The organism is Lysobacter sp. SCRH-1R (assembly GCF_057747855.1).
This window is the reverse complement of sequence record NZ_CM173227.1, coordinates 1,645,432-1,703,102: the sequence shown is the minus strand read 5'-3', so window position 1 is coordinate 1,703,102 and position 57,671 is coordinate 1,645,432. Positions and strand designations below refer to the sequence as shown.

The 57,671-nt window shown below is 68.3% G+C and carries 44 protein-coding genes and 1 pseudogene (2 of these 45 only partly in view); 28 read left to right on the top strand and 17 right to left on the bottom strand.

Annotated features, from left to right (window positions below; all coding sequences use genetic code 11):
- Both AC3ANK_RS07695 and AC3ANK_RS07690 read right to left on the bottom strand, forming a co-directional pair.
- Positions 1-148, bottom strand: a pseudogene (locus tag AC3ANK_RS07695) (UdgX family uracil-DNA binding protein) (its annotated part extends 530 nt beyond the left edge of the window); the annotation flags it as partial.
- A gap of 209 nt (positions 149-357) precedes the next feature.
- Positions 358-4,908, bottom strand: a complete 4,551-nt coding sequence (locus tag AC3ANK_RS07690; RefSeq protein WP_484172629.1) for a DEAD/DEAH box helicase — start codon at positions 4,906-4,908, stop codon at positions 358-360.
- 126 nt (positions 4,909-5,034) lie between these two features.
- Between AC3ANK_RS07690 and AC3ANK_RS07685 the strand changes: the two genes are divergently transcribed.
- Positions 5,035-5,874: an NAD-dependent protein deacetylase gene (locus AC3ANK_RS07685; protein ID WP_484172628.1), complete on the top strand. Its 840-nt coding sequence runs from the start codon at positions 5,035-5,037 to the stop codon at positions 5,872-5,874.
- Between the two features lie 217 nt (positions 5,875-6,091).
- Here AC3ANK_RS07685 and AC3ANK_RS07680 read toward each other — a convergent pair whose 3' ends face one another.
- Both AC3ANK_RS07680 and AC3ANK_RS07675 read right to left on the bottom strand, forming a co-directional pair.
- The gene (locus AC3ANK_RS07680) at positions 6,092-7,531 is read right to left on the bottom strand and encodes an amino acid permease (protein WP_206858928.1); all 1,440 of its coding nucleotides are present in this window, start codon (positions 7,529-7,531) and stop codon (positions 6,092-6,094) included.
- A 210-nt stretch (positions 7,532-7,741) separates the two neighbouring features.
- Positions 7,742-8,596 carry a CheR family methyltransferase gene (locus tag AC3ANK_RS07675; RefSeq protein WP_484172627.1) on the bottom strand — a complete coding sequence of 285 codons (855 nt, stop codon included), beginning with the start codon at positions 8,594-8,596 and terminating at the stop codon, positions 7,742-7,744.
- A gap of 418 nt (positions 8,597-9,014) precedes the next feature.
- Between AC3ANK_RS07675 and AC3ANK_RS07670 the strand changes: the two genes are divergently transcribed.
- The 4 genes from AC3ANK_RS07670 to AC3ANK_RS07655 all read left to right on the top strand — a co-directional run bounded on the left by AC3ANK_RS07670 (position 9,015) and on the right by AC3ANK_RS07655 (position 12,709).
- A complete protein-coding gene (locus AC3ANK_RS07670; protein ID WP_484172626.1) occupies positions 9,015-9,728 on the top strand; it encodes a heavy-metal-associated domain-containing protein in 714 nt (237 codons plus the stop codon).
- Positions 9,729-10,123: 395 nt separating this feature from the next.
- Positions 10,124-11,419, top strand: a complete 1,296-nt coding sequence (locus AC3ANK_RS07665) for an acyltransferase family protein (RefSeq protein WP_484172625.1) — start codon at positions 10,124-10,126, stop codon at positions 11,417-11,419.
- A gap of 89 nt (positions 11,420-11,508) precedes the next feature.
- Positions 11,509-12,072: a DUF2939 domain-containing protein gene (locus AC3ANK_RS07660; protein WP_206858933.1), complete on the top strand. Its 564-nt coding sequence runs from the start codon at positions 11,509-11,511 to the stop codon at positions 12,070-12,072.
- A gap of 109 nt (positions 12,073-12,181) precedes the next feature.
- Entirely contained in the window at positions 12,182-12,709 is a 528-nt protein-coding gene (locus AC3ANK_RS07655) for a CHRD domain-containing protein (RefSeq protein WP_206858935.1), read from the top strand.
- A 42-nt stretch (positions 12,710-12,751) separates the two neighbouring features.
- Here the strand turns inward: AC3ANK_RS07655 and AC3ANK_RS07650 are convergent, their stop codons facing one another.
- The 4 genes from AC3ANK_RS07650 to AC3ANK_RS07635 form a co-directional block, all read right to left on the bottom strand.
- Positions 12,752-13,669: a 5'-nucleotidase gene (locus AC3ANK_RS07650; RefSeq protein WP_206858936.1), complete on the bottom strand. Its 918-nt coding sequence runs from the start codon at positions 13,667-13,669 to the stop codon at positions 12,752-12,754.
- A 143-nt stretch (positions 13,670-13,812) separates the two neighbouring features.
- The gene (locus tag AC3ANK_RS07645) at positions 13,813-14,583 is read right to left on the bottom strand and encodes an NAD kinase (RefSeq protein ID WP_484172624.1); all 771 of its coding nucleotides are present in this window, start codon (positions 14,581-14,583) and stop codon (positions 13,813-13,815) included.
- Between the two features lie 133 nt (positions 14,584-14,716).
- Complete coding sequence (locus AC3ANK_RS07640) at positions 14,717-19,741, bottom strand: NAD-glutamate dehydrogenase (protein ID WP_484172623.1); 5,025 nt, start codon at positions 19,739-19,741, stop codon at positions 14,717-14,719.
- A gap of 222 nt (positions 19,742-19,963) precedes the next feature.
- The gene (locus AC3ANK_RS07635) at positions 19,964-21,124 is read right to left on the bottom strand and encodes an acyl-CoA dehydrogenase family protein (RefSeq protein WP_206858945.1); all 1,161 of its coding nucleotides are present in this window, start codon (positions 21,122-21,124) and stop codon (positions 19,964-19,966) included.
- 255 nt (positions 21,125-21,379) lie between these two features.
- On the opposite strand from AC3ANK_RS07635, the gene AC3ANK_RS07630 reads away from it, so the two are divergent.
- The 3 genes from AC3ANK_RS07630 (at position 21,380) to metH (ending at position 26,241) form a co-directional block, all read left to right on the top strand.
- Positions 21,380-22,357 (top strand): ArsR/SmtB family transcription factor, encoded by a 978-nt coding sequence (locus tag AC3ANK_RS07630; protein ID WP_484172622.1) that lies wholly within the window; start codon positions 21,380-21,382, stop codon positions 22,355-22,357.
- The gene (locus AC3ANK_RS07625) at positions 22,354-23,484 is read left to right on the top strand and encodes a homocysteine S-methyltransferase family protein (RefSeq protein ID WP_484172621.1); all 1,131 of its coding nucleotides are present in this window, start codon (positions 22,354-22,356) and stop codon (positions 23,482-23,484) included. The genes AC3ANK_RS07630 and AC3ANK_RS07625 overlap by 4 nt, the downstream gene beginning before the upstream one ends.
- 66 nt (positions 23,485-23,550) lie before the next feature.
- Complete coding sequence (gene metH / locus AC3ANK_RS07620; protein WP_484172620.1) at positions 23,551-26,241, top strand: methionine synthase; 2,691 nt, start codon at positions 23,551-23,553, stop codon at positions 26,239-26,241.
- Between the two features lie 91 nt (positions 26,242-26,332).
- Here metH and AC3ANK_RS07615 read toward each other — a convergent pair whose 3' ends face one another.
- The 5 genes from AC3ANK_RS07615 to AC3ANK_RS07595 all read right to left on the bottom strand — a co-directional run bounded on the left by AC3ANK_RS07615 (position 26,333) and on the right by AC3ANK_RS07595 (position 30,645).
- Positions 26,333-27,025 (bottom strand): DUF2058 domain-containing protein, encoded by a 693-nt coding sequence (locus AC3ANK_RS07615; protein WP_484172619.1) that lies wholly within the window; start codon positions 27,023-27,025, stop codon positions 26,333-26,335.
- A gap of 91 nt (positions 27,026-27,116) precedes the next feature.
- Positions 27,117-27,356, bottom strand: coding sequence for a SlyX family protein (locus AC3ANK_RS07610; protein ID WP_484172618.1), 240 nt, complete (start codon positions 27,354-27,356; stop codon positions 27,117-27,119).
- Between the two features lies 1 nt (position 27,357).
- Positions 27,358-28,698 (bottom strand): UDP-glucose dehydrogenase family protein, encoded by a 1,341-nt coding sequence (locus AC3ANK_RS07605; protein ID WP_206858966.1) that lies wholly within the window; start codon positions 28,696-28,698, stop codon positions 27,358-27,360.
- 83 nt (positions 28,699-28,781) lie between these two features.
- The gene (gene bamJ / locus AC3ANK_RS07600) at positions 28,782-29,567 is read right to left on the bottom strand and encodes a BamJ family beta-barrel-assembly machinery protein (RefSeq protein WP_206858967.1); all 786 of its coding nucleotides are present in this window, start codon (positions 29,565-29,567) and stop codon (positions 28,782-28,784) included.
- 142 nt (positions 29,568-29,709) lie between these two features.
- The gene (locus AC3ANK_RS07595) at positions 29,710-30,645 is read right to left on the bottom strand and encodes an FKBP-type peptidyl-prolyl cis-trans isomerase N-terminal domain-containing protein (RefSeq protein WP_484172617.1); all 936 of its coding nucleotides are present in this window, start codon (positions 30,643-30,645) and stop codon (positions 29,710-29,712) included.
- A 400-nt stretch (positions 30,646-31,045) separates the two neighbouring features.
- Here AC3ANK_RS07595 and AC3ANK_RS07590 point away from each other — a divergent pair, with 400 nt between their 5' ends.
- The 6 genes from AC3ANK_RS07590 to AC3ANK_RS07565 all read left to right on the top strand — a co-directional run bounded on the left by AC3ANK_RS07590 (position 31,046) and on the right by AC3ANK_RS07565 (position 35,574).
- The gene (locus tag AC3ANK_RS07590) at positions 31,046-31,453 is read left to right on the top strand and encodes a hypothetical protein (protein WP_484172616.1); all 408 of its coding nucleotides are present in this window, start codon (positions 31,046-31,048) and stop codon (positions 31,451-31,453) included.
- A 3-nt stretch (positions 31,454-31,456) separates the two neighbouring features.
- Complete coding sequence (locus tag AC3ANK_RS07585; RefSeq protein ID WP_115840567.1) at positions 31,457-31,825, top strand: GntR family transcriptional regulator; 369 nt, start codon at positions 31,457-31,459, stop codon at positions 31,823-31,825.
- Positions 31,822-32,712, top strand: a complete 891-nt coding sequence (locus tag AC3ANK_RS07580) for an ABC transporter ATP-binding protein (protein WP_484172615.1) — start codon at positions 31,822-31,824, stop codon at positions 32,710-32,712. Before AC3ANK_RS07585 ends, AC3ANK_RS07580 begins: the two co-directional genes overlap by 4 nt.
- The gene (locus tag AC3ANK_RS07575; protein ID WP_484172614.1) at positions 32,709-33,767 is read left to right on the top strand and encodes a hypothetical protein; all 1,059 of its coding nucleotides are present in this window, start codon (positions 32,709-32,711) and stop codon (positions 33,765-33,767) included. Before AC3ANK_RS07580 ends, AC3ANK_RS07575 begins: the two co-directional genes overlap by 4 nt.
- Positions 33,768-34,021: 254 nt before the next feature.
- Positions 34,022-34,855: a DUF4097 family beta strand repeat-containing protein gene (locus tag AC3ANK_RS07570; protein ID WP_484172613.1), complete on the top strand. Its 834-nt coding sequence runs from the start codon at positions 34,022-34,024 to the stop codon at positions 34,853-34,855.
- Between the two features lie 44 nt (positions 34,856-34,899).
- Positions 34,900-35,574: a hypothetical protein gene (locus AC3ANK_RS07565; RefSeq protein WP_484172612.1), complete on the top strand. Its 675-nt coding sequence runs from the start codon at positions 34,900-34,902 to the stop codon at positions 35,572-35,574.
- 216 nt (positions 35,575-35,790) lie between these two features.
- On the opposite strand, the gene AC3ANK_RS07560 is transcribed toward AC3ANK_RS07565, so the two are convergent.
- Positions 35,791-37,233, bottom strand: coding sequence for a class II fumarate hydratase (locus tag AC3ANK_RS07560; RefSeq protein WP_484172611.1), 1,443 nt, complete (start codon positions 37,231-37,233; stop codon positions 35,791-35,793).
- 134 nt (positions 37,234-37,367) lie between these two features.
- Here AC3ANK_RS07560 and purB point away from each other — a divergent pair, with 134 nt between their 5' ends.
- The 13 genes from purB to pilH all read left to right on the top strand — a co-directional run bounded on the left by purB (position 37,368) and on the right by pilH (position 50,849).
- Positions 37,368-38,738 carry an adenylosuccinate lyase gene (gene purB, locus AC3ANK_RS07555; protein ID WP_484172610.1) on the top strand — a complete coding sequence of 457 codons (1,371 nt, stop codon included), beginning with the start codon at positions 37,368-37,370 and terminating at the stop codon, positions 38,736-38,738.
- 88 nt (positions 38,739-38,826) lie between these two features.
- Positions 38,827-39,198 (top strand): nuclear transport factor 2 family protein, encoded by a 372-nt coding sequence (locus AC3ANK_RS07550; RefSeq protein ID WP_206858978.1) that lies wholly within the window; start codon positions 38,827-38,829, stop codon positions 39,196-39,198.
- A 24-nt stretch (positions 39,199-39,222) separates the two neighbouring features.
- Positions 39,223-39,624, top strand: a complete 402-nt coding sequence (locus AC3ANK_RS07545) for a VOC family protein (protein WP_484172609.1) — start codon at positions 39,223-39,225, stop codon at positions 39,622-39,624.
- Positions 39,621-40,022, top strand: a complete 402-nt coding sequence (locus AC3ANK_RS07540) for a VOC family protein (protein ID WP_206858981.1) — start codon at positions 39,621-39,623, stop codon at positions 40,020-40,022. Before AC3ANK_RS07545 ends, AC3ANK_RS07540 begins: the two co-directional genes overlap by 4 nt.
- Complete coding sequence (locus tag AC3ANK_RS07535) at positions 40,019-41,296, top strand: ribosomal protein uL16 3-hydroxylase (protein WP_484172608.1); 1,278 nt, start codon at positions 40,019-40,021, stop codon at positions 41,294-41,296. Before AC3ANK_RS07540 ends, AC3ANK_RS07535 begins: the two co-directional genes overlap by 4 nt.
- A complete protein-coding gene (locus tag AC3ANK_RS07530; protein ID WP_484172607.1) occupies positions 41,293-42,201 on the top strand; it encodes a GNAT family N-acetyltransferase in 909 nt (302 codons plus the stop codon). The genes AC3ANK_RS07535 and AC3ANK_RS07530 overlap by 4 nt, the downstream gene beginning before the upstream one ends.
- Before the next feature lie 267 nt (positions 42,202-42,468).
- Positions 42,469-45,300: a 2-oxoglutarate dehydrogenase E1 component gene (locus AC3ANK_RS07525; protein WP_484172606.1), complete on the top strand. Its 2,832-nt coding sequence runs from the start codon at positions 42,469-42,471 to the stop codon at positions 45,298-45,300.
- Positions 45,301-45,403: 103 nt separating this feature from the next.
- A complete protein-coding gene (gene sucB, locus AC3ANK_RS07520; RefSeq protein ID WP_484172605.1) occupies positions 45,404-46,636 on the top strand; it encodes a dihydrolipoyllysine-residue succinyltransferase in 1,233 nt (410 codons plus the stop codon).
- 110 nt (positions 46,637-46,746) lie between these two features.
- Positions 46,747-48,189 (top strand): dihydrolipoyl dehydrogenase, encoded by a 1,443-nt coding sequence (gene lpdA / locus AC3ANK_RS07515; RefSeq protein WP_484172604.1) that lies wholly within the window; start codon positions 46,747-46,749, stop codon positions 48,187-48,189.
- 149 nt (positions 48,190-48,338) lie between these two features.
- Positions 48,339-48,932: an LOG family protein gene (locus AC3ANK_RS07510; protein ID WP_206858989.1), complete on the top strand. Its 594-nt coding sequence runs from the start codon at positions 48,339-48,341 to the stop codon at positions 48,930-48,932.
- Positions 48,933-49,164: 232 nt separating this feature from the next.
- Positions 49,165-49,404, top strand: a complete 240-nt coding sequence (locus tag AC3ANK_RS07505; RefSeq protein ID WP_484172603.1) for a GIY-YIG nuclease family protein — start codon at positions 49,165-49,167, stop codon at positions 49,402-49,404.
- Positions 49,401-50,393 (top strand): oxidoreductase, encoded by a 993-nt coding sequence (locus AC3ANK_RS07500; protein ID WP_484172602.1) that lies wholly within the window; start codon positions 49,401-49,403, stop codon positions 50,391-50,393. The genes AC3ANK_RS07505 and AC3ANK_RS07500 overlap by 4 nt, the downstream gene beginning before the upstream one ends.
- 90 nt (positions 50,394-50,483) lie before the next feature.
- Positions 50,484-50,849 carry a twitching motility response regulator PilH gene (gene pilH / locus AC3ANK_RS07495; protein ID WP_206858995.1) on the top strand — a complete coding sequence of 122 codons (366 nt, stop codon included), beginning with the start codon at positions 50,484-50,486 and terminating at the stop codon, positions 50,847-50,849.
- Between the two features lie 498 nt (positions 50,850-51,347).
- On the opposite strand, the gene AC3ANK_RS07490 is transcribed toward pilH, so the two are convergent.
- Entirely contained in the window at positions 51,348-52,247 is a 900-nt protein-coding gene (locus AC3ANK_RS07490; protein WP_206859000.1) for a DnaJ C-terminal domain-containing protein, read from the bottom strand.
- Between the two features lie 182 nt (positions 52,248-52,429).
- Here AC3ANK_RS07490 and AC3ANK_RS07485 point away from each other — a divergent pair, with 182 nt between their 5' ends.
- Positions 52,430-52,915 (top strand): peroxiredoxin, encoded by a 486-nt coding sequence (locus tag AC3ANK_RS07485; RefSeq protein WP_206859002.1) that lies wholly within the window; start codon positions 52,430-52,432, stop codon positions 52,913-52,915.
- Between the two features lie 137 nt (positions 52,916-53,052).
- Here the strand turns inward: AC3ANK_RS07485 and pbpC are convergent, their stop codons facing one another.
- Together pbpC and AC3ANK_RS07475 are read right to left on the bottom strand one after the other, a co-directional pair.
- Positions 53,053-55,464 carry a penicillin-binding protein 1C gene (pbpC, locus tag AC3ANK_RS07480; RefSeq protein WP_484172601.1) on the bottom strand — a complete coding sequence of 804 codons (2,412 nt, stop codon included), beginning with the start codon at positions 55,462-55,464 and terminating at the stop codon, positions 53,053-53,055.
- A gap of 192 nt (positions 55,465-55,656) precedes the next feature.
- Positions 55,657-57,671: the end of an alpha-2-macroglobulin family protein gene (locus AC3ANK_RS07475; RefSeq protein ID WP_484172600.1), read on the bottom strand. It continues 2,878 nt past the right edge of the window; only the last 2,015 of its 4,893 coding nucleotides appear in the window; its start codon lies beyond the right edge, outside the window — the gene reads right to left on this strand; its stop codon occupies positions 55,657-55,659.

Below are 57,671 nucleotides of genomic sequence, written 5' to 3'. Positions count from 1 at the left end.
GCTTCCACAGGGGGCAGCGCTTGCAGCCTTTCGCCGCCTCGCGCATCGCGGCGAGGCTGTCGTCCACCGGCTCCGGCGCCTGCCCGTCGCGCACGGCGACGCGCCTGCGTACGCGCTTCGCGGGCGTTTTCGGGGGCGACTTGCGGATGGCCAATGCGCGGGGTCCATGCGTTGCGGCATGTCCATCTTCCCGCGCGTGGGGTCAAGGGGGATTGAAGGCCTGAATGGGTGGCCGTTGCATTGGCCTTGTAGCCCGGGTAGGCGAAGCGCACCCGGGGCGCATCAAGGCCGCCGAACGCTATCACTTCGTTCCCCCGGGTGCGCTTCGCTTACCCGGGCTACAAAAGCCTGGGCGCGTCAATGCGTCGTGCGCACCACCGGGGCCAGCGACGGCACCGAAATCGGCGCGGTGAACCCCGCGATCGAACGCTCCGGCTCGCGCAGCAGGATGCGGCGAGCCTTCGCTTCCTCATCGGGCGGCAGCTCGACGAGCAGATTCACCTCGCCCGACACCAGCGTCGCCAAGGGCACGCCATCGCGATACAGGATGCGCGAGCCCGCCAGGCGCGGCACCTTCTCGCCGCTGACGATGGTGCCGACGAGATTGAGCGGGTCGACCGCCGACACGCACACCATCGCGCCGTCCTGCGGACGCTGGCGGATCTGGCGCATCAGGCCGATCGCTTCGGGCAGCGCGAACTGCTCGCCCGACAGGCCCGAAATGAAGCGACCGCCGCGGATCTCGCCGCGCGCTTCCAGGCGATGGTAGACGCGCACGAGTTCGCGCCACGGTGGCAGCCACTGCGCTTCGCGTTCGAGCAGGCGCCAGCACACCACACCGTAGCGACGCAGCAGCGTGCGCGCGACGTGTTCGACGTCTTCCGGCGTGCGCGCCTGTTCCGCCGACGCGTTGCGGCGGATCAGCGCCCAGCGGCCCGCATCCTCGATGCCGAACAACGCGGCACGACGACGACGGCCGTGGTTCGTGGCGCTCGGCCGCTTCGATGCGGGCACCAGCAAGGCGCGCAGGCCGGCGTAGCTGTCGCAATGCACGCGTCCGCGCGCGACGAGTTCGGCGAGCGCGTCTTCGAGTTCGGTGCGCAGCAGATGCGCGCCGCCGACGAGTTCGTCGAAGAACGACGCGCCGTTCTCGCCGAGGTACTCGACGACCTTCTGCGCGCGCGACGACAGCGCTTCGTCGGTTGCGGGCGGCGGCGCGAGTCGCGTCCACACGGCGGCATCGCGACGCGGCAGCAGCACGACAGGCGTGGCGCGCACGGGCGTGCTGCCCTTCGCGGCGCCCGTGTCGGCCGGGCCCGCGCGCAGGCGCGTCCACAGCGTGCGGCCGGCGGTGCACAGGTCGTCGAGCCACGAGATCGAATAGTCGTTGACGCGCGTGGGCAGCACTTCGCTTTCCCATGCGGCGGCGGGCGCTTCGAAACCTTCCAGCTGCGCGAGCACGCCGGCGAGGGCTTCGGGCCCGTTCACGCGCGCGCTCGGCGCGACGCGCTGCCAGTCGAACAGGAAGCGCATGAAATCGCGCGGCGCGACCGGTTCGATCTCACGGCGCAGCCGCTTGAGCGTGTAGCGGTGGATGCGCGCGAGCAGATGACGTTCGCACCACTCGTCCACGCCGGCGCCCGGCGTGAAGCGACCCTGCATCACATAGCCTTCGTTCTGCAGGCGCAGCAGCGCGAGGTCGACATCGCTGCGTGGCAGCGAAAGATCGTCCGCGATGACCGACGACGGTGTCGGCCCAAGACCTGTCAGGCGCGAGCGCAGCAGTTCGACCAGCGCGTCCTCGCGATCCCACGCTTGCGCGGCGTACTCGGCCGGCGCGTCGATCGGGGTTTGCATTGGCACGTCGGCGAAGATCGCCTGCAACTGCGGCAGGCGTTCGGCGGCGACCCACAGGCCGTTGCCGTCGCTGCCGCGCTGGCTTACGGGCTTGTCGGGCGCGGGCGGCATCAGCTTCGTCGTGCGATGCGCCTTGACCAGGCGCGACAGCCAGTCGGCCCAGCCGTTCTCGCGCACTTCGCGCTCGGTGACGACGCCCAGCCCCATCAGCGCCTCGTGCATTTCGTCGGCGTTGCGGACCTGCGGCCAGCATTCCTCGCGCACGGCGTCGATGGCGTCGGCGTCGAGGCGGCCGAGATCGTCCGCGCTTTGCGCATCGGTGTAGCGACGCGTCTGCACGGCCTGCGTGCGGCGCTCTTCCAGCGGCGCGTCGTCGAGGAACGCGTACGGACGCGCGTTGAGGATTTCCGCCGCGAATGGCGAAGGCGCGCTCAGGTCGCGTGCAACGACCTGCACCTCCCCCGCTTCCATCGCGCGCAGCACATCGAGCCAGCCGTCGATGTCCATCGCTTCGTGCAGGCAATCGTGCAGCGTCTGCGCGACCAGCGGATGGTCGGGCACCTCGCGCTCGCCGACGAGGTTTTCCGCGCACGCGACCTGGTCGGGGAAAACCGTCGCGAGCAGGTCCTCGGACTTCATGCGCTGCAATTGCGGCGGCACCTTCTTGCCGCCGACGAAACGCGGCAACGCGAGCGCCGTGGTCGCGACCCAGCGCCAGCGTACGCCGAACAGTGGCGCGTCGAGCAGCGCCTGGATCAGCACGTGCTCGGCGGACGCCGAATGCAGGTAGCTGGCGACTTCGATCAGCGGGAAGCTGTGGCTGGTGGACAGCGAGAGGATGATCGCGTCCTCGGTCGCCGCCGCCTGCAGTTCGAAATTGAACTTGCGGCAGAAGCGCTTGCGCAGCGCCAGACCCCACGCGCGGTTGATGCGACTGCCGTAGGGCGTGTGGATGATGAGCTGCGTGCCGCCGGATTCGTCGAAGAAGCGCTCGAGCACCAGCGTGTGCTGCGTCGGCATCGCGCCCAGCGTGGCGGCGGTGCTGCCGAGGTATTCGATGATCTGGCGGGCGGCTTCGGGGGTTAGACGGATTTCTTCGGTGAGATGGCGGAAGGCGCCGGTGGATTCGATGTGGGTTTGCAGATCGTCGGGCGCGGTTGCAAAAGCAGCATCGGCCGCATCGTTGCCCTGCTCGTCCCGGCCCTCACCCCGAGCCCTCTCGCGGGGGGAGAGGGGCTCAACAGCGAGGCGCGCAGCCACTTCCTCGCGCAGGCGCGACACGGCGACGGAAAGTTCATCGGTACGACCCGGCGCTTCGCCCAGCCAGAACGGAATGCTCGGCGGCTGGCCCTGCGCGTCTTCCACGCGGACCTTGCCGGGCTCCACGCGCAGGATGCGGTAGCTCGCGTTGCCCAGCTGGAAGATGTCGCCGGCCATGCTTTCGACCGCGAAATCCTCGTTCACCGTGCCGATGAACACCGACTCCGGCTCCATGACCACCGAGTAGTCGCCGGTGTCCGGGATGGTGCCGCCCGACATGAGCGCGGTGGTACGACCGCCCTTGCGACCGCGCACGACGCGGTTCACCGCATCGCGGTGCAGGTAGCCGGCGCGGATGCCGCGACGCGTGGTGAAGCCGTCGGCGAGCATGCGCACGATCGCGTTGAAATCCTCGCGCTCGAGCTGCGCGTACGGCCAGGCGCGACGCACCCAGTCGAACAGCGCGTCCTCGCTCCATTCCTGGCATGCCGCTTCGGCGACGATCTGCTGCGCGAGCACGTCCAGCGGCGCGTCGGGCATGATCAACGCGTCGAGTTCGCCACGACGCACGCCGTCGAGCAGCGCCGCGCATTCGACCAGTTCGTCGCGCGTCTGCGGGAAAAGACGGCCCTTCGGCGTGCCACCGACGTAGTGTCCGGAACGGCCCACGCGCTGCAGGAACGCGGCGATCGAGCGTGGCGAACCGAGCTGGCACACCAGGTCCACGTCGCCGATGTCGATGCCCAGCTCAAGCGACGCCGTCGCCACCAGCACGCGCAGTTCGCCGCGCTTGAGGCGTTGTTCGGCATCCAGGCGCAGTTCCTTCGACAGCGAGCCGTGATGCGCGGCCACCGCGTCCTTGCCGAGCTTTTCGCCCAGGTGATGCGCGGCGCGCTCGGCCATGCGGCGCGTGTTGACGAACACGAGCGTCGTGCGGTGCTGTTCGACCAGCTCGGCCACGCGCGTGTAGACCTGCTCCCACTGGTCCGACGACATCACCGCGCTGAGCGGCGTGGGCGGCAGTTCGAGCGCGAGGTCGCGTTCGCGCGTGTAGCCGATGTCGACGATCTCGCAATCGGGCGTGCCGTCCGGCGCGACGGCGGCCGAACCGACGAGGAAGCGCGCGACCTGCTCGATCGGCTTCTGCGTCGCCGACAGGCCGACGCGCGTGAGGCGATGGCCGCACAGCGCTTCCAGGCGTTCCAGCGAGAGCGCGAGATGGCTGCCGCGCTTGCTCGCGGCGACGGCGTGGATTTCGTCGACGATCACCGAACGCACGGTGGACAGCATCGCGCGGCCGGATTCGGAACCCAGCAGCACGTACAGCGATTCGGGCGTGGTGACGAGGATGTGCGGCGGCTTGCGGCGGTTCGCGGCGCGCTCGGCCTGCGGCGTGTCGCCTGTGCGCACGGCGGTGCGGATCTCCACGTCCGGCAGGCCCACCGCGGCCAGTTCCTCGCGGATGCCGGCGAGCGGCGCCTCGAGGTTGATGCGGATGTCGTTCGACAGCGCCTTGAGCGGCGAGACGTAGACGACGAAGGTTTCGTCCGGCAGCCCGGCCGCTTCGTCGAACAGCGCGCCGTTGCCGGCGTGCGCCAGGCCCTGGCGGACCAGCGTGTCGATCGCCGTCATGAACGCGGTCAGCGTCTTGCCCGAGCCCGTCGGCGCGGCGACCAGCGTGTTGCGGCCGCTGCGGATCGCCGGCCACGCCCGCACCTGCGCGGACGTGGGCGCGGGGAACGCCTTGGCGAACCAGGCGGCGACGGCGGGGTGGAAGGCGCTCAGGGGCATCGGGCGATGGTGCGGGAGGGCTGTCTCAGGTTGTGAGACGACGATGGATCAGGGGCGGACGGGCCGTTCAGGTCGGATCGCGCCGTGCGGCCTTGGAGCGGCTCCCCTCGCCCATAAGATGGAGGCATGTCCGCCCTGCCCAACCCCATTGCCGAGTCCGCCGGCGTCCTGCGCGACTGGCTCGCCCCGTTCCGGCGCGTGTTCGTGCTCACCGGCGCCGGATGCAGCACGAACTCCGGCATCCCCGATTACCGCGACGCGGACGGCCAGTGGAAGCGCACGCCGCCCGTCACCTACCAGGCGTTCACCGGCGATCCGCGCGTGAACGCCCGCTACTGGGCGCGCAGCTTCATCGGCTGGCCGCGCATCGACGAGGCGCAGCCGAACGGCGTGCATCACGCATTGGCGCAGTGGGAATCGCGCGATGGGGTGTCGATGCTGCTGACGCAGAACGTCGACGGGCTGCATCAGCGCGCCGGTAGTCGCCATGTCGTCGACCTGCACGGTCGGCTCGACGGCGTCGTCTGCCTGCAATGCCGGACCGAATCGGCGCGAGCGGAACTTCAATCGCGCCTGGCGGCGGCCAATCCCGGGTGGACGCACCTGGACGCCGGCACCGCGCCGGACGGCGATGCGGATCTCGACGGTCACGATTTCACCCGCTTCACCGTGCCGGCCTGCGAGCGCTGCGGCGGCATGCTCAAGCCCGACGTGGTGTTCTTCGGCGAGAACGTCCCGCGCGATCGTGCGGTGCGCGCCGGCGATGCGCTGAAGGCATCCGACGCGATGCTCGTCGTGGGCTCGTCGCTGATGGTGTATTCGGGATTCCGTTTCGCGCGCATGGCGCACGAGGCGGGCATTCCGCTGGCGATCCTCAATCGCGGGCGCACGCGCGCCGACGAGCTGGCGGCGTTGAAGATCGAGGAGGAAGCGGGGGCGGTGCTTTCGGCGGCGTTGCCGGGATGAGCCCGGATGAGTCGATGCACCCGACGGCTTGTGTGCCCGGGGAAGCGAAGCGCACCGGGGTTGACGAGGTGGCAGCTCCCCGGGTGCGGCTTCGCCTTACCCGGGCTACAAAGACGCGGGTGATGCATCGGGCCGCTGGCCCCCGCCTTCGCGCGGATGACGGCGAAACAGAAAAGGCGCCTTTCGGCGCCTTTTCTTCATCCACTCACCGGAACCCTCAGGCCTCCTGTCCCCTGGCCAGCAGGCTCGCGCGACGGCTGTAGAGCACATAGACGATCACGCCTACGACGTTCCACACCAGGAACCACTTCTGCGTGGTGTGCGGCAGGCTCCAGAACAGGTACAGGCAGCCGAAGATCGCCAGCGGGCCGACCACCCACGCCAGCGGCGTGCGGAACACGCGCGGGCGGTTCGGATCGCGCTTGCGCAGCACCAGCATGCACACGGCCACCGCGATGAACGCCACCAGCGTGCCGGCGTTGGCCAGCGCGGCGATCTCGTCCAGTCGCGCCACGCCCGCCAGCGCGGCGACCAGCACCGCGGTGAACAGCGTGATCGCCACCGGCGTGCCCGTGCGCGGGTTCACCTTCGACAGGCCGCGCGGCAGCAGGCCGTCGCGCGACATCACGAAGAAGATGCGGCTCTGCCCGTAGAAGAACGCCAGCAGCACCGTCGGCAGCGCGATCACCGCGACGATGCCGATCACCAACGCCGCCGTGCCGTGGCCGAGTTCGCGCATGATCAGCGCCAGCGGTTCGGCGCTCTTGCCGAACACGGTGAAGCTCATCGCGCCCACCGCCGCCAGGGCGACCAGCACGTAGATCAGCGTGCAGCCGATCATCGAACCGACGATGCCGATCGACAGGTCGCGGCCGGGGTTCTTGGTTTCCTCGGCCGCGGTGGAGATCGCATCGAAGCCGTAGAAGGCGAAGAAGATGATCGCCGCCGCGGCCATCACGCCGCGCTCGACGCCTTGCGCATCGATCGACTTCGGGAAGCCGTACGGCATGAACGGCGTCAGGTTCGCCATGTCGAACGCCGGCAGCGCCACCGCGATGAACACCGCCAGCGCGATCAGCTTGAACACCACCAGGATCGCGTTGAGCGTGGCGCTCTCGCGGGTGCCGGCGATCAGCATGCCGGCGACGAGGAAGGTGATGACGATCGCCGGCAGGTTCACCACGCCGCCCGCATGCGGGCCGGCCGCGAGCGCGGCGGGCAATGTCACGTTCCATCCGGTCTGCGCCTGCACCCATTCGAGGAATCCGACGAAATAGCCGGACCACCCCACCGCCACGGTGCTGACCACCAGCGAGTATTCCAGGATCAGGCTCCAGCCCACGACCCACGCGATGGCCTCGCCCAGTACCGTGTAGCTGTAGGTGTAGGCGCTGCCGGCGGCCGGCATCATCGTGGACATCTCGGCATACGCGAGCGCCGCGCAGGCGCAGACCACGCCGGCGACGATGAAGGACAGCAGCACCGCCGGGCCGGCCTTGTCCGCGCCCACGCCGATCAGCGTGTAGATGCCGGTGCCGACGATGGCGCCGATGCCCAGCGCGACCAGGTGCGGCCAGCCCAGGGTGGGCACCAGCCGCCGTCCTTCCTCGTGGACGGTGAGCCTGTCGATGTCCTTGCGCCGGAGCCAAGACTGCATGGAGTACCTCGATGTGGAGCGACGGATGAGCGGCACATAGTGCGGGATCGCGTCGCCGGATGCGATGTGCAGTGCAGCTTGCGCGACAGGCGCCCGATGTTGCACGGCCATCGGGCGCGAAGCGCATCGCCCGGCGGGTCGCCGGCCGCGCACGGGCGACGCCCCGACCTGGAGCACGCGGGAAGCCGCCCGACGACACGTCCCCTGCCCTCATGGATCCGCCAACCTGGCCTGGACCTCGGGCGCGAGCGAAGCACGGGGCCCACTGCGTTCGAGCATCGGCCGTTGGAACACCGTCACGTACCGGAACGCCCAGTCGGGATGCGAGGCGTCGAACGGTTCCATCGACCAGCGCGTCCACGGCCAGTCCTGCTTCGAGGGATCGGCCTCGTGGATGTGCCGCGCGTCCTCGGTGATGGGCAGCAGGCCGAGGTCCCGGACCACCCGCGCGCGCAGGTCGAGATCCACCCCGTCGACCACGAGGTACCCGCCCGGCTCCACCATCGACGCCACGTTGCGCAGGCAGGCTTCCGCCATCTCCGGTTCCATGGGCCCGAGGAAGTTGCATGCCAGCACGACGTCCTGCAGCCCGTGCGATTCGACCAGGCCCGGGTCCGTCGCGTCGCCCACGTGCCACGTCGTCCCACGGCGGATGTAGTCCCGCACCCGCCAGGCGCCGTCCGGGCAAAGTTCGAACATCTCCTCCACGGCCTGTGCGGACGTCGACAGCACCCGCGCGCCGTCGACCCACAGCGTGCCACCGGTCGATGACGGCGCCTCCAGTCGATAGCTGGCCTGGCGGGCCACGGCGATCGCCTCCGGGACCACGTCGACGCCTCTCGCATCGATCGCGAGGTCGGGCTTGAGGCGGCGAAGCAACCACATCAGCGAATAGAGTTCGGCGCCGACACTGCACCCCACCGACATCACGCGCACCGGCGTTCGCCCTTGCGCGGTGAGGATCAGATCCGCGACGAGCGCCAACTGCGGCGGATTTCGCAGGAACCACGTGTAGTGCGACTGGCAACGGTCGGTGTGCCTGACGTAGCGGTCGTAGATCGCCATGCCGAGCCGTCGCATCGGCCTTGTCGCACGCAGGGTCGTCGGGATGCGCCGCCAGATCGTGCGCACGAGCGGCAGCAGCGGGGCCGCAAGCGGCCCTTTCGAATGCATTTCCATGGGGCGTCCTCATCCAACAGGGATGGGCCACCGATCCGGTGCGCGGCGCAATGCATCCCGTGGGCGCGGAGGATCCGCACCCGCGCGAAGCCGGGGGGAACGACGCCCGATGTCGACGCCGGACGCTGATGCGCACGACCGATGGCGCGCAGGGGAAGACGCGTCAGGCGATGGGAGGCCGCAGCTGCACCGTGTATCGACCGCGGATCGCCGGAAGCTCCGGCACGGGGAAATCGGGTTTGCCGGCAACGGTCGTGGCGCAGATCCGCATGGAAGGCGGCACGACGGCGGCCGAGGTCACGGCATGGTGGTGCATCAGGCTGTGCGAGCCCGTGGCGTGCGCGGGATCGTGATGGGGCTTGTGATCGTGCGAGTGCGGGTGCGTGTGCCCATCCGCGTGCGCGTGATCCGCCGCTTCCCTGGCGGTGATGGCGTGTTCGAGTTCATGGAGCTGTCCCGCCGCGACGAGGACGGGCTGGATCGCAAGACCCGCCAGCAGCAATGCCACCAGGCCGGTTCGGATGATGCGGGTCAGTTGTCGGGCACGTGGGAGCATGGCCGTCGGTTGCCTGGCGCACGGTTTCGAACGCGTCGTGCGTCGTGGTCCGGCCAAACGACATCGAATCCGATGCCGGTTAACGACTCTCCGACAGAAACCGTCGAAAGCGCCGCGCGTTTCCATCGAATTCCGGTTCGCGGCACAGCATTTGACCTTCCCACAATGGCAAGCATGACGATCCGATCTGCCGGCGATCGGCCGGCAATCCGGGATTCCGAAATGAAACTGTTCGTCGAAGGCATGACCTGCGGCCACTGCGTGGGCACGATCACCGCCGCGCTTCGCAGGCTCGATGCGGATGCGCGGATCGATGTCGATCTGGCGAATGCCGAAGTGCACGTGGAGAGCGATCACGTCTCCGCGGAAGCCGCGATCGATGCGATCCAGCGGGAAGGTTATATCGCCGCCGCGAAGGCGCCTGATTCGGCGCGCCGCTGCTGTGGCACGTGCCACGGCTGAAGGGAGCGCACGTGGAGAGCGGATGAATCCGCGTCACGGCGAACGCCTCCGGTGGGCGCACATTCAGAGATGTCGAAAGCCGGAGCGCGACGGAACGCGCCCGAAGACCCGGATCATTAACGGACGCGGCTTCCTCGACACAGCCTGCACGACGGGCGCGCAACCGTATGCGGGCTGCGGACAGACCGGACGATCAGGCGCCTGCGGGACTGCCGTCCGGCACAGGGGTTCGGTACACGAGGGACGTCCGCATGTCATCGCCACGGCGGCGAGCACGCATACGGAGACCGCATGATCCAAACGCCCATTTCGGCTGCTTCGGCAGGATCGTGCCGGCTGGCGCTGCCCGATGAGGGAATCGCGCTTCCGGCGCATCGCAGGTACGGGAAGTCGCGGTGATCGCTTCAGTGGATCACGCATCGGGCTTCTTCGGATCGACGCTCCGTCGACTCGACGCATGGCTGCGCGGAACGCCGAAGCCACTGGCGAAGGGGCATCTGTCGCAAACGATCAGCCTCGCGCGCATCGTCCTGATCGTCGGGCTGGTCTTCCTCCATTACCAGACCTATCCGAATTCGGACGCATCGCCCTTCGATGGACTCGATCCCGCGAACCATCCGGTGGCGACCTTCATCAACAGCTTCGTGCTGTTCTTCTTCTTCAGCGCGGTGCCGCTGCTGAGCATGCTGTCCGGGTGGCTGTTCTTCTCCACGATGGGCGGGCGCGATGTGCTGCTGGCGAAGATTCGCCACCGGGTCCGCACGCTCTACGTACCGCTGGTGGGCTGGAACCTGATCTTCCTGGCGGCGCTCGCGCTGTTGTATCTGTCCGTGCCGGACCATCCGCTGTTCGCGGAGATCAACCTGCGCTTCCAGGACGCATCGCCCTGGGATTTCGTCAATGCCGTGTTTGCCTTGACGCATCATCCGGTCGGATACCAGTTCTGGTTCGTGCGCGATCTGTTCGTGACCGTGCTTGTCAGCCCGCTCCTCGCGCTGCTGTTGCAGCGGCTGCCTTACGTCGGCCTGTTCGTGCTTGGCGCGGCGTGGCTGGTCGGTCACGACCTGTGGATTTTCTTCCGCACCGACGTCGCGTTCTTCTTCTATCTCGGCGGGCTGATCGCCATGCGCCGCATCGGGCTGCGGATCGCGCCGGGGCCCACGATCGTCCTGATGCTGCTGTACCTGTTCCTGGTCGGATTGCGTGCGTGGGCGCCGGCCTTCGTCGACATGGTCGACCAGCGCCCGGAATGGCTGACCGGCGCGACGCGCGCGATGCGGCTGGTCGGCGTCGCGGCGTGCTGGGGCACGTTCCTGTGGCTCGCGCAGACGCGGCCGGGCGAGCGCATGGCGCGATTCGGAGGACTCGCCTTCTTCCTGTTCGCGATGCATTTCCCGATGCTCGCGGCGATCAAGTGGATGCTCTGGCCCTGGGTTCCGGCGCACACCGACGCCTGGATGCTGATCCACTACATCGGCAGCGTCGCCATCACCATCGCGCTCGGACTGACGGCCGGGCAGCTCATGTCGCGCTACCTGCCGCGCGGCTTCGCGCTGATGAACGGTGGCCGCGTTCTTGAGCGATCGGCGGCTCCTCGTGCTCCGGCGACGGACGATGCCGGGAAAGATCGCGGCCTCGAGATGGCGCCACCGGCTGGAGGGGAAGCGGCGAAGCCGATGCAGCAGGTCTGATCGCGCGAAACTGAACCGGGAAAGAGGCCAATCATCGCGGCCAGCCTGCGGCCCGCCTACGATCGCCTGTCTTCCGACGAGTGACGCCCATGAAGAAATGGATCGCCCTGCTGGTGGTCGTGCTGCTGGCGCTGGCCGGCTGGATCGCGGCCGGCCCGTTCCTGACGGTCAACGCGATCCGCGAGGCGGTCGCGGAGGAAGACACGGTCGAACTCGCGCGGCACGTCGATTTCGTCTCGGTGCGGCGGGGCCTGCGCGCGCAGGTCGAGGACGCGATCGCACGCAAGGCGGGCGTCGACGCACAGGACAATCCGCTGGGTGCCTTCGCGCTCGGTCTGGCGAACCGCGCGGCCGGCGGCATCGTCGATGCGCTCGCCACGCCGGCGGGAATTGGCGCGGTGCTGCAGGGCCGCGGATTGCTGCATCGCCTGATTGGCGGCGGCGTGGATCCCGACGACAGCTTCGCCCATGCGCCGCCGCCGGATCCGCTGCGCGACGCGACATACCGCTTCGAATCGCCTTCGCGCTTCACCGCGACCGTGCTCAATGCCGACGGCGATCCGGTGGTATTCGTGCTGCGGCGCGACGGGCTGCGCTGGAAGCTGACCGACATCCACCTGCCGCTCGACGCGCTGCTCGCGGGCAACGAATGACCGCTCGTCGCCTGCGCGGCGGCGCCATCGTTCTTTTGACCCCGCGATAACACAGGCGGCGCGACCGTCCGCTCGGCGCGACGCGCGCCGTCATCGCGAGGAGAGCCCCATGACCCGCATCGCCGTGGTCGCCATGGCCGTGCTGCTTCCGGCCGCCGCATTCCACGCCCCGGACAGCCGGGCCGAGAACCGCCAGTTCCGCGCCATCCTGGAGGGAACGCAGGAGGTTCCCGCGCTCTCCACCGATGCCCGCGGCAGCTTCCGCGCGCGCATCACCAACGACGGGGGCGCGATCTGGTACGAACTCGCCTACGACGACCTGGAAGGCGCCGTCACCCAGGCGCACATCCACGTCGGCCAGCGCGGCGTGAACGGCGGCATCGCGGCGTTCCTGTGCAGCAACCTCGGCAACGGCCCGGCCGGCACGCAGGCCTGCCCTGCACCGCCGGCGCGCATCACCGGCGTGATCACCGCCGCCGACATCATCGGCCCGGCCGCCCAGGGCATCGCCGCGGGCGAACTGGACGAACTGATCGAAGCGCTGCGCGAGGGCGTGGCCTACGCCAACGTGCACAGTTCGTTGTTCCCCGGCGGCGAGATCCGCAGCCAGCTCGGGCACGACCACGACCACGATTGAGCGCGCACGCATGCGGCGGCGGCGCGCGGCCGGGCGATCGGCCTAGCCCTTCGCCTGGCGGTTGGCGATGCCGTGCGGGACATGGCCGGCGGCGACGTGATCGCGCGCCGAGAGGATGTTGTGCTCGGAATCGTCGAAGAAGATGTCCGCGCCGAAGGCCTCCAGGAACGGTCCCTTCGACCGCCCGCCCAGGAACAGCGCCTCGTCCAGCCGGATGTCCCACTCGCGCAGCGTGCGGATCACCCGTTCGTGCGCGGGGATCGAGCGCGCGGTGACGAGCGCGGTGCGGATCGGCGAGGCCTGCCCGGTCGGAAACGCCTGCTGCAACCGGTGCAGCGCATCGAGGAAGCCACGGAACGGCCCGCCCGACAGCGCCTGCGCGGCGTGGCTGCGCTCGTGCTCGGTGAACGCGGCCAGTCCGCCTTCGCGCGACACACGCTCGCCTTCATCGTCGAAGATCACCGCATCGCCGTCGAACGCGATGCGCAGCTGATCGTGCCGCTGCTGCGGCGCACGCGATGGCAGCAACGTCGCGGCGGCCACGCCGGCGGCGAGCGCGCTGCGCACGTCCTCGGCGTTGGCCGACAGGAACAGGTCCGCCCCGAACGGTCGGATGTACGGATACGGCGGCGCGCCATTGCTGAAGGCGGCGCGCTTGATCGCCAGCCCGTGGTGCGCGATCGAATTGAAGATGCGCAGGCCGCTGTCGGCCGAATTGCGCGAGATCAGGATGACCTCCACGCGCGGCGCCTCCGGCGGCGAGCCGTCGTTGAGCGCGAGCAGCTTGCGCACCAGCGGGAAGGCGATGCCTGGCGAGAGCAGGTCGTCCTCGTGCGTGCGCTGGAAATCGGCATAGGCGTCGATGCCCTCGCGCTCGAACAGCGCGTGGCTCTCTTCCATGTCGAACAGGGTTCGCGAGGAAATCGCGACGATCAGCGGATCGGCATCACGGTCGGGCATGGGGCGATTATGCCGCAGCGCCGTCGCGCGGATTGCGACGGACGGCAAGCCCCCTCCCATCGGGAGAGGGGTTGGGGTGAGGGACAACGAAGCCTTGGCGGTGAACGAGGGCGTCGGTACAACGCTGCACTGTTGCTCTTCCGTCAGGCGACGAACTGCTCCGCCAGCATGCGCTCTTCGAGGTTGTGCTCCGGATCGAACAGCAGCGTCACCGTGCGGTCGTGCGATTCGCGGATCGTGACTTCGACGACGTCGCGGACTTCATGCGAGTCGGCCGTCGCGCTGACCGGGCGTTTGTAGGGATCGAGCACGCGGAAGCGCACTTCGGTATCGGCCTTGAGCACGGCGCCACGCCAGCGGCGCGGACGGAATGCGGCGATCGGCGTCAGCGCGACCACGTTCGCGCCCAGCGGCAGGATCGGCCCGTGCGCGGAGAAGTTGTAGGCGGTGCTGCCGGCGGGCGTGGCGACCATCACCCCGTCGCAGATGAGCTCGTCCAGACGCGTCTCGCCATTGAGGTCGATGCGCAGGTGCGCGGCCTGGCGGGTCTGGCGCAGCAGCGAGACTTCGTTGTACGCCAGCGAGCCGACCGTCGCGCCCGATTCGGTCAGCGCCACCATTTCCAGCGGACGCAGCACCGCGGGCTCGGCCGCGTGCAGGCGACCGAGCAGGCCGTCGCCGTCGTGATGGTTCATCAGGAAACCGACCGTGCCCAGCTTCATGCCGTACACGGGTTTGCCCAGCGCGGCGTAGCGGTGCAGCGTGGCGAGCATGAATCCGTCGCCGCCGAGCGGCACGAGCACGTCCGCATCCTCCGGCGCGTGCTGGCCGTGCTGGGCGGTGAGGGCTTCGAGCGCGCGCTGCGCGCCATCGGCGTGGCTGGCGAGGAAGGCGATGCGTGGCGTCGCGGTCATCGGCGGCTCCGGGGGTCAGGGGCGCAGCATAACCGGTCGCGGTGTTAAGCCCCCCTCCCGACGGGAGGGGCTGGCGAAATGAAGAAGGCCCGGCATTCGCCGGGCCTTCTCATCCACACAATCCTCAGCGCACTTACGCCCCGACCGAAGCCACCTGCGCCAACCTCCGCACCGCCACCGACAGCGTCGGGTAGTCCAGCGCCTTCTGGTTGTGCAGGTCGGCGAACATCGCGAGGGTGAAGCGCAGCGACGAGTCGTCACGCTTGAGCCACGCCTCGACCTTCTGCTCGACCGGCTTCTTGCCGCCGTCGGCGAGGATCTGCGAGACCAGCGAGCGGGCCTGCGTGGCCAGTTCGTCGCGCAGTGCGCCACGGGCCAGCGCCTGCCAGCGGCCGTCGACCGACAGCTGTTCGACCTGCTCGTACAGCCACGGCAGGCTCAGCGCCTGGCCCAGCGAGAAGTACGCCTTCGCCACTTCCACCGGCGAGAGCTTGCGGGCCAGCGAGATCTCGACGATGTCGCAGCCGAACTCCAGCAGCGGCAACGCGGCCAGCTGTTCGGCCAGTTGCGCCGGCAGGCCCTTGCCCTTCCACTCGGCCATGCGCGCTTCGTACGCATCGCGACGCATGCCCGACAGCACCGTCGGCAGCGAGGCGCGCACCGCGTTGAGGCCGTCGCCGTAACGCGACATCGCCGCGGTGATCTCCGGCATCTTGCCCGGACGCGAAAGCAACCAGCGCGACATCGAGCGCAGCAGGTGCCAGATGACCTGCAGCGCATCGACCTGCACCGACTCCGGCACCTTGCCGTCGAGCGCGTCGATCTGCGCCCACAGGCCACGTGCGTCCACCGCCTCGCGGGCGATGGTGTAGGCCTCGGCGACCTCGGCCGGCGTGCGGCCGGTGTCCTCGGTCATGCGCAGGGTGAAGGTCGCGCCCATGCGGTTGACCATGGAGTTGGTCACCGCCGTGGCGATGATCTCGCGCTTCAGGCGATGGCCTTCCATCGCCTTGGCGTACTTGGCCTGCAGCGGCTGCGGGAAGTAGCGCACCAGTTCCTTCGACAGGTACGGGTCTTCCGGCACGTTGGACTCGAGCAGCTGCTGGAACAGCACGATCTTGCTGTACGACAGCAGCACCGCCAGTTCCGGACGCGTCAGGCCCTGGCCGCGCGACTTGCGCTCGGCGATCTCGGCATCGGACGGCAGGAACTCGATCTGGCGATCGAGCAGGCCTTGCGACTCCAGCGTGCGGATGAAGTGCTGCTTGGAGCCCAGGCGGTGCACGCTCATCCGCTCCATCAGGCTCAGCGCCTGGTTCTGGCGGTAGTTGTCGGTGAGCACCAGCTGCGCGACCTCGTCGGTCATCTGCGCGAGCAGCTTGTTGCGCTCGGGCAGCGTCAGCTTCTTCTTCTGCACCTCGCCGTTGAGCAGGATCTTGATGTTCACCTCATGGTCGGAGGTGTCCACGCCGGCGGAGTTGTCGATGAAGTCGGTGTTGAGCAGCACGCCATGCTGCGCGGCCTCGATGCGGCCGAGCTGGGTCATGCCGAGGTTGCCGCCCTCGCCCACCACCTTGCAGCGCAGGTCGCGACCGTTGACGCGAAGCGCGTTGTTGGCGCGGTCGCCGACGTCGGCGTTGGTCTCGCTCGTCGCCTTCACGTAGGTGCCGATGCCGCCGTTCCACAGCAGGTCGACCGGCGCCTTGAGGATCGCGCTGAGCAGTTCCGCCGGGCTCATCGCCGAGACGGTCGGATCGATCCCCAGCGCCGTCTTGGCTTCGGCGGTGAGCGGGATCGACTTGGCCGAACGCGGGTAGATGCCGCCGCCCTTGCTGATCAGCGAACGGTCGTAGTCGTCCCAGCTCGAACGCGGCAGCTTGAACATGCGCTGGCGTTCCTTGAACGTCGACGCGGCGTCCGGGTTCGGATCAATGAACACGTGGCGGTGGTCGAAGGCCGCGACCAGGCGGATGTGCTTGCTCAGCAGCATGCCGTTGCCGAACACGTCGCCGGACATGTCGCCGACGCCGACCACGGTGAAGTCCTGCTTCTGGCTGTCGCGGCCCATCGCGCGGAAGTGGCGCTTGACCGACTCCCACGCGCCGCGCGCGGTGATGCCCATGCCCTTGTGGTCGTAGCCGACCGAACCGCCCGAGGCGAACGCGTCGTCCAGCCAGAAGCCGTGCGCGCGCGCGATGCCGTTGGCGATGTCGGAGAAGGTCGCCGTGCCCTTGTCGGCGGCGACGACCAGGTACGGATCGTCGTTGTCGTGGCGCACCACGTTCGCCGGCGGCACGACCTTGCCGTCCACCAGGTTGTCGGTGATGTCCAGCAGGCCGTTGATGAAGCGCTTGTAGCAGGCCACGCCTTCGTTGAACCACGCGTCGCGGTTCACGGCCGGATCCGGCAGTTGCTTGGCGATGAAGCCGCCCTTCGAACCGACCGGCACGATGACGGTGTTCTTCACCATCTGCGCCTTCACCAGGCCGAGCACTTCGGTGCGGAAGTCCTCGCGGCGGTCCGACCAGCGCAGGCCGCCGCGCGCGACCGGGCCGAAGCGCAGGTGCACGCCTTCCACGCGCGGACCGTAGACGAAGATCTCGCGGTACGGACGCGGCTTCGGCAGGTCCGGCACCTTCGACGAATCGAACTTGAAGCTGATGTAGTCGGCCGGGCCGCCGTCGGCGCGCAGGCCGTCCTTGTACTGGATGTAGTAGCTGGTGCGCAGCGTGGCGTCGATCACGCCGATGAAGCTGCGCAGGATGCGGTCTTCATCGAGGCTGGCGACGCGGTCGAACAGGCCCTTGAGCGCGTTGCGCGTGGCTTCGACCTGCGCGTCTCGCTTGCCGGCGCGGGCGTCGAGCATCGGCTCCAGCGCGGCGAGCGTGGCTTCGTCGCCGTTCGCCAGCGCGGAAAGCTGTGCGCGGAAGGCTTCCACGCCGGCCTTGATCTGCGCCTTGGATTCGCTGCCGGTGACCGGATCGAACTTCGCTTCGAACAGCTCGACCAGCAGGCGCGCGAGCAGCGGATAGCGGTTGAGCGTCTCCTCCACGTAGCTCTGCGAGAACGGCACGCCGACCTGCAGCAGGTACTTGCAGTAGCCGCGCAGCATCGCGACCTGGCGCCACGACAGGTTCGCCGTGAGGATCAGTCGGTTGAAGCCGTCGTTCTCGGCGTTGCCGCGCCAGATCTGCGCGAAGGCGTCCTCGAAGGTCTCGTCGAGGCTGGACACGTCCAGGTTCGGGTTCGAGGTCTCGACCTCGAAATCCTGCACGAACAGCGTCCGGCCGTTCGCGTTGAGCCGATACGGATGCTCGGAGATCACCCGCAGGCCCATGTTCTCCATCATCGGCAGCGCGTCCGACAACGGGATGTCGTCGTTCTGGCGATAGAACTTGAAGCGCAGCCCGCCGTCGCCGTTGTGCGCGCGGTACAGGCTCAGGCGCAGGTCGTCCGGACCGGTCAGCGCGGCCAGGTGCTCGACGTCGTCGGCGGCCACGTCGGCGCTGACGTCCTCGATGTAACCCGCCGGCAGCGCGCGGCCGTAGGTGTTGGCCATGGTGAGGCCGCGCTGTTCGCCATGACGCACGACCAGGCGTTCACGCAGGTCGTCCTGCCAGTTGCGCACGAGCTTCGCCAGCTCGGCTTCGATCTTCGCGCTGTCGGTTTCGATCGCTTCGCCCGACTTCGGACGCACGATCAGGTGCACCTGCGCCAGCGGCGATTCGCCGCCCAGCGTGACCGAGGAATCGACGTGTTCGCCGTGCAGTTCGCGCTTGAGCATCGCCTCGATGCGCAGGCGCACGTCGGTGTTGAAGCGGTCGCGCGGGATGTAGACCAGCACCGAGAAGAAGCGACCGTAGCGGTCGCGGCGCAGGAACAGCTTGCTGCGCACGCGCTCCTGCAGGCCGAGGATGCCGGTCGCGGTGCGCAGCAGTTCCTCTTCGCTCGACTGGAACATCTCGTCGCGCGGCAGCGATTCCAGGATGTGGCGCAGCGCCTTGCCGCTGTGGCTGTCGGGCTTCAGGCCGGACTGCTGCATCACGTAGTTGTGGCGTTCGCGCACCAGCGGGATGTCCCACGGGCGACGGTTGTACGCGCTGGAGGTGTACAGGCCGAGGAAGCGCTCCTCGCGCACCGGCTTGCCCTTCGCGTCGAAGCTGAGCACGCCGATGTAGTCCATGTAGCCCGGACGATGCACCGTCGCGCGCGAATTGGTCTTGGTGAGGATCAGCGCGTCCACCGCGCCGGACTGCGGCATGTAGTGCGCGGCGAGCGAGGTCAGCAGGCGCGGCTTGCCCACGTCCTTCCCGCGCAGCAGGCCCAGGCCGCTGGACTTGATCGCGCTGAGCACTTCCTCGCCGCCCTTCTGGACGACTTCGTATTCGCGATACCCCAGGAAGGTGAAGTGGTTGTCGGCCGCCCAGCGCAGGAATTCCTGCGCCTCGCGCTTGCCGGCCTCGCTCACGGGCAGGTTGCGCTGGCCCAGTTCGTCGGCCACCGCCAGCATCTTCGCCTTCATCTGCGGCCAGTCGCGCACCGAGGCGCGCACGTCGCCCAGCACGGATTCCAGCGCCTTCTGGATCTTCGGCATCGCCTCGGCCGGCTGGCGGTCGATCTCCAGGTGCATCAGCGATTCGGGCAGGCCTTCGCCGACGGCGAGGATCTTGCCGGTCTTGTCGCGATCGAACGTCACCACCGGATGGCCCAGCACGTGCACGCCGATGCCCTGCTCGGCCAGCGCCATCGTCACCGAATCCACCAGGAACGGCATGTCGTCGTTGGCGATCTGGATGACGGTATGCGTCGAATCCCAGCCCTCGCCCTTGATGGTCGGGTTGAACAGGCGCACCAGCGCCGAACCCGGCTTTCGCGCGCGGGCGAAATCCAGGAAGTCCACGGCCAGCTCGGCCCAGCCGCTCGCGTCGTGCTGCGGCAGCTCGTCGCTGCTCATGCGCTTGTAGAAGGCGTTGATGAACGCTTCGGCTTCGGCGTGGCGCGCCTTGGGCAGGCGCTTGCGCATCGCCTCGACGATGGGTTCCAGCGAAACGGTGTCGTCCTTCGCGCGGGTCTGGGTGGTCGCGCGCTTCGCGGGCGTGCGTTTGGCCGGTTCGGTCTTGCTGGCGGGTTTGGCGGAAGCGTTACGTTTGGTGCTCATGGCAACGGAAGTTCCAATGAAAGAAGGCCCACGCTCATCGCGCGGGCCGGGGGATACGGTTCAGTACGGGCTGTTCGCGGACACGATCTGGCGCGGAGCCGCTGTTGCGGCGTCCTCGCGCGGGCGACGATCGCGACCGCGATCAACAGGGCAGGCGGTTGGACGTGACGATCCGAAGCGTTTCATGTCGGGTTCGTGCTGGCGGCGGGTGCCGGCCGGCCTTCAGCGCAGGCCGGTCTCGTTGCGGGCGATCACCAGGCGCTGGATCTCGCTGGTGCCTTCGTAGATCTCGGTGATCTTGGCGTCGCGGAAATAACGCTCCAGCGGCATTTCCTTCGAATACCCCATGCCGCCGTGGATCTGCACGGCCTGGTGGGTGATCCACATCGCCGCTTCGGACGCGGTGAGCTTGGCGATGGCCGCCTCGTTGCTGAAGCGCGCGCCGCCCTTGTCGAACTCGCCCTTCTGCCAGGCCGCGCGCAACGTGAGCAGCGTGGCCGCGTCGAGCTTGCACTTCATGTCGGCGATCTTCGCCTGGGTCATCTGGAACGTGCCGATCGGCGCGCCGAAGGCCTTGCGTTCCTTCACGTACTCGACCGTCTTCTCGTAGGCGGCGCGGGCGATGCCGATGGCCTGGCTGGCGATGCCGATGCGGCCGGCGTCCAGCACGCTCATCGCGATCTTGAAGCCCTCGCCTTCCTTGCCCAGCACTTCGTCGGGCTGCGCGACGTAGTCGGCGAATTCGATCTCGCACGTGGCCGAGGCCCGAATGCCGAGCTTGGGCTCGGTCTTGCCGCGATGGAAGCCGGCGCGTTCGCCGTCGACCAGGAACGCGGTGATGCCGCGCGCGCCCTTGTCGGGCTCGGTCATCGCGAACAGCACGAAATACTTGGCGACCGGGCCGGAGGTGATCCAGCTCTTCTTGCCGTTGATGAGATAGGTGCCATCGGCCTGCTTCGTGGCCTTGCAGCGCATGGCGGTGGCGTCGGAGCCCGACTGCGGCTCGGTCAGCGCGAAGGCGCCGATCTCGCGGCCTTCAGCGATGGCTCGCACGTACTTCTGCTTCTGCTCCTCGGTGCCGAACTTCAGGATGCCGTTGCAGAACAGCGAGTTGTTGACCGACATGATGGTCGAGTGCGCGGCGTCGCCGGCGGCGATCTCGATCATCGCCAGCACGTAGCTCACCGGATCCATGCCCGCGCCGCCGTATTCGGCCGGCACTTCGATGCCCATCAGGCCGTTCTCGCCGAGCGTGCGGATGTTCTCGAGCGGGAACTCGCCCGTCTTGTCGTGGTGCTCGGCGCTGGGAGCAATCTTTTCCTGGGCGATGCGGCGGGCCACATCCTGGATCATCAACTGCTCTTCGGTGAAGCGGAAATCCACGTGGGCTACCTCGTGCTCTGGTCTTCTGGAACGTTGGGCGAAACAGCCTGCGAATTGTAGCCGGCCCGTGCGGGATTCGCAGGTACGCCAGGGTGGTCGGACGCACGGACCCGCGCGATTCCGCCCGTTTTCGAACAATCCCGCACGCGCGGCACCGGAAAGCGAGCGCTATCACCGTCCTGCTTGCCGCCCTGCTTGACCCTGGCCCCCTCGCGGGCCGAAACTTATCGCTGTATCGCGATAGGTTGATGAAGCATGGATCTGGAAGGCTGGTCCTCACGGCTCAAGGTGTTCGCCGACGCCACGCGGGTGCGCCTGCTGGCGCTGCTGGAGCGCGAGGAACTCACCGTCGCCGAGTTGTCCGCCATCACGCGCCTGGCCCAGCCGCGCGTGTCCACCCACCTGTCCAAGCTGAAGGAAGCCGGGCTGGTGCGCGACCGCCGCGCCGGCGTGTCGGCCTACTATCGCTTCGACGATGGCGCCCTCGACGGCGCGCAGCGCGCCCTGTGGAGCACCCTGCGCGAAGGCAGCGACGACCCGCTGCTGCGCCAGGACGCCGAACGCGTCGCCGACGTGCTGGCCTCCCGTGCCGCCGACCAGAACTGGGCCGACACCGTCGCCGGCGACATGGAGCGCCATTACTCGCCGGGCCGGACCTGGGAAGCGATGGCCCGTTCCGCGCTGCCCCTGCTGGAGCCGGGCGACGTGCTCGACGTGGCCTCCGGCGACGGCGTGCTTGCCGAACTGCTCGCCCCGCATTCGCACCGCTACGTGTGCCTGGATTCGAGCACCAAGGTCGTGCTCGCCGCGTCCGAGCGCCTCCGCCGGCTGAAGAACGTCGAGGTGCGCGAGGGCGACATGCACGCCCTGCCCTTCGACGACGCGCATTTCGACCTGGTGGTGCTGATGCACGCGCTCACCTACGCCGAGCATCCCGCGCAGGCCGTCGCCGAGGCCGCGCGCGTGCTGCGCCCGGGCGGACGGCTGCTGCTCACCAGCCTGGCGCGCCACGAACACCGCAACGTGGTCGAAGCCTACGGCCACGTGAACCTGGGCTTCGGCGAGAAGGACCTGCAGAAGTTCGCGACGAAGGCCGGCATCGAGGTGACGAGTTGCGAGACCGTCACGCGCGAGCGCAGGCCGCCGCATTTCGAGGTGATCGCGTTGATCGGGAAGAAGCCGGGGACCGGTGACCGGACTCCCGCGGAAAAGCGCACGAGGAAAGCATCATGAACGTTGAAGTCAAAAGCAGCTCGCCGATCGCGACCTCCCTGCCCTGGCTCAACCCGCAGCGCGCCCAGGCCCTCCAGCGCCTGCTCGCCGAACGCATCCTCGTGCTCGACGGCGCCATGGGCACGATGATCCAGCAGCATTCGCTGGACGAAGCCGCGTATCGCGGCGAGCGCTTCGCGAAGGGCTACGACCACGCCTGGGACCACGTCGAACACGTGCACGAGGACAACTGCGGCTGCGCGCGCGACCAGCGCGGCAACAACGACCTGCTGAGCCTGACGCAGCCGCAGATCATCCGCGGCATCCACGCGCAATACCTCGACGCCGGCGCGGACCTGATCGAGACCAACACGTTCAACTCGACCACCGTGTCGCTCGCCGACTACGGGCTGGAACACCTCGCGCGCGAGCTCAACGAAGCCGGCGCGCGCCTCGCACGCGAAGCCTGCGACGCCGCCGAAGCGAACGATCCGTCGCGCCCGCGCTTCGTGATCGGCGTGCTCGGCCCCACCAGTCGCACCGCCTCGCTCAGCCCGGACGTGAACCGCCCCGGATTCCGCGCGATCACTTTCGACGAACTGCGCGTCGCCTATCGCGAAGCCGCCGACGGCCTGATCGACGGCGGCGCCGACGTGCTGATGGTCGAAACCGTGTTCGACACACTCAACGCCAAGGCAGCGCTGTTCGCGATCGAGGAAGCCTTCGACGCGCGCGGCGTGCGTTTGCCGGTGATGGTGTCGGGCACGATCACCGATGCGTCCGGCCGCACCTTGTCCGGGCAGACGGCGGAAGCGTTCTGGTATTCGCTGCGCCACGCGCAACCTCTCGCCATCGGCCTGAACTGCGCGCTCGGCGCGAAGGACCTGCGCGCGCACGTCGACGTGCTGGCGCAGGTCGCCGATGCGTACGTCAGCACGCACCCGAACGCTGGACTTCCCAACGCATTCGGCGGCTACGACGAAACGCCGGAAGACATGGCGGACGTGCTCGGCGAATTCGCCCGCTCCGGCCTGCTCAACCTCGTCGGCGGCTGCTGCGGCACCACGCCGGCGCACATCGCGGCGATCGCGAAGGCGGTCGAGGGCGTCGCGCCGCGTGCGCTGCCGTCGCTGGTCGCGGCGGCCTGATCGTTGGTCGCATCGAACCGCACCCCTCGCCTTTCCGCGCCAACGCGAACGGATTCCCCGACCGTAATGACCCTCTCCCTTCCCCGCCAGACGCGCCTCAGTGGCCTGGAGCCGCTGCAGATCACGCCGGAAAGCAACTTCATCAACGTCGGTGAGCGCACCAACGTCACCGGCAGCGCGCAGTTCAAGAAGCTGATCCTCGAAGGCCGCCTCGACGAGGCCGTCGTGGTCGCGCGCCAGCAGGTCGAGAACGGCGCGCAGGTGATCGACGTCAACATGGACGAAGGCCTGCTCGATTCCGAGCGCGCGATGGTCGAGTTCCTCAACCTCATCGCCGCCGAGCCGGACATCGCGCGCGTGCCGGTGATGGTGGACAGCTCGAAGTTCAGCGTGATCGAGGCCGGCCTCAAGTGCCTGCAGGGCAAGGGCATCGTCAACTCGATCTCGATGAAGGAAGGCGAAGCCGAGTTCCTGCGCCAGGCGCGACTGGTGCGCCGCTACGGCGCCGCGGTGGTCGTGATGGCCTTCGATGAAGCCGGCCAGGCCGATACCATCGAACGCAAGATCGAGATCTGTTCGCGCGCGTACAAGCTGCTGACCGGTGAAATCGGCTTCCCGCCGGAAGACATCATCTTCGACCCGAACGTGTTCGCCATCGCCACGGGCATCGAGGAACACGACGATTACGCCGTCGCCTTCATCGAGGCCACGCGCGAGCTGAAGCGGCGTTTCCCGTTCAGCCACATCTCCGGCGGCGTGTCGAACGTGTCGTTCTCGTTCCGCGGCAACGAACCGGTGCGTCAGGCGATCCACGTCGTGTTCCTGTACCACGCGATCAAGGCGGGCATGGACATGGGGATCGTCAACGCCGGCGCGCTGCCGTTGTACGACGACCTGGACGCCGAATTGCGCGAGCGTGTCGAGGACGTCGTCCTCAATCGCCGGAGCGACGCGACCGAACGCCTGCTGGAAATCGCCGACCGGTACAAGGGCAGGAAGGGCGAGAAGAAGGTCGAGGACCTCGCGTGGCGCGAAAAGCCGGTGCGCGAACGCCTGTCGCATTCGCTGGTGCACGGCATCGACCAGTACATCGAGGCCGACACCGAGGAGGCGCGCGTGCAGGCCGCGCGTCCGCTCGACGTGATCGAAGGTCCGCTGATGGACGGCATGAACGTCGTCGGCGACCTGTTCGGCGCGGGCAAGATGTTCCTGCCGCAGGTGGTGAAATCCGCGCGCGTGATGAAGAAGGCGGTCGCCTACCTGCTGCCCTTCATCGAGGCCGAAAAGCTGCGCACCGGCGACGTGGGCAAGTCCAACGGCAAGATCGTGATGGCGACCGTCAAGGGCGACGTGCACGACATCGGCAAGAACATCGTCGGCGTCGTGCTGGCGTGCAACAACTTCGAGGTGATCGACCTGGGCGTGATGGTGCCGGCGCAGGTGATCCTCGATCGCGCGAAGGCGGAGAACGCCGATCTTGTCGGGCTGTCCGGCCTGATCACGCCGTCGCTGGAAGAGATGAGCCACGTCGCGCGCGAGATGCAGCGGCAGGGTTTCGAAGTTCCGCTGCTGATCGGCGGCGCCACCACGTCGCGCGCGCACACCGCGCTGAAGATCGATCCGCACTACAAGTCGCCAACCGTGTGGGTGAAGGACGCCTCGCGCGCGGTCGGTGTCGCGCAGTCGCTGATCAGCCCGGACCTGCGCGGCAATTTCGTCGCCGCCAACGACGCCGATTACGCCGAGATCCGCCAGCGCCACCGCCAGCGCGGCGACGGCAAGCGCCTGGTGTCGCTGGAAAAGGCGCGCGGACAGCGCTTCGACGGCGGTTGGGGCGACTACACGCCGCCCGCGCCGAAGCAGCCCGGCGTGCACGTGTTCGACGACTACCCGCTCGCCGAACTCGTCGATTACATCGACTGGACGCCGTTCTTCAACACCTGGGAACTGGCGGGCAAGTATCCGGCGATCCTCACCGACGAAGTGGTCGGCGCGCAGGCCAGCGAGCTGTATCGCGACGCACGCGCGATGCTCAAGCGCATCGTCGGCGAGAAGTGGCTGACCGCGAAAGCCGTGTTCGCGCTGTGGCCGGCGAACGCGATCGGCGACGACGTCGTCGTCGATGCGGACGGCATGCAGACCACCCTGCACTTCCTGCGCCAGCAGGTCGACAAGCCGGCCGATCGTCCGGATTTCTGCCTCGCCGATTTCATCGCGCCGAAGGACAGCGGGCGGCAGGACTGGATCGGCGGCTTCGCGGTGACGGCGGGGCTGGGCATCGAGGAACACACCGCGCGTTTCGAGGCCGATCACGACGACTACAACGCGATCCTGCTCAAGGCGCTCGCCGACCGTTTCGCCGAAGCGCTGGCCGAACGCCTGCACGAACGCGTGCGCAAGGAATTCTGGGGCTACGCCGCATCCGAATCGCTCGACAACAATGCGCTGATCGACGAGGCCTACGTCGGCATCCGCCCGGCGCCCGGTTATCCGGCATGCCCGGAACACAGCGAGAAGGCGACGCTGTTCCGCCTGCTCGACGCGGAAAACAGGGCCGGCGTGCGCCTGACCGAGAGCTTCGCGATGTATCCGGCGGCGGCGGTGTCCGGCTACTACTTCAGCCATCCGCGCAGCCAGTACTTCGTCGTCGGCCGCGTATCGAAGGAACAGGTCGAGGACTACGCGCGCCGCAAGGGCGTGAGCCTCGCGCAGGCGGAACGCTGGCTGGCGTCGAACCTCGACTACGACCCGGAGTGATCCGGGCGCGAGGCGGAACAGGAATCGAGCGAGCGGCTGCGCTCGCTCAGCGTCGAAGAACGCGCGCGGCGGATCGGCGCGCGCGCCGCGATCACCACACCAGGTCGTCCGGCACCTGGTATTTCGGATCGGCGTACGGATCGTCCTCGGCCGGGGCGTTCGGATCGACCTTCAGCGCGACCGCAGGGGCGAAGATCGTTTCGGCCTGCGCGAGCAGGTCGGCGGTCACCAGCAGGTAACGACCGTCCATCTGCAGCACGCCGAGTTCGCCGGCGTTGAGCTGCTTGAGCTGCGCGTCGTTGACGTAGATGCGCTTGATCTTCCCGCCATAGGGGAAATGGCGGGCGATCTCGGCGGCGGCGTCGTTCAGCGCCTGGTCCTTGACCAGTTCGGCGAGCTTCGCGCGCGCCTCGCGACGCTTGCGCGCTTCTTCCTGCTTGGCGGCCTCGGCGGCGATGCGCTCGTCCTTCTCGCGCTGCGCGCGGATGGCGTAGGCCTTCGCAAGGTCGATGTCCTCGCGGCTTTGCGGTTTGCCGGCATGGCGCGAACCGGGCTTGCGCGCATCCGGCTTGCGGCCGTCCGGACGGCGGGCATCCGGGCGACCTTGCGGCTTCGCGCCTTGCGGCTGCGCGCCCTGCGTCTGTGCACCGTGTGGCTTTCCACCCGATCGATGGTCCGGCTTGCCGCCCTTGGGATGCGGCCCCTTGGCATGCGCGGGACGCTCGGGCTTGGGCGCGGGCTTGAAGCCCAGGCCCATCAACTGGTCGCGGAGGCTGTTGCTCATGATGCTGCTGCGAGAAGGAAGGACTGCAGGCCGAAGTATAGGCAGCCGGAGGCGCCCGCGCGCGGCCCGGCCGCACGCGGTTCGCCGGCGATCAGTAATGCGGCGGGGGCGGTTCCTGCGAGGGATCGGCGGCGAACGGGTTCGACGCGAGCGCTGCGCGCATCTGCCGCAGTTCCTCGATCACGCGGTGCATCGCCAGCGCGTTGCGCGCTTCCTCGTCGCGCGAGGCGGCCAGCGCGTCGCTGAGTTCCGACAGCGCCTGCTCCTGGAACGCGACGCGCATTTCCAGGTCGACCAGGCGCCGTTCGAGTTCGTCGCGTTCGCCGGTCATCTCAGGCCTTCCGGATCGAGCGCCCGCGCCCGATGCCGTAATACGCCAGTCCCGCTGCCTCGACTTCATCCGGGTGGTACAGATTGCGGCCGTCGAAGATCACCGCGTCGGCCACGGATTGCTTCAGGCGCGCGAAGTCCGGGCTGCGGAACTGTTTCCATTCGGTGACGACCACCAGCGCATCGGCGTCGGCGAGCGCGGCGCGTGCGGAATCGCACAGCACCAGGTCGTCGCGATCGCCGAAGATGCGGTGCGCTTCCTCGCTCGCTTCCGGGTCGTACGCGCGCACCTTCGCGCCGGCATCCCACAGCTGCTGCAGCAGGCGGCGGCTGGACGCTTCGCGCATGTCGTCGGTGTTCGGCTTAAACGCCAGGCCCCACACCGCGAACGTCTTGCCTTTGACGTTGCCGTCGTAGTGGCGCTGGATCAGCTCGAACAGGTGGCCTTTCTGCTGCTCGTTGACGCCTTCCACCGCGCCCAGCAACTGCGCGGTGTAGCCGTGCTGCTGCGCGGTGCGATGCAGTGCCTGCACGTCCTTCGGGAAGCACGAGCCGCCGTAACCGGCACCCGGGTAGATGAAGTGCCAGCCGATGCGCGGGTCCGAACCGATGCCCTGTCGCACCATTTCCACGTCCGCGCCCACGCGCTCGGCGATGTTCGCGATCTCGTTCATGAAGCTGATCTTGGTCGCCAGCATCGCGTTGGCGGCGTACTTGGTCAGCTCGGCGGAGCGCACGTCCATCACCACGATGCGCTCGTGGTTGCGGTTGAACGGCGCGTACAGGCGCTTGAGGCGTTCCACCGCGTTCGGGCTCGCCGAACCGATGACGATGCGGTCCGGACGCATGCAGTCGTTGACCGCATCGCCTTCCTTGAGGAACTCGGGATTCGACGCGACTTCGAACGCGATGTCGGCGCCGCGCGCGCGCAGCTCTTCCGCGATCGCCGCCTGCACCTTGTCGGCGGTGCCGACCGGCACCGTCGACTTGTTCACGATCACCGACGGGCGCTCCAGGTGCTTGCCGATCGTGCGCGCGACCGCCAGGACGTACTTGAGGTCCGCGCTGCCGTCCTCGTCCGGCGGCGTGCCCACGGCGATGAAGATGACATCGCCGTGACCGATCGCCGCCGCCGCGTCGGTGGTGAAACTCAACCGGCCGGCGGCATGGTTCGCCTTCACCATCGGCTCCAGGCCGGGCTCGTAGATCGGGATCACCCCGCGGTTGAGGCCTTCGACCTTGGCCTGGTCGATATCGACGCAGACCACGTCGTGGCCGACATCGGCCAGGCAGGTTCCGGTGACCAGGCCAACGTAGCCCGTTCCGAAGATGGTGACGCGCATGCAGTTACTCCGAGCGTGGCGAGGGGTGCACGGTAACCAGTGGCGAGTGAAGAGCCTGCTCGCTTCCGGTTCTCTTCACCCGTTTACTGCTTGCCCTGCCCCGGCTTCACGATGTCCAGCAGCTCGACTTCGAACACCAGCGTCTGGTTCGGGCCGATCGGGCCGGCGCCCTGCTCGCCGTACGCGAGCTTGCTCGGGATCCAGAAGCGGAACTTGCTGCCGACCGGCATCAGGGTCAGGCCTTCCTGCCAGCCCGGCACCATCTGCGCGAGCACGAACGTCGCCGGCTCGCCACGGTCGTAGGAGCTGTCGAAGGTCTTGCCGTCCAGCAGCGTGCCCTTGTAGTGCGCGCTGACCACATCGGTCGCCGTCGGCTTGGGGCCCTTCCCCTCGGTGACGACCTGGTACTGCAGGCCCGAAGCGGTCGTGGTGACGCCCGGCTTCTTCGCGTTCTCCGCGAGGAACTTCGCGCCGGCTTCCTCATTGTTCTTCGCATCGGCCTTGAGCTTGGCGATCTGCTGCTCGCGGATCTTCTTCGCGAACGTCTCGCGGATCTCGCCGGCCTGCTTCTCGTCGAGCAGCGGCTTGCCGCCTTCGAGCGAGGTCTTGAGCGCCTTGTGCAGCGTGTCCAGGTCGATCTCGCCCTTCACCGGTTCCAGCGAGCGCGCCATGTCCATGCCGATCATGTAGCTGACCTGTTCCTTCTCCGTCGCCAGGCCCGGGATCGCCTGCGCGCCGTCCTTGCCGGCCTCGGCGGTGGCGGCATCCTTTTTCGCTTCGGTGTCGGCGGGCTTGTTGCAGGCGGCGGTCAGCGCGGCGAGCGAAGCGACGGCCAGGGCGAGGCCGGTGTGGCGCGGGGTGAACTTCATCGGGCAAGGGCTCCAGTGGTGAAGGATCGCCGGAACGGAAAGCCCGTCCCGACGCTGCGGCCTGACAAACTGCCAGCGGCGAACTGAACGACAGGCGTACCGCGGCGATGCGCGATACGCCCGGTGTCCGGTCGTCGCGGTGTTACAGGATGCCCATCAGTTCGACGTCGAACACCAGCGTGGCGTTCGGGCCGATCGGGCCGCCCGGCGTGCCGTTGGCGCCGTAGGCGAGATCGCCCGGAATCCAGAAGCGGAACTTGCTGCCGACCGGCATCATGCCGACGCCTTCGGTCCAGCCCGCGATGACCTGGTTGAGCGCGAACTCGGCCGGCTGGTTGCGCGCGTAGGAGCTGTCGAACACGGTGCCGTCGAGCAGCTTGCCCTCGTAGTTCACGCGAACGCGGTCGGTGGCCTTCGGACGCGGGCCCGAACCCTGGCGGATCACCATGTACTGCAGGCCCGAACCGGTCGTGATCACGCCCTTCTGCGCCTTGTTTTCGGCGAGGAACTTCGCGCCCTCGGCCTTGTTCTTCTCGCCCAGCTGCGCGGCCTGCGCCTGCATCCTGGCCTGCACCTTCTGCTGGAACGACTGGCGCACCGCGCCGAGCTCGGCTTCGCTGAGCAGCGGCTGGCCCTTGTCGAAGGCGGTGCGGATGGCCTGGATCACCACCGGCAGTTCCAGTTCGTCCTTGATCGGCGCGAGCGAACGGCCGACGTCGGCGCCGACCAGGTAGGCGACCTTGTCCTTCGGCACGTCCGGCGCCTTCGCGCCTTCCGGCGCCTGGCCGGTGCGCACGGCGATGCGCTGCATCAGCGCGGGGCCGACGGACTGCGCCTCGGTTTCGGTGATCAGCGGCTTGCCGCCGTCGAACGCGTTCTGGATGGCGCGCTGGAACGCGGCCAGGTCGATGTCGGGCGACAGCGGGGTGATGGACTGGGCGATGTCGGTGCCCACCATGTAGCTGTTCTTTTCTTTCTCGGTCGTCAGCACGCTCTTGTCCTGGGCATAGGCCGCCGCGCCGATCAGCGTGGCCGCAGTGGTAAGCAACACGGCGGCGCCGCGCATCATTGCCTTCATCGGGAACCTACTCCGTATGGGTGTCGTCGTCCGGCGTCTGCCGGCGCCTTGCGAAGCGCCATCGTGTTGCGGCGCGCGCAAGCCGTGCATTGTCGCGGCACGGGCGCGCGGCGGCAATCGCCCGGCGTTCGTGCACGCGATGCATGCACCTTGCGCTGGCGCCGGACGAGATCCGGAAGAGCATCGCCGCGCATCGCCCGGCGCGCCAGCGGACATCCACCGCAAAGACAGGCGACCGCCCGGGGCCGATGCTTGGACGTTCGCCCGCCGCCGGCTGAACGGGTCCCTGGGCGACCGCTCGTCGGCTATGCCATCAGTTGGGTGGAAGCCGGTTGACCGGTCGTATTTTGGTGTTATAGTTGCCTACAACACCGGTCTACTAACGAGCAGGACGTTCACCATGAACCGCAGGTTCCAGAACTCCCTCACGGCCCTCCTGGCTTCGGCCTCGACCCTGGCGCTGTGCCTGGCGCTGGCGATGCCGGCTCCGCACGCCGCGCAGTCCCGCGGCGTCGCGCTGCGGCTGGGTCCGGTCGACGCGACCTTCACGCCGAGCGACGCCTCGCGCAGCCAGCGCGAACACCTCGACGCGCTGACCCGCAGCATCGAGCGCCGTACCGACCGGGTCGAATCCCTGGCCGACGCAGCGACGCTGGCGGCCGAGATCGCCACCGCCACGGCCCTCGCCAAGGCCGTGTCGGAAGACACCGAACGCGACAGCGACACCGAACACAAGGCACGGACCGCCGCCCGGCATCGCCGGCAAACCCTAGTCATGCCTTATTTCTCATTCGCACCGCGGGGCTGAACCATGACCGCAATCCAATGGAGCGACGGCGCTCCGATCTATCGCCAGCTGAAGGATCGCGTCATCGCGATGATGCTCGACGGAATCCTGAAGCCGGGGGACGCCCTCCCCTCCGTGCGCCAGGTCGCCGCCGAGTACCAGCTCAATCCCATCACCGTCTCGCGCGCCTACCAGGAACTGGCGGACGAGGCACTCGTCGAGAAACGCAGGGGTCTTGGCATGTACGTGACCGAAGAGGCGGCAAAGAAACTGCTGTTCAACGAACGCGAACGCTTCCTGCGCGAGGAGTGGCCGCTGGTGCTCGAACGCATCCTGCGACTGGGCCTCACCGCCGAAGACCTGCTCACCCCGGCCAAGGCAGGTTCGCCATGAACGCCTCCGCTTCCATCGTCTCCGCAGCCGCACCGGTCGTAAGCGCCCGCGGCCTGCGCAAGGCCTACAAGAACAAGCTCGCGCTGGACGACACCGCGTTCGAGATCCCGGCCGGCCGCATCGTCGGCCTGATCGGCCCGAACGGCGCCGGCAAGACCACCGCGCTCAAAGCGATCCTCGGCCTGATCCCGTTCGAAGGCGAACTGCGCGTGCTCGGCCGCGATCCGCGCACCGAACGCGACGAACTCATGCGCGATGTGTGCTTCATCGCCGACGTCGCGGTGCTGCCGCGCTGGATCCGGGTGAAGGAAGCCATCGACTTCGTCGCCGGCGTGCATCCGCGCTTCGATCGCGCCAAGTGCGAACGCTTCCTCGCCCACACCCAGCTCAAGCCGCAGATGCGCGTGCGCGAACTGTCCAAGGGCATGATCGTGCAGCTGCACCTGGCGCTGGTGATGGCGATCGACGCGCGCCTGCTGGTGCTCGACGAACCCACGCTCGGCCTGGACATCCTCTACCGCAAGCAGTTCTACCAGCGCCTGCTGGAGGACTACTTCGACGAGGAGAAGACCATCCTGGTCACCACGCATCAGGTCGAGGAAATCGAGCACATCCTCACCGACGTCATGTTCATCCGCGACGGCAAGGTCGTGCTGAACAACGACATGGAAACGCTCGGCGAGCGCTTCACCGAAGTGATGGTCAACGGTGACCGCACCGGTGACGCGCGCGCGCTGAAGCCGATCGACGAACGCGCCCTGCCCTTCGGCAAGACCGTGATGCTGTTCGACGGCGTGCCGCGCGAGCACCTCGCCGGCCTGGGCGAAACCCGCACGCCGGGACTGGCCGACCTGTTCGTCGCCACCATGAAGGGGACCTACGCATGAACGCGATCAATGAATCCCACGAGCTCCCCCGCTCCACCGCCGTGGCGACGAAGCACCCGACGCACACGTTCAAGATGCTGCTCAAGCGCGAGTTCTGGGAGCACAAGGGCGGCTTCCTGTGGGCGCCGCTGGTGGCCGGCGGCATCCTGCTGCTGCTGACGCTGATGGGCGTCGGCGCGGGCGAGGTGCTGCTGCGCAAGGTGCCCGACCGCGCGACGATCAACGTCGAAGGCGGCAGCTTCCAGGTCAACGGACTCGATCTGTCGCAGCTGACCGCGAACATGAGCCCGAGCGAGCTGCACGAGTTCGGCGGCGTCATCGACGCGAGCCTGTACATGGCCGCGAGCTGGCCCTTCATCGTGCTGGCCTTCGTGGTGTTCTTCTACTGTCTGGGCAGCCTGTACGACGACCGCCGCGACCGGAGCGTGCTGTTCTGGAAGTCGCTGCCGATCTCCGACCGCGACACGGTGTTGTCGAAGGTCGCCAGCGCGACGCTGATGGCGCCGGCGATCGCCGCGCTCGCCGCGATCGCGACGGTGTTCGGCTCGATGGTCCTCTACAGCTTCGTCGTGGTGCTGCACGGCGGGAATCCGATCTCGATGCTGTGGGGTCCGGCGAGCCCGCTCAAGGTGAGCCTGCACCTGATCGCCTCGATCCCGGTCTATGCGCTGTGGGCGCTGCCGACCGTGGGCTGGCTGATGCTCTGCTCGGCCTGGGCCCGCAGCAAGCCGTTCCTGTGGGCGATCATGATCCCGGTGTTCGCCGGCATCTTCGTCAGCTGGTTCGACCTGATGCAGCTGTTCGACCTGGAAACCGGCTGGTTCTGGAAGAACGTCGTGGCCCGCAGCCTCCTGAGCGTGGCGCCGGGTTCGTGGTTCGACGCGGCGCAGACGGCCAACGTCGACTTCGACGGCCCGCAGGCGGTGCACTCCCTGCTGAGCCTGCGCACGATGTACTCGGTGCTCGCCACACCGCAGCTGTGGGTGGGTGCGGTGGCCGGCGCGGTGATGATCTTCGGTGCGATCCGCCTGCGTCGCTGGCGGGATGAAGGATGAGGCAGACCGCCGACGCGGCACCGCCGCGTGGCCTGCCGGATGACCGGCCATGGATGGCCGGGCCGGGCAACCCGAAGCCCGCAACGTAGCGCCACGATGGCATCGAGAACGCGTTCGAAGGCAGCGCAGGAGCACGAAATACCAGCACCAACGCTCGACAACGGCAGGCCCGAAGCTCCACCGGAGCCCCGTGCACGATGCAACCGTAGGCACGTCGGCCGCATCCCAGTAGGGCCTTTCACGGAGAGAACACCATGCGCAAACCCACCGTAGCCTTCGCCTTCCTGCCCCTCGCCCTGTTCGCCGGCCAGGCCCTCGCCGACGAATGCACCCATTCCGAACCGCGCAACCTCACCCTCGATTTCACCGGCGTGAAGTCGGTGATGTTCGAGATCGGCCCGCATGACCTCACCGTCAACGCCTCGCCCGGCGCGAAGGGCGCCGTGAAGGGCACGGCCTGCGCGTCCAATGCGGACCGCCTCAAGGAGCTCTCGCTCACCCAGCAGCGCGTGGGCGACAAGCTGATCGTGACCGCGAAGCGCCAGGACACGATCAACTTCAATTTCGGCGGCACGAACTACGCCTACCTCAGGCTCGATGCGAGCGTGCCGGACAACGTGCTGGTGCAGCTCGATGTCGGCTCCGGCGACGCGCGCGTGCACGGCGCCTCCGCGCTGAGCGCCGACGTGGGCTCGGGCGATGTCGAGGCGCGCAACATCCGCGGACTGGTCACGGCGGACGTCAATTCCGGCGACATCGAACTGGACACGATCGGTTCGCTGCACGTGCTCTCGGTCGGCTCGGGCGACCTGAAGGCGCGTCGGGTGAAGACCGACGCCAAGGTCGGGAGCGTCGGTTCCGGCGAGGTCGAACTGCGCGACGTCGGCGGCAACGTCAGCGTCGACAGCATCGGCTCCGGCGGGCTCGAGGCGAACCAGGTCGGCGGCGACGTCAACGCCGGCAAGATCGGCTCCGGCGGCCTCGATGCGCACGATGTCGGCGGCAACCTCACCGTGCGTCGCGTCGGCAGCGGCGGCGTCGACCACAGCGGCGTGAAGGGCCGCGTCAGCATGCCGTCCGACGACTGATCCTCACACCTGCATCCAAGCCACTTCCTCCAAGGACCTTCGCCATGACCCTGCGCCTCGTTGCCCTTGCCGCGACCCTGTCCGGCGCCATGCTGCTGTCCGCGTGCAGTGCCGATCCCTCCTCGCAGCAGGCCGCCCCGCAGCCGGCGAAAACCGGCGGAATCGTGTCCACCGCGGTGCAGGAGGCGCTGGCCGAGGCGAAGAAGGAAATCGCCGAAGGCAACATCAACATCGACAGCGGCAAGGGCGGCAGGCGCGTCGAACTCTCGCCGAAGGGCGACCTGATCATCGACGGCGCGCCCGTGGCCGTGACGCCGCAGCAGCGTGCGCTGCTGCTCGAGTATCGCCGCCACGTGGTCGACGTCGCCAACGCGGGCATGCAGATCGGCTTGCACGGCGCGGACCTGGCGACGCACGCGGTGACCGAATCGCTGAAGAGCGTCTTCACCGGCGGTTCCGACGACGACATCGAACGCGCGGTGAAAGCGCAGACGTCGAAGGTCGAAACCGCCGCGCTGCAGCTGTGCGATGCGTTGCCGGGGATGATGGAAGCGCAGAACCGTCTCGCCGAGGCGCTGCCGGAATTCAGGCCTTACGCGGACCTGACCCAGTCGGACATCGACGAGTGCCGCAGCGACGCGAAGGACAAGGGCGACAAGGTTGCGGCTTCGGCGGCGGAGGAAGCGGCGGAGGCTTCGGAGGCGCCTTCGAGGCGGTAAGGCGCTGGCGTTCGACTTGCGACCAGGGGACAACACAGCACTGTTCCGCCACGACTGTTCATCGCGTCCGCTTCGTCGCCCTCACCCCCCCCGCTCCCGCTGGGAGAGGGGCTTGAGAGCGAGACGCCGAACCGTCAGGCGATCAGCTCCCACTTCGATCATTCCAGCGATCCGCTATCCCGATTCCTTACGGCGAACGAACAACGGCGCGGGATCTCACCCGCCGCCACCGCCCCCCTCATGGATCCCTCCGCGCGTCAGCGCCGCCGGATCCAGCAGCGCGCGCAGTTCCTTCACCGGCAAGCCGCTCAGTTCCGCCGCCACGTCCAGCACCGGCCGGCCCTCCTTGTAGGCCTGCTTCGCGATCGCCGCCGCCTTCTCGTAGCCGATGATCGGATTGAGCGCCGTGACCAGGATTGGATTGCGGTCCAGCGCCTCGCGCACGCGATCGGGCCGCGGCTTGAGGTCGGCGATCGCGCTGTCGGCCAGCAGGCGCATCACGTTGCCGAGCAGCTGGATCGAATCGAGCAGGTCGTAGGCGATCAGCGGCAGCATCACGTTGAGCTGGAAATTGCCGCTCTGCCCGGCCACCGTGATGGCCGTGTGGTGGCCCATCACCTGCGCGCAGACCATGCAGGTCGCTTCGGGAATCACCGGGTTCACCTTGCCCGGCATGATCGAACTTCCCGGCTGCAACGCCGGCAGTTCGATCTCGCCCAAGCCCGCCAGCGGCCCGGAATTCATCCAGCGCAGATCGTTGGCGATCTTCATCAGCGCGACCGCCAGCGCGTTCAACTGGCCCGACAGCTCGACCGCATCGTCCTGCGAGGCGATGCCTTCGAACTTGTCGTCGGCCGAATCGAACTTCACGCCCGACAGCGCCGACAACGCCTTCGCCATGCCCTTGCCGAAACGCGCGTCGGCGTTGATGCCGGTACCGATCGCGGTGCCGCCGATCGGCAGCCGCCGCACGCGCACCAGCGCATCCTCGATGCGCGCCTGCGCCGACGCCAGCTGCGACGCCCACGCGCCGAACTCCTGCGCGAACGTCAGCGGCATCGCGTCCATCAGGTGCGTGCGGCCGGTCTTGGTGATCTTCCCCAGCGCCTTGCCCTGGCGCTCGATCGTGCGGCGCAGGTGTTTCAGCGAGGGAAGCAGCTGCCCGCTCGTGGCGATCAGCGCGCTCACCCGGATCGCCGTGGGGATCACGTCGTTGGAACTCTGGCCCAGGTTGACGTGGTCGTTGGGATGGATCGCCTTGGCGGTCCGGCCCGACGCGTTCGCCAGCGCGGCGATCACCTCGTTGGCGTTCATGTTGCTGGAGGTGCCCGAACCGGTCTGGAACACATCGATCGGGAACTGCGCGTCGTGTTCGCCCGAGGCCACCGACAGCGCGGCGGCGCGGATCGACTGCGAGGCGCCCTTGCCGAGCAGGCCCAGGCCACCGTTGACCTCCGCCGCCGCGGCCTTGATCAGGCCCAGCGCGCGGATGAACTCGCGCGGCATCGGACGGCCGGAGATCGGGAAGTTCTGCACCGCCCGCTGCGTCTGCGCGCCCCACAGGGCCTGCGCGGGCACCTGCAGTTCGCCCATGCTGTCGCGTTCGGTACGGAAGCTGCTGTCGCGGCGGGGCTGCCTCGCCTTTGCCTGCCTGGGCATCGAATGGTCCTCCGGTTCGAAGGCCCCGAGCTTACGCCGGCCGCGTTGCGCGCGTATCGCCCGGTGGCCGGCCGCGAGGGCCGCGCCGGACAGGAGTAGTAGAATCGCGGTTTGCCTCGCCCATGAACCCCGCCATGTCCGTAGAAGCCCAGCTGCTAGCCCTGTCCCCGCTCGATGGCCGCTATGCCGGCAAGGTCGACGCGCTCCGCCCGATCTTCTCGGAGTACGGCCTGATCAAGGCGCGCGTGAAGGTCGAAGTGGAATGGCTGCTGGCGCTGGGGGCCGAGCTGGGCATCGTGGAACTCGCGCCCTTCTCCGATGCCGCCGCCGCGCGCCTGCGCGGGCTGGCCGACAAGCTCTCGCCGGCCGACGCCGCGCGGGTGAAGGAGATCGAGCGCACGACCAATCACGACGTGAAGGCGGTCGAATACTTCATCAAGGAGCGCCTGAAGGACGACGCGGAGCTCGGCCCGGCGCTGGAATTCGTGCACTTCGCCTGCACCTCCGAGGACATCAACAACCTCAGCTACGCGCTGATGCTCAACGAGGCGCGCCAGTTCGTGCTGCTGCCCAAGCTCGATGCGCTGATCCAGACGCTGCGCACGATGGCGCACGAACACGCCGCCCTGCCGATGCTCTCGCGCACGCACGGCCAGACCGCGTCGCCGACCACCGTCGGCAAGGAAATCGCCAACGTCGTCGCGCGCCTGCAACGCCAGGGCGAAACGCTCGCCGCCGCGCGCATGCCGGGCAAGATCAACGGCGCGGTCGGCAACTACAACGCGCATGTCGCCGCCTATCCGGACATCGACTGGCCGGCGTTCTCCGAGCGCTTCGTGCATTCGCTCGGCCTGAACTGGCAGCCGTACACCACGCAGATCGAGCCGCACGACGGCATCGCCGAGATCTGCGACGCGCAGCGCCGCATCGACACCATCGCGATCGATCTGTGCCGCGACATCTGGGGCTACATCTCGCTGGGCTACTTCAAGCAGGCGGTGAAGGCCGGCGAAGTCGGCTCCTCGACCATGCCGCACAAGGTCAACCCGATCGACTTCGAGAACGCCGAAGGCAACTTCGGCATCGCCAACGCGCTGTTCGAGCACTTCGCCGCGAAGCTGCCGATCAGTCGATGGCAGCGCGACCTCACCGACTCCACCGTGCTGCGCGCGCTCGGCACGGCGTTCGGCCACGCGCTGATCGGTTTCGACGCGTTGCAGCGCGGCCTGGGCAAGCTCAGCGCCAATCCGCAACGACTGGCCGAAGACCTCGACGCCGCGTGGGAAGTGCTGGCCGAAGCGGTGCAGACCGTCATGCGTCGCCACGGCCTACCGAACCCGTACGAGCAGCTCAAGGCGCTCACCCGTGGCCAAGGCATCAACGAAGCGTCGATGCGCGAGTTCATCGGCACGCTGGAGCTTCCGGCCGCCGACAAGCAGCGCCTGCTCGACATGACGCCCGGCAGTTACGTCGGCCTGGCCGAGAAGCTGGCGCGCGACATCTGATCCATCGCGACCGCCTTCGCCGCGTTCTGACCGGCGCGTCACGGCGCATCGCCGAGACTGGCGGACACGTCCCCAGCGGAGCCGCGCCGTGACCGTCCGGAACCCGATGACCGAAGTGCTGGAGATCGAACGCGGCTTCTGGAACGCCGCGGGCGACGTCGAGTACTACCGCACGCACTTCTTCGACGACGGCCTGATGCTGCTGCCCGGCATTCCGCGCCCGCTGGACAAGGAAGCGGTGCTGTCCTCGGTCGCGGGCGCCGCGCCGTGGAGCGGGTTCGAGATCGAGGACATCGCGTTCTCCGAGCCAGCGACCTTCATCGCCGTGCTCGCCTATCGCGTCCGCGCCACGCGCGCGGATTCGCCCGAACCCTATCGCGCGCTCGTTTCGAGCGTGTACCTCGCCGTCGGCACCGACTGGCGGCTGCTCAGCCACCAGCAGACGCCGCTCGACGACTGAGCCCGCGGGAACCACGGAGCACGAATGCACGGAGACGCCCCCGCCAGCGGCCTATGCGATTACGCGCAGGGCGTGATCGAAGTGGTCGGCCCGGACCTCGACGCCATGCTGGCGTTCTATGGCGCCATCGGCTTCGAAATCGCGCGGCGCAGCGGTGGTTTCGCCGTGCTGCAACGCGAAGGCCAGCGCCTGTTCGTCGCGCAGGCGGACGACGCCCCGACGATGCACCGCTGGATCAGCCTGCGGCTCATGACGGACGAGGTCGACGCGTTGCACGACCGGCTGCGAGCGCGGGGCGTTACCATCGTGCACCCGCCCGGCGATCGCCCCTACGGCCTGCGCGAGTTCGTGGTGCGCGATCCGAACGGGCTGGACATCCGCTTTTCACAACCGATCGCCTGGCACCCCATCGCATCGACGCCATGAAGCTCCTGGTCAACATCGACGTGCCCGACGTACGCAAGGCCGAAGCCTTCTACGTCGCAGCCTTCGGATTGACGCCGGCGCGCCGTTTCGGCGACGACAGCGTGGAGCTGCTGGGTTTCGAATCCCCGCTTTACCTGCTGCGCAAGGACGCAGGTTCCATCGGCGCCGGCGCATCGGCCCGCCAGTACGCGCGCCATTGGACGCCGGTGCATTGCGACGTGGTCGTCGACGACCTCGATGCCGCACTCGCGCGCGCCCTCGCCGCTGGCGCCACGCAGGAAGGTTCCCTCCGCGAAGCCGACTGGGGCCGCATCGTCGCCATTGCCGATCCGTTCGGCCATGGCTGGTGCCTGCTGCAGTTCCTCGGCCGCGGCTACGACGAGATCGCCACGACATGACCCGCAAGACCGCATCTAAGACATCCCCGATCACGAAGGTCGCCACCAGGAAGAGCGCAGCGAAGGCCGCGCCCACGTCAAGCGGGCTCCCCATCGAGATCGACGCCCGCGCGCTTCCGCCACTGGGCATGACCCCGCAACGCTTCCTGCGCGATTACTGGCAGAAGCGCCCGCTGCTGATCCGCAACGCCTTCCCCGATTTCGAAACGCCGGTGCAGCCCGAAGACCTCGCCGGCCTCGCCTGCGAGGAAACGGCGCTGTCGCGCATCGTCATGCACGATCGCGCGAACGATCGCTGGACGCTGCGCCACGGCCCGTTCGAGGAAGACGAATTTCCCGGCATGCCGCACCAGGACTGGACGCTGCTGGTGCAGGACGTCGACAAGTGGGACGCCGACGTCGCCGCGCTGCTGGAGCATTTCCGCTTCCTGCCGCGCTGGCGCATCGACGACGTGATGATTTCCTTCGCCGCGCCGGGCGGCTCGGTCGGCGCGCACGTTGACCAGTACGACGTGTTCCTGTTGCAGGCGTACGGGCATCGGCGCTGGCAGATCGACGCCGGCGCGAATCCGCCGCTGGATTTCCGCCCCGACGTCGAACTCAAGCTGCTGCGCGAATTCACCGCGACCCACGACTGGGTGCTCGGCCCGGGCGACATGCTGTACCTGCCGCCCGGCGTGCCGCACAACGGCGTGGCCGAGGATGCGTGCCTGACCTTCTCGGTCGGCATGCGCGCGCCATCGGCGGCGGAACTGCTGGGCGATTTCGTCGACACGCTCGCGGCCGATGCCGACGACGCGCTGCGCTACACCGACCCGGACCTCGCACCGGCGGCCGATCCGAACGAGATCGACGTGGCCGCGATGAACCGCGCGGTCGAAGCGCTGAACCTGTTGCGGATGAACGATCCGGACCGCCTCGGCGACTGGTTCGGCCGCTTCATCACCGTGTATCGCGCGGCCGGCGAAGTGCACGGCGGCGAAACGCGTTCGCGCATCGAGATCGAATGGGACCTGGAGCACGGCGCGGCGCTGCATCGCCATCCGTGGTCGCGCATGGCCTGGCGCCGCGCGCACCGCAAGGGCGAGCCGGCGCGGCTGTACGTCAGCGGGCAGGATTATCCGCTGCCGGCCGAAGACGCGGCGCTGATCGCCGACGCGGCGCAGCTCGACGGCGCCGCCTACGCCGCGTTGTCGGATGCGGGCCGCGACCTCGTGCAGTGCCTGGTCCAGTCCGGCCACTACGCGCTCGCCGTTCCGGACGAAGAGGAATGAGTGGCCCGGACGCCCTGTTCCGTGTCGAGGCGGTCGGCTTCGAACAGGCCATCGCCGACCTGCACGCCGTCCGCGACGTGGTCTTCGTGCAGGAACAGGGCGTACCGGTGGAAATCGAACGCGACGCGCTCGACCCGCTGAGCCGGCACGTCCTCGCACGCGACGCCCAGGGGCGGCCGATCGGCACCGGCCGGCTCACGCCCGACCGCCGCATCGGTCGCATGGCGGTGCTGCCGGAATGGCGGAATCGCCGCGTCGGCGAGGCGCTGCTGAAGGCGCTGCTGGAGCTGGCGCGCGAGCTGCGCTGGAACGAAGTGACGCTGCACGCGCAGGTGCCGGCGATGGCGTTCTACGCGCGGCAGGGTTTCCTTCCCTTTGGGGAGCGTTTCGTCGAAGCCGGGCTCGATCACCAGTCGATGCGGCTCGTGCTCGGCGCGGTCAATCCGGTGCTGCGCCGCGATGCCGGCCTGGCCGCGGTGCTGGGCGTGATCGAAGGGGCGCGGCGGCAGTTGCTGGTCTACAGCCGCGACCTCGACCCCGGCCTGCTCGACACCCCCGAGGCGATGGCCGCGCTGCGCCGTTTCGCCGTGGGCGGCGGCGAGGTGCGGGCGCTGCTGCACGACCCCGAGGCCCCGCGGCGTGCGCTCGCCCCGCTGATCGGGCTCTCGCAGCGGCTGCCCAGCGCGTTCGCGTTCCGCGCCATCGAGGAGCCGGTGGACCGCGACTATCCGTCCGCCTACGTCGCCAACGACGGCGGCGGCTGGTACTTCCGCGCGCTCGGCCACCGGTTCGAAGGCGAAACCCGCCTGGACGACGAAGCCCGCGCCCGGCAGCTGCGCGCGCATTTCGCGCCGGTCTGGGAACGGGCCCGGCCGTGCACGGAATACCGGGCGCTGGGGATCTGAGGCGGCCCGCCTTCACATCCGCACCGATCCACCCTGCCCTTGAACCCGCGCCCCGCGCCCAAACGCTATTCCCGGGCCGTCCGGAAGCCCTGTCGCGCCCGCGGCGCGTCCGCTTTTCGCGATCCGCCCACATGCCCGATTCGACGTTGGTGTTAGCCGTTTGTCGGCGGGCAGGGGCTATAATTCCGAATCTTGGCGCCTGAATAGCCGAGCTCGTGCAATCCAGGCTCACTCCGCCTTCTCCCACCGAGTTTCCCGATCGCCATCGTGGACAGTCTCCTGAAGCAGTTCTCCCAGTCCTCCCAACTCGGCGCAAACGCCGCTTTCGTCGAAGACCTGTACGAGCAGTACCTGGTTGCACCCGACAGTGTCGACCCCAAATGGAAGGCGTATTTCGACGGCTTCAAGGGCCGTGAAGCCGGCGACATCCCGCACTCGGCGGTGATCGAGCAGATCGCCGAAGCCGGCCGCCAGGCCGCCCGCGGCGTGGTGTCGGTCGCTGCCGGCGCCGGCGACGAGCGCGAGCGCCACATCGGCCGCCTGATCACGGCCTACCGCTCGCGCGGCCACCTGGGCGCCAACATCGACCCGCTGGGCCTGTGGCAGAAGCCGGAAGCGCCGGATCTCGACCTGGCGTTCCACCAGCTCACCGGCAACGACCTCAACGCCGAGTTCAGCACCGGCGGCGTGGGCGGCAACGACCGCATGAAGCTGGGCGACCTGTTCGCCCTGCTCAAGGCCACCTACACCGGTCCGATCGGCGCCGAGTTCATGCACATCTCCGACGCCGAACAGCGTCGCTGGATCTACGAGCGCCTGGAAAAGGCCGGCGGCAGGTTCGGCCGCACCGCCGAGGACAAGAAGCGCATCCTGGAGCGCCTGACGGCTGCCGACGGCCTGGAGCGCTACCTGGGCACGAAGTACGTCGGCCAGAAGCGCTTCTCGCTGGAAGGCGGCGACGCGCTGATCCCGCTGATGGACACCACCATCCGCCGCGCCGGCGAACAGGGCGCCAAGGACGTCGTCATCGGCATGGCCCACCGCGGCCGCCTGAACGTCCTGATCAACACGCTCGGCAAGCCCCCACGCCACCTGTTCGACGAGTTCGAAGGCAAGTTCGAGCACGTCCACAGCGACCTCGCCCACCAGGGCGACGTGAAGTACCACATGGGCTTCTCGGCCGACGTCGCCACGCCGGGCGGCCCGGTGCACCTGGCCCTCGCGTTCAACCCGTCGCACCTGGAGATCGTCGACCCGGTCGTCGCCGGCTCGGTGCGTTCGCGGCAGTCGCGCCGCGGCGAGAAGGGCGCGCAGCAGGTGCTGCCGATCCTGATCCACGGCGATGCCGCGTTCGCCGGCCAGGGCGTGGTGATGGAGCTGTTCCAGATGTCGCAGGCGCGCGGTTTCCGCGTCGGCGGCACGGTGCACATCGTCATCAACAACCAGGTGGGCTTCACCACCAGCGCGATGCAGGACGCCCGTTCGACGCTGTACTGCACCGACGTCGCCAAGATGGTCGGCGCGCCGGTGCTGCACGTGAACGGCGACAACCCGGAAGCCGTCGTGTTCTGCGCCGAGCTGGCGCTGGACTTCCGCAACACGTTCGGCAAGGACGTGGTCATCGACCTGGTCTGCTACCGCCGCCACGGCCACAACGAGGCCGACGAGCCGGCGGCGACGCAGCCGGTGATGTACCAGGTCATCCGCAAGCACAAGACGCCGCGCGAACTCTACGCGCAGCAGCTGGTCGCCGAAGGCACGCTCACCGCCGACGAGGCGCAGGCGCTGGTCGACGGCTACCGCCAGAAGCTCGACGACGGCGTGGTCACCACCGAAGTGGTCGAAGTGAAGCCGGACGAGTTCACCATCGACTGGTCGAAGTACCTGTCGGGCAAGCTCACCGACGCGGTGGACACCACGTTCGACCGCAAGAAGCTCGACAAGCTCGCCGTCACCATCAACGACGTGCCGGCCGATCTCAAGCTGCATCCGCGCGTGGCGAAGATCTACGAGGACCGTCGCAAGATGTCCGCCGGCGAGCAGCCGGGCGACTGGGGCTTCGCCGAGAACCTCGCCTACGCCACGCTGCTGGACGAAGGCTACAAGCTGCGCCTGGTCGGCCAGGACTGCGGTCGCGGCACGTTCTTCCACCGCCACGCGATCCTGCACGAGCAGAGCAACGACGAGTACGTCCTGCCGCTGCGCCGCCTGGTGAAGAACCCGGCGGACGTGACCATCATCGACTCGCTGCTCAGCGAGGAAGCGGTGATGGGCTTCGAATACGGCTATGCCACGGCCGATCCCATGACGCTGGACATCTGGGAAGCGCAGTTCGGCGACTTCGCCAACGGCGCCCAGGTGGTGATCGACCAGTTCCTGTCGTCGGGCGAGGCCAAGTGGGGTCGCCTGTGCGGCCTGGCGCTGTTCCTGCCGCACGGCTACGAAGGCCAGGGTCCGGAGCACAGCTCCGCGCGCCTCGAACGCTTCCTGCAGCTGTGCGCGCTGGAGAACATGATCGTCTGCACGCCGACCACCCCGGCGCAGGCGTATCACATGATCCGCCGCCAGATGCGCATGACCACGCGCAAGCCGCTGGTGGTGATGACGCCCAAGTCGCTGCTGCGCCACAAGCTGGCGGTGTCGACGCTGGACGAACTGGCCAAGGGCGAGTTCCAGCACCTGATCCCGGACGCCTCGGCGGACGGGAAGAAGGTCAAGCGCGTCGTGGTCTGCGGCGGCAAGGTCTACTACGACCTGCTGGAAGAACAGCAGAAGCAGGGCATCGAGGACGTCGCGATCCTGCGCGTCGAGCAGCTGTATCCGTTCCCCCGTGCGCTGCTGCAGGCGGAACTTGCGCGCTTCAAGAACGCCACCGACGTGGTGTGGTGCCAGGAAGAGCCGCAGAACCAGGGCGCGTGGTACCAGATCCGTCACCACCTGGCGGCCTGCCTGCAGTCCGGCCAGACGCTGCACTATGCCGGTCGCGCGCGTTCGCCCTCGCCGGCCGCCGGCCACCTCGCCGACCACGTCGCCGAGCAGGCCGCGCTGGTCGCCGATGCACTGAAGAACCCGTTGCGCGGCGAGATCACCGCCGAATGACGCAGGCATGACCCATGGCGGGCCGTTGAACACGGCCCGCTAACCGCCGAACGTCGAACCTCACACACGACACACCGATTACGTCATCCAGGATGCGCGCCCCATGAGCACCGAGATCAAAGTCCCCGTTCTGCCCGAATCCGTCTCCGACGCCACCATCGCGACCTGGCACAAGAAGGTCGGCGACGCCGTCAAGCGCGACGAGAACATCGTCGACCTGGAGACCGACAAGGTCGTGCTCGAGGTGCCCTCGCCCGTCGATGGCGTCATCAAGGAAATCAAGTTCAAGGAAGGCGATACGGTGACCAGCCAGCAGCTGATCGCCGTGGTCGAGGAAGGCGCGGCGGCGGCCGCTCCGGCGCCGGAGGCCAAGGCCGACAAGGCCGCCGCGATGGACGCCAAGAACGTCGCCGCCACCACCGCCGAAGCCCAGCCGGTGACGCCGAAGGCCGCTGCGACGCAGGCCACCCAGGCCGCCGGCGGCGTCGACCAGCTGCCGCCGGGCGCGCGCTTTACCGCCGTCACGCAGGGCATCGATCCGTCGCAGGTGGAAGGCACCGGCCGTCGCGGCGCGGTGACCAAGGCCGACCTGGTCAACTACGCTTCGGGCAAGACCGGCGGCGTCGCCGGTGGCGCGCGTCCGGAAGAGCGCGTGCCGATGACCCGCATCCGCGCGCGCATCGCCGAGCGCCTGATGCAGTCGAAGAACTCCATCGCCATGCTCACCTCGTTCAACGAGGTCAACCTGGGCAAGGTCATGGCCATGCGCAAGGAGCTGGGCGAGCAGTTCGAGAAGGCCAACGGCATCAAGCTCGGCTTCATGAGCTTCTTCGCCAAGGCCGCCGCCAACGCGCTGCAGAAGCACCCGGTGGTCAACGCCTCGGTCGACGGCAACGACATCATCTACCACGGGTACGCCGACATCTCGATCGCCGTGTCGACCGACAAGGGCCTGGTCACGCCGGTGCTGCGCAACGTCGAGCGCATGGGCTTCGCCGACATCGAGAAGGGCATCGCCGAGTACGCCAAGAAGGCGCGCGACGGCAAGCTCGGCCTGGACGACCTGCAGGGCGGCACCTTCACCATCACCAACGGCGGCACGTTCGGTTCGCTGATGTCCACGCCGATCGTCAACCCGCCGCAGAGCGCGATCCTCGGCATGCACGCCATCAAGGAGCGCGCGATCGTCGAGAACGGCCAGGTCGTCGCCGCGCCGATGATGTACATCGCGCTGTCCTATGACCACCGCATCATCGACGGCAAGGACGCGGTGCTGTTCCTGGTCGACATCAAGAACCAGCTCGAGAACCCGCACCGCATGCTGCTCGGGATGTAATCCCGGGACGCCGTGATTCGTGATTCGGGATCCGTGATTCGCAAAAGCGAAAAGGCGACCTGCTCTTCAACGAATCACGAATCACCAATCACGAATCACGAGCGAAAGAAATGAGCGAACAGCAAACCTTCGACGTCATCGTCATCGGCGCCGGCCCGGCCGGTTACCACGCGGCCATCCGCGCCGCACAGCTGGGCCTGAAGACCGCGTGCATCGACGCCGCGCTCGGCAAGGACGGCAAGCCGGCGCTGGGCGGCACCTGCCTGCGCGTGGGCTGCGTGCCGTCGAAGGCGCTGCTGGACAGCTCGCGCCAGTTCTACAACCTGGGCCACCTGTTCGGCGAACACGGCATCACGGCGAAGGACGCGAAGATCGACGTCGCCACGATGATCGGCCGCAAGGACAAGATCGTGAAGCAGTTCACCGGCGGCATCGCGATGCTGTTCAAGGCGAACAAGATCACGCCGTTCTACGGCTTCGGCCAGCTGCAGCCGGGCAACGTCGTCACGGTGAAGCAGCATGACGGCAGCACGGTGGAGCTCAAGGGCACCAACGTGATCCTGGCCGCCGGTTCGGATTCGATCGAACTGCCGTTCGCCAAGTTCGACGGCGAGAACATCGTCGACAACGTCGGCGCGCTGGACTTCACCGCCGTGCCCAAGCGCCTGGGCGTGATCGGCGCCGGCGTGATCGGCCTGGAACTGGGCAGCGTGTGGAAGCGCCTGGGAAGCGAAGTCACCATCCTCGAAGCGCTGCCGGACTTCCTCGCCGCCGCCGACGCCGAAGTCGCCAAGACCGCCGCGAAGGAATTCAAGAAGCAGGGCCTGGACATCAAGCTCGGCGCGAAGGTCAGCAACACGGAAATCAGCGGCAAGGGCAAGACGAAGGAAGTCGTCGTCACCTACACCGACGCCGAAGGCGAGAAGACGCTCACCGTCGACAAGCTGCTGGTGTCGGTCGGCCGTCGCGCCGCCACGCGCGGCCTGCTGGCCGAAGGCACCGGCGTGAAGCTGGACCAGCGCGGCATGATCGAAGTCGATGAGCACTGCCACACCGGCGTCGACGGCGTCTGGGCCGTGGGCGACTGCGTGCGCGGCCCGATGCTGGCGCACAAGGGCTTCGAGGAAGGCATCGCCGTGGCCGAGCTGATCGCCGGCCTGCCGGGCCACGTCAACCTCGACACGATCCCGTGGGTCATCTACACCGAGCCGGAAATCGCCTGGGTGGGCAAGACCGAGCAGCAGCTCAAGGCCGAAGGCACGCCGTACAAGGTCGGCACCTTCCCGTTCGCCGCGATTGCGCGCGCCGTCGCCATGGGCGAGCCGGCCGGCTTCGTGAAGGTCATCGCGCACGAGGAAACCGACCTGATCCTCGGCATGCACCTAGTGGGCGTCGGCGTGTCCGAACTCGTGCACGAAGGCGTGCTGGCGATGGAGTTCAAGGGCTCGGCCGACGACCTCGCCCGCATCTGCCACGCGCATCCGACGCTGTCGGAAGCGATCCACGACGCCGCCATGGCGGTGTCCAAGCGCGCGATCCACAAGGCGAACTGATCGCCGGGATTCGTGATCCGGGATTGGGGATTCGTGAAAGCGAACACGCCGACGCCCGGATCGCATCCCTCGCCATGCCGACGCCGGGCCTATGCCCGGCGTTTGCTTTTTCCGAATCCGCAATCCCCTCTCCCGAATCCCGGCTGCCCATGAAATCCCTCTGCGTCTACTGCGGCTCCAACTCCGGCTCCAAACCCATCTACACCGAACGCGCGATGGCGCTGGGCACGCGCCTGGCGAAGGACGGCATCGCGCTGGTCTATGGCGGCGGCAACGTCGGCCTGATGGGCGTGGTCGCCGACGCCGTGCTCGACGCGGGCGGCGAAGTGATCGGCGTCATTCCCGAGCAGCTGGTCAACTGGGAAGTCGCGCACAAGGGCGTCACGCGCCTGGAAGTCGTCGGCTCCATGCACGAACGCAAGGCGCGCATGTTCGACCTCTCCGACGGCTTCGTCGCCCTGCCCGGCGGCTTCGGCACGCTGGACGAGATGTTCGAGATGCTCACCTGGCGCCAGCTCGGCATCGGCGACAAGCCGTGCGCGTTCTTCGACGTGGACGGCTTCTACACGCCGCTGATGGGCATGCTCGACCGCATGGTCGCCGAGCGTTTCCTGCATCCCGACCAGCGCGACGACCTGTGGCATGGCGATGACATGGACGCGATGCTGACGTGGATGCGCGCGTACACGCCGGCGCAGGCGGACAAGTGGATGGATGAGAAGCGGCGGAAGGCGATGCGGTGAGGGGCGCGCGGTTCACCTCAGGCCCGTAAGGATTTACTGACCCGAAAATCCGTCATTCCAGCGAAAGCTGGACCCCATTTTCTGCTTTTTCCGCGCCACACCCGCAGAGCAAGATGGGTTCCAGCTTTCGCTGGAATGACGGGGAAGAAGGTGCGACTGGCGAGGAATCCATGCGTATACATCCCCGCAAGCCGCGCTCGCGGAAGCTCTACATCGGCATGACGCGGATCTGGTGAGGCGGGTTTGGCAACACCGGCGCGCACAGGGCAGTGGGTTCACACACCGTTATCGAGTGCACGAGCTCGTCTGGTACGAAGCCCACGAAACGATCGAATCCGCCATCTCACGCGAGACTTCGCTGAAAGCCTGGAGACGCTTGTGGAAGATCCGGTTGATCGAAGCGACAAATCCACAGTGGCGCGATCTGTATCCCGATATCCTTCGATATCGCTTCATTACGGGTGACTCATGACCATCCCCACCACCTTCACCGCCTTCCGCATCCACAACGACGCCGACGGCTATCGCAGCGGCCTGGAGCAGATCGCGCTGGACGACCTCGCGCCCGGCGAAGTCGTCATCAAGACCGCCTTCTCCTCCATCAACTTCAAGGACGCGCTCGCCGGCACCGGCGAAGGCAAGATCCTGCGGCGTTTCCCGCTGGTGGGCGGCATCGACGTCGCCGGGCATGTCGTCGCGTCCACCGATGCGAAGTTCAAGGAAGGCGACGCCGTCCTCGTCACCGGCTGCGGACTCAGCGAAACCCGCGACGGCGGTTACGGCGAATATGCACGCCTGGAGTCGAAGTGGGTCATCCCGTTGCCGACCGGCCTCAGCCTGCGCGAGAGCATGATCCTGGGCACCGCCGGCTTCACCGCGGCGCTCGCGCTGCTGCGCATGACCGAGAACCGCCAGACACCCGACCTCGGCCCACTCGCGGTGACCGGCGCGACCGGAGGCGTAGGGTCGCTCGCGGTGGACATCTTCAGCCGCGCCGGCTTCGAAGTGCACGCGATCAGCGGCAAGCCCGAACACGCCGATTACCTCAAGGAAATCGGCGCCACTCAGGTGCTCGGCCGCGATGCGCTGGCGACCACGCGGCCGATGGAATCGGCGCGTTTCGGCGGCGGGCTCGACAACGTCGGCGGACCGATGCTCGCCAGCCTGCTCGCGCAGACCACGCCGTACGGCAACGTCGCCAGCGCCGGGCTCGCCGCGACCGCCGATCTCGATACGACCGTCATGCCCTTCATCATCCGCGGGGTGTCGCTGCTGGGCGTGGCGTCGGCCGGCACCGCGCGCGACATCCGCGAACAGGTCTGGCAGCGTTTGGCCGACGACTGGAACCCCCGTCACCTGGATCGGATCTGCATGCGCGAGGTCGGCCTGCAGCAGTTGCCGGAGGTATTCCCCACGATGTTGGCCGGCGGTTCGCTGGGACGTACGCTGGTCGTGATCTGACGCACGGATTGGGCGCGCGGAACCCCCGCCGCCCGCTGTTGCGAGAGCCCTGGCGCTGGCTACAATCCCCACAGGTTCAGGGGGAACACTATGGCGCGCATTCTCATCGTCGACGACTCGCCGTCCCAGCTCATGGGCATCCGGCGCATCGTCGAGAAGCTCGGCCACGAAGCGCTGACGGCCGAGGACGGCGCGGCCGGCGTCGAGGCCGCCAAGCGCGAACTGCCCGACATGATCCTCATGGACGTCGTGATGCCGAACCTCAACGGCTTCCAGGCGACGCGCTCGATCACGCGCGATCCGACGACCTCGCACATCCCGGTCGTGCTGGTCACCACCAAGGACCAGGACACCGACCGCGTCTGGGGCATGCGCCAGGGCGCGAAGGCCTACCTGACCAAGCCTTTCAGCGAGAGCGACCTGTCGGATGTGATCGGACAGGTGATGAAGCGCTGAGCGAGGCGCGAGAGCTCCGGAGCACGACCGCATTCTCCCTGCTGCTTGCACGGGAGCAGGTGCGCGTCGATCGCGGCATTGCCTCCGCTACGTCAGCTCTTTGTAGCCCGGGTAAGCGAAGCGCACCCGGGGGTCACGCGTGAACCAGGCGCCACAGTGCGCCACTTCACCCCTCCCCGACCTCGCGGCAGCGGACATACCCCGATGGCGTTCGTCGGGACGCGCCAGTGGCGCGCAAGCGTCCCTCCTCACCCCTGCAAGCAGGGAGGGAGCCGTTGCGTGTCGATCGCTGTTTGCCTCTGCCACGTCGGCTCTTGTAGCCCGGGTAAGCGAAGCGCACCCGGGGGCCGTCACGCATGAACCAGGCGCCACAGTGCGCCACTTCACGCCTCCCCAACCCTTCCCTGCATGCGGGGAAGGGAACGAGCGCGCCGCCTTGCGTCATCCGCACAAAGGAAAGACGACGCGCTCGTGCTCATCTGACGCGCAAACCGCCACCTACGCCCGCCGCCAATCATCCCCAAAGGCATCCCGCAGCCGCTCGTAAGCCTCACGCTCCGCATCCGTGTTCGGGCGCGGCGCCAGCACTTCGAGCTCCACGATCTGGTCCCCTGGCGGCTGCTTGCCGGTCGGGTCGTTCGGCAGGCCGCGTCCGCGCAGGCGCAGCTTGCGGCCGGCTTCGGAATTCGCCGGGATCTTCAGTTCGACCGCGCCGCCCAGCGTCGGCACGCTCACCGTCGCACCCAGCGCCGCTTCCCACGGGGCGATCGGCAGCGCGTGGATCACGTTGCGCCCGTCCACTTCGAACTGCGGGTGCGCGGCGTATTCGATCTCCAGCAGCAGGTCGCCCTGCGCACCCTGCCCGGCCAGGCGGATCACCTGTCCCGGCCGGATGCCCTTGGGCACGCGCACGTCGAGCGTCTTGTTGTTGACCGAAATGCGCACCGTGCCGCCTTCGTACACCGTCTCCAGCGAGACGGCGAGCTTGGCGCGCGAGTCGCCGCGCGGCTGCGGTCCAGGCCGCTGGCCGACGCCGCCACGGCCGAACAGGCTCTCGAAGAAGTCGGAGAACCCGCCGCCCGCGCCACCGCCGGCGAAGATCTCCTCGAAGTCCACGCCGCCGCCATACCCGCCCCCGCCGAAGCCGCCCGGCGGCGGCTGCACTTCATCACCCGGGCGATAGCCGCGCGCGCGCAGCTGGTCGTAGGCCGCGCGCTTCTGTGGATCGCGCAATGCTTCGTAGGCCTCGTTGACGGCCTTGAACTTTTCCTCGGCGCCGGCTTCCTTGCTGACGTCCGGATGGTATTTGCGGGCCAGGCGGCGATACGCCGTCTTGATCTCGGCCTCGCCGGCGCTGGGCTCGACGCCCAGGGTCTCGTAGTAATCCTTGAACTGCATCGATGGTCCGTCCCGAAAGGCTGGTTCGCGGTGTCGCGCGCAGGCCGGGAGGTTAGCGCAATCGCGGCGAAGCCGAGGTCGTCATTTTGCTCCACGTGGGAAATGCAGCGTCGTTGACGCGGGATTCCCCGGCGCAGGGTCTAGAATCGATGCGACTTTCGACCACCCGCACAGGAACGGCCATGACCATCCAGATCGGCGAACGCATCCCCGAAGTTCCGCTGCAGCGCATCCGCGAGGGCGTGGAGACGGTGGACACCAACGCGCTGTTCGATGGTCGCCGCATCGTGCTGTTCGCGGTGCCCGGCGCATTCACGCCGACCTGTTCGGAAAAACACCTGCCGGGCTTCGTCGAACATTTCGATGAGTTCCGCAGCCACGGCATCGAGGTCGCGTGCATGGCGGTCAACGATCCGTTCGTGATGCAGGCCTGGGGCCAGAGCCAGAACGTGCCCGAAGGCCTGATGATGCTCGCCGATGGCAACGGCGATTTCACCCGGGCGCTCGGTCTGGAACTCGACGCGAGCGCCTACGGCATGGGCCGGCGCGCCAAACGCTTCGCGCTGTACGCCGACGACGGCGTGGTGAAGCTGCTCAACGTCGAAGCCCCGGGCGAGTTCCGCGTGTCTTCCGCCGAGCATGTGCTTGAGCAGCTCAAGCACCTGTGACCCGCACTTGTAGCCCGGGTAAGCGAAGCGCACCCGGGTTCAGGCGTGACAGCTCCCGGGTACGCTTCGCTCATCCGGGCAAAGGCTGAAGAAGCAGTAGTGAGTACGCAGGAGTGAGGAGTGAGCGACAGCCTCGCTCACTTTTCCAGAAAGAAACCCACGCGCGACCACGCTCCACCCTCGGCCAGCGCCGTCAGCGTGTGCGCGCCGGCTTCGTCGAATTCGTGGACGAAGGCGCCCTCGCCCGCCGATTCGCCGATCAAGCGGCCGTCGAGCAGCCAGCGCACGCGCGCATCGCCGCCCAGCGCGCGCAACGACAGACGCACCGTCCTGGTGCCGCCCGGCGCCGGTGCGAGGGTGGCGCGATCGTCCAGCCCTTCGATGCGCAGCTCCTGCACGGCATCGCGTCCGTCGGCGGCGCAGTCGGGCGACAGCGCGGGCAGGCGCGCGGCGGCACGCGCGGCACTCGACAGCCACGGCGATGCGAGCGCCGGCCAGCGCGCGATCTCGCGTGTTTCGCGCACATGCGTGGCGGTGCAGTCCGCCGACAGGCGCAGGCCGGTGCGCGCATCGATGTCGAACCGCTCCACGCCCGCGCTCCACAGGCGCGCATCGCGTTCGGCGAAGGTCGGCGGAACCGAACCGTCGAGCGTCCACGCTTCGCGCCGCTGGCGGCACAACTGCGGCGATGCCGGGTCCGGCGGCAGGCCGAGCGGCCAGCAGATGTCGAGTTTGGCGACGCCCACCGGCGGCGGACGCGGCGCCGCATCGGCGCGCTGTCGCGGCAGGCTGTCGATCACCTCGAACATGAGCGGCAGCGCGGTGATGGCGCCGTACTGGCCGGGCAGCGGCGTGCCGTCCGGACGCCCGACCCACACGCCCACCGTGTAGCGGCGCGTGCCGCCCAGCGCCCAGGCATCGCGAAATCCATAACTGGTGCCGGTCTTCCATGCGACGCGCGGACGGCCGCGCGGATCGAACGTGTCGGCGGCGCTGCCCGGTCGCGGATTGGCCTCGAGCATCTCGCGCACGATCCACGCCGCACCGGGCGACAGCAGGCGCCGATCCACGCGCGGCGCATCGCGGGTGAGGCGGACGCGACCGGCGACGCCATCGCGGTTGAGCGCGGCGTATGCGCCGACCAGATCCTCCAGTCGCGCGCCGGTGCCGCCGAGAATCATCGAAAGATTGGGCGTCGCCCCGCTCGGCCATTGCAGGCGGATGCCGCCGTGCGCCAAGCGCGCCGAGAAGCGCGACGGCCCCACCCGGTCGAGCAGATCCACCGCCGGCACGTTGAGCGAGAGCCGCAGCGCCTGCGCCGCACCGACCGGCCCGTTGAACGCGGCATCGAAATTGCCCGGTCGATAGTCGCCGAACGCCTGCGGCGCATCGACGAGCAGGCTTTCCGAATGGATCAGCCCGTCGTCCAGCGCCAGCCCGTACAGGAACGGCTTGAGCGTCGAACCCGGCGAGCGCCACGCCTTCACCATGTCGACGTGGCCCAGGCGCGCGGCGTCGGCGAAGGCCAGCGAGCCGACGTAGGCGCGTGCCTCCAGCGTGGCGTTGTCGACCACCAGCAGCGCGGCGGAGGTGCGTTCGGGCAGTTGCGAGAAGTAGGCCGCGACGCGGTCCTCGAGCGTGCGCTGCAGGTCGAGGTCGAGCGTGGACACGACACGCACTGCCTCGGGCCGCTCGAAGCGCAGGCGTTGCGCCAGCAGCGGCGCGTAACGCGGCGGTTGCAGCGAGCGCGCGACCACCGGCTCGACGCGCGCATCGGCCACCTGCGCGGCCGTCCACACGCGCATCTGCCGCATGCGCGCGAGCACCTTGTCGCGCGCGACGCGGGCGCGGTCGGGCTCGCGATCGGGACGCAGGCGGCTGGGCGATTGCGGCAGCACGGCGAGCAGTGCGGCCTCGGCGTGCGACAGCCGCGACGAGGGTTTCCCCAGATACGCCCAGCTCGCCGCCTCCACGCCCTCGACCGTGCCGCCGAACGGTGCGTGATTGAGATACAGCGAGAGGATCTCGCGCTTGGACAGGCGCACTTCCAGCTGCAACGCACGCAGCATCTGCCGCAGCTTGCGCGCGGGCGTGCGCGTGGTGCCGGTCCTCGCGCCGTCCTGCTTCGTGTCGAGGATGCGCGCGACCTGCATCGTCAACGTCGAGCCGCCCGACACCACCCGCCCGCTGCGCGCCCACTGCCCGGCCGCACGCAGCATCGCCACCGGATTGATGCCGGGATGCCGCCAGAACCAGCGGTCCTCGTAGGTGAGCAACGCCTGCACGTACAGCGGCGAGACCTGCTCCGGCTCGACGGAATAGCGCCAGATGCCGCCGCTATCGGCGAAGGCGCGCAGCGGCGTGCCGTCGGCGGCGGTGACGACGGCGCCCCGGTCGCGTTCGTCCGGGAGCGGAAGCGGGAATGCGAGGTCCGCCAGCATCGCCGCGATGAGCAGCACCAGCGCGGCAAGAAGCGCCTTCAGGCCGGGGCGGCGATGTTTCGATGCATGCACGGCAGCCGAAACGTCGTGGGGTGTCGGCGTGGCCATGGCCCTAGCCACCGTCATCCCGGCGCAGGCCGGGCTCCAGGCTGTCACGGCCGAAGAAGAGCGGGCGTTCGCGAGCGGATGCACGTCCGGCCTGGATCCCGGCCTTCGCCGGGATGTCGGGACATGGGCGATGCGGGCTGCACTCGCGCAGCCCGCGATCCATCGGCATCCGCTGCAACTTCACTTCGAACCTCACTTCCCTCCCGGCTGCACCACCGTCAGCGTCGCCGGCGCGACCTTGCCGACGCCGCGCAGCTCCGGCCGGTACATGTCCTCCACCAGCGACGGCGGCACCGTGTACGTGCCCGGCGTCACCGCGCGCACCAGGTAGAACACGCGCGCCGTGTCGCCCACGTCGAGCTTCAGCGCGGCCACGTAGCGGTCGTCGCGGAATTCCTCGTGGCGCACTTCTGCGGCATCGTCGCGATCGCTCAGCTCGATGCCGTCGATGACCACGCCGGCCCACTGCTTGCCGTCGCCGAGATTGAAGTTCTCGATCTCCAGCCCCGCCGGCAGCAGGTCGGTGAGCAGCGCGTCGGGCATCGGCCGGCTCGCGCGCACGTTGACCTGCACGATCAGCGCGTCGCCTTCGGCCAGTGCGCCGCCGGCCCACGGCGTGCCGTCGGTGGCGTAGTACTTGCGGACGACGTCGATGACGGAGTTCTCCGGCGCCGGTGCCGTGCGGGGCACGCCGGCGACTTCGAAACTCGCATACAACGGCGGCTCGCCCTTCGGCGTGAAGCTCACGCCGCGCGCGACGGCGGCGGCGTCGAACAGGCGGCCGATCAGCCGCGCCGGACCCGCGTCGCTGGACGCATCGCCGACCTTCCATTCGCCCGACACCTGCCTGCCCTGCTCCGCCGTCAGCGCCTTGCCCAGGCGCGCGATGGCGACCTGTTCCTGCGTGCTCAGCCACAGCCAGCCGCGATTGCGGCGCGCGTCCAGTTCGCGGCCGAGATCCACCGCGCGCGCGTCGAATTCCGGCTTCGCCAGCTTGTGCTCGTGCACCAGCGCGATCATCAGCGCATCGTCACGCAGGCGGCTGCCGTAATCGCCGAGGTACTCGGGACGATCCGCTGCATCGCGTGCGAAGCCTTCGGCGATCGCCTTCGCACCGCGCGCCTTGTCGCCCTGCAACGACAGCGCGATGCCCAGATGCACCAGCGGCAGGCCGGTGAGGCTCTGCTTGCGCTCGTTGTCGTACAGCGCGCGCAGCGTGCCCAGCGGCGCGCGGTTGACGCGCGCGAGCGCGTAGCCGGCGTAGGCCTGGTAGGCGAACTTGAGGTGTTCGCGCCGGTCGTAGCCGAAGAACGGCGAACCGCCGGACAGCAGGTCCTCGTTGAGCACCTTCAGCGCCTTCTGCAGCATCGCGTCGGGCACGGCGAAGCCGGCTTGGCGCGCTTCGAGCAGGAACTCCACGACATACGGCGTGATCAGCGGGTTGACGTAATCCCCATCGCCCCACATCGAGAAATGGCCCGAGCCGATCTGCATCGCCGCCAGCCGGCCGAACGCGCCTTCCATGCGTGCGCGACGCTTCGCCGCATCGAGGCCCGTCGTGCCGAGCATCTTCGCCGTGGCATCGTCGAGTTCCAGCGCGGCGAAGCCCTTGCTCGTGGTCTGCTCCGCGCAGCCGTACGGATATTCCAGCGCGCCCTGCAACGCGGTGGCGAACGGGATCGGCGGCAAGGCGCTGACCGACAGGCGCGCGTTGACGGATTCGGGCATGAGGCCGTCGGCGAGCGCCTCATCGAGCGCGATCGCGCCGAGCGAATCCAGCACCTTCGTGCGTGCGCGCACCACCGATGGCCACGCCGGCCTCACCGGCAGGTCGTAGCGGCGATCCACCTTCACGCCGTTGCCGTCCACGCGTACGCGGACCCGCGCGACGGTCATGCCGGCGCGCGCCTGCAAGGGGAAGGTGTAGGTGGTCTTCGCTTCCGCAGCGAGCTGCGCGGTGCGCGTGCCATCGGCGACGGCGATCGGGCCCTCGCCCGTCACCTGCACCTTGAACGTGCCGGCGCGGCCGGTGAAGTTCTGCACGTCGAGCGTGACGTTGCTCCTGTCGCCCGGCGCGAGCACGCGCGGCAGGCTCGCTTCGGCCAGCACCGGCGCGCGCACGATGGTTTCCGCCGCGCGGCTGCCGTACTTGTCGGCCGAATAGACCATCGCCGACACGCGCAACGTGCCGTTGAAGTCCGGCACCG

Coding starts and splice junctions, on each gene's coding strand:
- AC3ANK_RS07690 (WP_484172629.1), bottom strand. CDS start 4,908: ATGCCCCTGAGCGCCTTCCACCCCGCCGTCGCCGCCTGGTTCGCCAAG.
- AC3ANK_RS07685 (WP_484172628.1), top strand. CDS start 5,035: ATGTCCGCCCTGCCCAACCCCATTGCCGAGTCCGCCGGCGTCCTGCGC.
- AC3ANK_RS07680 (WP_206858928.1), bottom strand. CDS start 7,531: ATGCAGTCTTGGCTCCGGCGCAAGGACATCGACAGGCTCACCGTCCAC.
- AC3ANK_RS07675 (WP_484172627.1), bottom strand. CDS start 8,596: ATGGCGATCTACGACCGCTACGTCAGGCACACCGACCGTTGCCAGTCG.
- AC3ANK_RS07670 (WP_484172626.1), top strand. CDS start 9,015: ATGGTGGTGCATCAGGCTGTGCGAGCCCGTGGCGTGCGCGGGATCGTG.
- AC3ANK_RS07660 (WP_206858933.1), top strand. CDS start 11,509: ATGAAGAAATGGATCGCCCTGCTGGTGGTCGTGCTGCTGGCGCTGGCC.
- AC3ANK_RS07655 (WP_206858935.1), top strand. CDS start 12,182: ATGACCCGCATCGCCGTGGTCGCCATGGCCGTGCTGCTTCCGGCCGCC.
- AC3ANK_RS07650 (WP_206858936.1), bottom strand. CDS start 13,669: ATGCCCGACCGTGATGCCGATCCGCTGATCGTCGCGATTTCCTCGCGA.
- AC3ANK_RS07645 (WP_484172624.1), bottom strand. CDS start 14,583: ATGACCGCGACGCCACGCATCGCCTTCCTCGCCAGCCACGCCGATGGC.
- AC3ANK_RS07640 (WP_484172623.1), bottom strand. CDS start 19,741: ATGAGCACCAAACGTAACGCTTCCGCCAAACCCGCCAGCAAGACCGAA.
- AC3ANK_RS07630 (WP_484172622.1), top strand. CDS start 21,380: ATGGATCTGGAAGGCTGGTCCTCACGGCTCAAGGTGTTCGCCGACGCC.
- AC3ANK_RS07625 (WP_484172621.1), top strand. CDS start 22,354: ATGAACGTTGAAGTCAAAAGCAGCTCGCCGATCGCGACCTCCCTGCCC.
- metH (WP_484172620.1), top strand. CDS start 23,551: ATGACCCTCTCCCTTCCCCGCCAGACGCGCCTCAGTGGCCTGGAGCCG.
- AC3ANK_RS07615 (WP_484172619.1), bottom strand. CDS start 27,025: ATGAGCAACAGCCTCCGCGACCAGTTGATGGGCCTGGGCTTCAAGCCC.
- AC3ANK_RS07610 (WP_484172618.1), bottom strand. CDS start 27,356: ATGACCGGCGAACGCGACGAACTCGAACGGCGCCTGGTCGACCTGGAA.
- AC3ANK_RS07605 (WP_206858966.1), bottom strand. CDS start 28,698: ATGCGCGTCACCATCTTCGGAACGGGCTACGTTGGCCTGGTCACCGGA.
- bamJ (WP_206858967.1), bottom strand. CDS start 29,567: ATGAAGTTCACCCCGCGCCACACCGGCCTCGCCCTGGCCGTCGCTTCG.
- AC3ANK_RS07595 (WP_484172617.1), bottom strand. CDS start 30,645: ATGAAGGCAATGATGCGCGGCGCCGCCGTGTTGCTTACCACTGCGGCC.
- AC3ANK_RS07590 (WP_484172616.1), top strand. CDS start 31,046: ATGAACCGCAGGTTCCAGAACTCCCTCACGGCCCTCCTGGCTTCGGCC.
- AC3ANK_RS07585 (WP_115840567.1), top strand. CDS start 31,457: ATGACCGCAATCCAATGGAGCGACGGCGCTCCGATCTATCGCCAGCTG.
- AC3ANK_RS07580 (WP_484172615.1), top strand. CDS start 31,822: ATGAACGCCTCCGCTTCCATCGTCTCCGCAGCCGCACCGGTCGTAAGC.
- AC3ANK_RS07575 (WP_484172614.1), top strand. CDS start 32,709: ATGAACGCGATCAATGAATCCCACGAGCTCCCCCGCTCCACCGCCGTG.
- AC3ANK_RS07570 (WP_484172613.1), top strand. CDS start 34,022: ATGCGCAAACCCACCGTAGCCTTCGCCTTCCTGCCCCTCGCCCTGTTC.
- AC3ANK_RS07565 (WP_484172612.1), top strand. CDS start 34,900: ATGACCCTGCGCCTCGTTGCCCTTGCCGCGACCCTGTCCGGCGCCATG.
- AC3ANK_RS07560 (WP_484172611.1), bottom strand. CDS start 37,233: ATGCCCAGGCAGGCAAAGGCGAGGCAGCCCCGCCGCGACAGCAGCTTC.
- purB (WP_484172610.1), top strand. CDS start 37,368: ATGTCCGTAGAAGCCCAGCTGCTAGCCCTGTCCCCGCTCGATGGCCGC.
- AC3ANK_RS07545 (WP_484172609.1), top strand. CDS start 39,223: ATGCACGGAGACGCCCCCGCCAGCGGCCTATGCGATTACGCGCAGGGC.
- AC3ANK_RS07540 (WP_206858981.1), top strand. CDS start 39,621: ATGAAGCTCCTGGTCAACATCGACGTGCCCGACGTACGCAAGGCCGAA.
- AC3ANK_RS07535 (WP_484172608.1), top strand. CDS start 40,019: ATGACCCGCAAGACCGCATCTAAGACATCCCCGATCACGAAGGTCGCC.
- AC3ANK_RS07530 (WP_484172607.1), top strand. CDS start 41,293: ATGAGTGGCCCGGACGCCCTGTTCCGTGTCGAGGCGGTCGGCTTCGAA.
- sucB (WP_484172605.1), top strand. CDS start 45,404: ATGAGCACCGAGATCAAAGTCCCCGTTCTGCCCGAATCCGTCTCCGAC.
- lpdA (WP_484172604.1), top strand. CDS start 46,747: ATGAGCGAACAGCAAACCTTCGACGTCATCGTCATCGGCGCCGGCCCG.
- AC3ANK_RS07510 (WP_206858989.1), top strand. CDS start 48,339: ATGAAATCCCTCTGCGTCTACTGCGGCTCCAACTCCGGCTCCAAACCC.
- AC3ANK_RS07500 (WP_484172602.1), top strand. CDS start 49,401: ATGACCATCCCCACCACCTTCACCGCCTTCCGCATCCACAACGACGCC.
- pilH (WP_206858995.1), top strand. CDS start 50,484: ATGGCGCGCATTCTCATCGTCGACGACTCGCCGTCCCAGCTCATGGGC.
- AC3ANK_RS07490 (WP_206859000.1), bottom strand. CDS start 52,247: ATGCAGTTCAAGGATTACTACGAGACCCTGGGCGTCGAGCCCAGCGCC.
- AC3ANK_RS07485 (WP_206859002.1), top strand. CDS start 52,430: ATGACCATCCAGATCGGCGAACGCATCCCCGAAGTTCCGCTGCAGCGC.
- pbpC (WP_484172601.1), bottom strand. CDS start 55,464: ATGGCCACGCCGACACCCCACGACGTTTCGGCTGCCGTGCATGCATCG.